The sequence below is a fragment of the Streptococcus sp. IsoGale021 genome, from assembly GCF_031142795.1.
GTDB lineage: Bacteria > Bacillota > Bacilli > Lactobacillales > Streptococcaceae > Streptococcus > Streptococcus hominis.
This window is the reverse complement of the sequence record NZ_JAKZJH010000009.1, coordinates 1-57,671: the sequence shown is the minus strand read 5'-3', so window position 1 is coordinate 57,671 and position 57,671 is coordinate 1. Positions and strand designations below refer to the sequence as shown.

57 protein-coding genes and 1 tRNA gene (1 of these 58 running past the window's edge) are annotated in these 57,671 nt (G+C 40.2%); 5 read left to right on the top strand and 53 right to left on the bottom strand.

Annotated features, from left to right (window positions below; all coding sequences use genetic code 11):
* From RG565_RS07410 to RG565_RS07375, 8 genes are all read right to left on the bottom strand, one after another.
* Window positions 1–837, bottom strand: partial view of an ROK family protein gene (locus RG565_RS07410; protein ID WP_003040949.1) — the 5' portion only. 48 nt of this gene lie to the left of the window's left edge; only the first 837 of its 885 coding nucleotides appear in the window; the start codon lies at window positions 835–837; the stop codon falls past the left edge of the window.
* A gap of 17 nt (window positions 838–854) precedes the next feature.
* A complete protein-coding gene (locus RG565_RS07405) occupies window positions 855–1,772 on the bottom strand; it encodes a dihydrodipicolinate synthase family protein (protein WP_247937272.1) in 918 nt (305 codons plus the stop codon).
* A gap of 25 nt (window positions 1,773–1,797) precedes the next feature.
* Complete coding sequence (locus tag RG565_RS07400; RefSeq protein WP_003041017.1) at window positions 1,798–2,445, bottom strand: YesL family protein; 648 nt, start codon at window positions 2,443–2,445, stop codon at window positions 1,798–1,800.
* A gap of 24 nt (window positions 2,446–2,469) precedes the next feature.
* Window positions 2,470–2,925 carry a YhcH/YjgK/YiaL family protein gene (locus tag RG565_RS07395; protein WP_247937273.1) on the bottom strand — a complete coding sequence of 152 codons (456 nt, stop codon included), beginning with the start codon at window positions 2,923–2,925 and terminating at the stop codon, window positions 2,470–2,472.
* Window positions 2,926–2,938: 13 nt separating this feature from the next.
* Window positions 2,939–3,769 (bottom strand): carbohydrate ABC transporter permease, encoded by an 831-nt coding sequence (locus RG565_RS07390; RefSeq protein WP_247937274.1) that lies wholly within the window; start codon window positions 3,767–3,769, stop codon window positions 2,939–2,941.
* 16 nt (window positions 3,770–3,785) lie between these two features.
* Window positions 3,786–4,673, bottom strand: a complete 888-nt coding sequence (locus RG565_RS07385) for a carbohydrate ABC transporter permease (RefSeq protein WP_021001175.1) — start codon at window positions 4,671–4,673, stop codon at window positions 3,786–3,788.
* 141 nt (window positions 4,674–4,814) lie between these two features.
* Window positions 4,815–6,140 (bottom strand): ABC transporter substrate-binding protein, encoded by a 1,326-nt coding sequence (locus tag RG565_RS07380; RefSeq protein WP_059221389.1) that lies wholly within the window; start codon window positions 6,138–6,140, stop codon window positions 4,815–4,817.
* Between the two features lie 45 nt (window positions 6,141–6,185).
* Entirely contained in the window at window positions 6,186–6,890 is a 705-nt protein-coding gene (locus RG565_RS07375) for an N-acetylmannosamine-6-phosphate 2-epimerase (protein WP_247937275.1), read from the bottom strand.
* A gap of 370 nt (window positions 6,891–7,260) precedes the next feature.
* Between RG565_RS07375 and RG565_RS07370 the strand changes: the two genes are divergently transcribed.
* Window positions 7,261–7,425 (top strand): helix-turn-helix domain-containing protein, encoded by a 165-nt coding sequence (locus RG565_RS07370; protein ID WP_224785092.1) that lies wholly within the window; start codon window positions 7,261–7,263, stop codon window positions 7,423–7,425.
* A 283-nt stretch (window positions 7,426–7,708) separates the two neighbouring features.
* Here the strand turns inward: RG565_RS07370 and RG565_RS07365 are convergent, their stop codons facing one another.
* The 15 genes from RG565_RS07365 to RG565_RS07295 all read right to left on the bottom strand — a co-directional run bounded on the left by RG565_RS07365 (window position 7,709) and on the right by RG565_RS07295 (window position 24,776).
* Window positions 7,709–8,860 carry an iron-containing alcohol dehydrogenase gene (locus RG565_RS07365; RefSeq protein ID WP_070497128.1) on the bottom strand — a complete coding sequence of 384 codons (1,152 nt, stop codon included), beginning with the start codon at window positions 8,858–8,860 and terminating at the stop codon, window positions 7,709–7,711.
* A 426-nt stretch (window positions 8,861–9,286) separates the two neighbouring features.
* Window positions 9,287–11,938, bottom strand: coding sequence for a bifunctional acetaldehyde-CoA/alcohol dehydrogenase (gene adhE / locus RG565_RS07360; protein ID WP_247937276.1), 2,652 nt, complete (start codon window positions 11,936–11,938; stop codon window positions 9,287–9,289).
* Window positions 11,939–12,299: 361 nt separating this feature from the next.
* On the bottom strand, window positions 12,300–14,117 hold the full coding sequence (locus RG565_RS07355; RefSeq protein ID WP_268732213.1) for an acyltransferase family protein: 1,818 nt from the start codon (window positions 14,115–14,117) through the stop codon (window positions 12,300–12,302).
* Entirely contained in the window at window positions 14,107–14,520 is a 414-nt protein-coding gene (locus RG565_RS07350) for an MORN repeat-containing protein (RefSeq protein WP_268732214.1), read from the bottom strand. The genes RG565_RS07355 and RG565_RS07350 overlap by 11 nt, the downstream gene beginning before the upstream one ends.
* An 8-nt stretch (window positions 14,521–14,528) precedes the next feature.
* Window positions 14,529–14,957 (bottom strand): low molecular weight protein-tyrosine-phosphatase, encoded by a 429-nt coding sequence (locus RG565_RS07345; RefSeq protein ID WP_268732215.1) that lies wholly within the window; start codon window positions 14,955–14,957, stop codon window positions 14,529–14,531.
* A gap of 237 nt (window positions 14,958–15,194) precedes the next feature.
* A complete protein-coding gene (locus RG565_RS07340; RefSeq protein ID WP_247937279.1) occupies window positions 15,195–15,761 on the bottom strand; it encodes a nucleotidyltransferase family protein in 567 nt (188 codons plus the stop codon).
* Between the two features lie 5 nt (window positions 15,762–15,766).
* Complete coding sequence (ruvB, locus tag RG565_RS07335) at window positions 15,767–16,765, bottom strand: Holliday junction branch migration DNA helicase RuvB (RefSeq protein WP_247937280.1); 999 nt, start codon at window positions 16,763–16,765, stop codon at window positions 15,767–15,769.
* A gap of 174 nt (window positions 16,766–16,939) precedes the next feature.
* Window positions 16,940–17,977 carry an aldose epimerase family protein gene (locus RG565_RS07330; RefSeq protein WP_247937281.1) on the bottom strand — a complete coding sequence of 346 codons (1,038 nt, stop codon included), beginning with the start codon at window positions 17,975–17,977 and terminating at the stop codon, window positions 16,940–16,942.
* A gap of 42 nt (window positions 17,978–18,019) precedes the next feature.
* On the bottom strand, window positions 18,020–19,021 hold the full coding sequence (gene lacD, locus RG565_RS07325) for a tagatose-bisphosphate aldolase (RefSeq protein WP_247937282.1): 1,002 nt from the start codon (window positions 19,019–19,021) through the stop codon (window positions 18,020–18,022).
* A gap of 10 nt (window positions 19,022–19,031) precedes the next feature.
* Window positions 19,032–20,201 carry an SIS domain-containing protein gene (locus tag RG565_RS07320; protein WP_247937283.1) on the bottom strand — a complete coding sequence of 390 codons (1,170 nt, stop codon included), beginning with the start codon at window positions 20,199–20,201 and terminating at the stop codon, window positions 19,032–19,034.
* A 166-nt stretch (window positions 20,202–20,367) separates the two neighbouring features.
* The gene (locus tag RG565_RS07315) at window positions 20,368–20,772 is read right to left on the bottom strand and encodes a PTS sugar transporter subunit IIA (protein ID WP_003032047.1); all 405 of its coding nucleotides are present in this window, start codon (window positions 20,770–20,772) and stop codon (window positions 20,368–20,370) included.
* A 17-nt stretch (window positions 20,773–20,789) separates the two neighbouring features.
* Window positions 20,790–21,617, bottom strand: a complete 828-nt coding sequence (locus tag RG565_RS07310) for a PTS system mannose/fructose/sorbose family transporter subunit IID (protein WP_003036938.1) — start codon at window positions 21,615–21,617, stop codon at window positions 20,790–20,792.
* Window positions 21,604–22,497: a PTS mannose/fructose/sorbose/N-acetylgalactosamine transporter subunit IIC gene (locus tag RG565_RS07305; RefSeq protein ID WP_003027207.1), complete on the bottom strand. Its 894-nt coding sequence runs from the start codon at window positions 22,495–22,497 to the stop codon at window positions 21,604–21,606. The genes RG565_RS07310 and RG565_RS07305 overlap by 14 nt, the downstream gene beginning before the upstream one ends.
* Before the next feature lie 18 nt (window positions 22,498–22,515).
* Window positions 22,516–22,992, bottom strand: coding sequence for a PTS system mannose/fructose/N-acetylgalactosamine-transporter subunit IIB (locus tag RG565_RS07300; RefSeq protein WP_037618939.1), 477 nt, complete (start codon window positions 22,990–22,992; stop codon window positions 22,516–22,518).
* Window positions 22,989–24,776 carry a beta-galactosidase family protein gene (locus RG565_RS07295; protein WP_247937284.1) on the bottom strand — a complete coding sequence of 596 codons (1,788 nt, stop codon included), beginning with the start codon at window positions 24,774–24,776 and terminating at the stop codon, window positions 22,989–22,991. Before RG565_RS07295 ends, RG565_RS07300 begins: the two co-directional genes overlap by 4 nt.
* A 168-nt stretch (window positions 24,777–24,944) precedes the next feature.
* Between RG565_RS07295 and RG565_RS07290 the strand changes: the two genes are divergently transcribed.
* The gene (locus tag RG565_RS07290; protein WP_021001162.1) at window positions 24,945–25,661 is read left to right on the top strand and encodes a GntR family transcriptional regulator; all 717 of its coding nucleotides are present in this window, start codon (window positions 24,945–24,947) and stop codon (window positions 25,659–25,661) included.
* 301 nt (window positions 25,662–25,962) lie between these two features.
* On the opposite strand, the gene RG565_RS07285 is transcribed toward RG565_RS07290, so the two are convergent.
* Genes RG565_RS07285 through dhaK form a run of 4 tightly spaced genes read right to left on the bottom strand, consistent with a single transcriptional unit; the run spans window position 25,963 to window position 28,641 of the window.
* The gene (locus tag RG565_RS07285) at window positions 25,963–26,676 is read right to left on the bottom strand and encodes an MIP/aquaporin family protein (RefSeq protein ID WP_247937285.1); all 714 of its coding nucleotides are present in this window, start codon (window positions 26,674–26,676) and stop codon (window positions 25,963–25,965) included.
* 12 nt (window positions 26,677–26,688) lie between these two features.
* Window positions 26,689–27,063, bottom strand: coding sequence for a dihydroxyacetone kinase phosphoryl donor subunit DhaM (gene dhaM / locus RG565_RS07280; protein ID WP_151380428.1), 375 nt, complete (start codon window positions 27,061–27,063; stop codon window positions 26,689–26,691).
* Window positions 27,060–27,641, bottom strand: a complete 582-nt coding sequence (dhaL, locus tag RG565_RS07275; protein WP_003027194.1) for a dihydroxyacetone kinase subunit DhaL — start codon at window positions 27,639–27,641, stop codon at window positions 27,060–27,062. Before dhaL ends, dhaM begins: the two co-directional genes overlap by 4 nt.
* Window positions 27,642–27,651: 10 nt before the next feature.
* Window positions 27,652–28,641: a dihydroxyacetone kinase subunit DhaK gene (gene dhaK, locus RG565_RS07270; RefSeq protein WP_268732217.1), complete on the bottom strand. Its 990-nt coding sequence runs from the start codon at window positions 28,639–28,641 to the stop codon at window positions 27,652–27,654.
* 157 nt (window positions 28,642–28,798) lie between these two features.
* Here dhaK and dhaS point away from each other — a divergent pair, with 157 nt between their 5' ends.
* Together dhaS and dhaQ are read left to right on the top strand one after the other, a co-directional pair.
* Complete coding sequence (dhaS, locus tag RG565_RS07265; protein WP_003027958.1) at window positions 28,799–29,335, top strand: dihydroxyacetone kinase transcriptional activator DhaS; 537 nt, start codon at window positions 28,799–28,801, stop codon at window positions 29,333–29,335.
* A 9-nt stretch (window positions 29,336–29,344) separates the two neighbouring features.
* The gene (dhaQ, locus tag RG565_RS07260; protein ID WP_247937288.1) at window positions 29,345–30,331 is read left to right on the top strand and encodes a DhaKLM operon coactivator DhaQ; all 987 of its coding nucleotides are present in this window, start codon (window positions 29,345–29,347) and stop codon (window positions 30,329–30,331) included.
* Window positions 30,332–30,386: 55 nt separating this feature from the next.
* On the opposite strand, the gene purB is transcribed toward dhaQ, so the two are convergent.
* The 10 genes from purB to purD form a co-directional block, all read right to left on the bottom strand.
* The gene (purB, locus tag RG565_RS07255; RefSeq protein WP_247937289.1) at window positions 30,387–31,682 is read right to left on the bottom strand and encodes an adenylosuccinate lyase; all 1,296 of its coding nucleotides are present in this window, start codon (window positions 31,680–31,682) and stop codon (window positions 30,387–30,389) included.
* Window positions 31,683–31,694: 12 nt separating this feature from the next.
* Window positions 31,695–32,534 (bottom strand): hypothetical protein, encoded by an 840-nt coding sequence (locus RG565_RS07250; RefSeq protein WP_247937290.1) that lies wholly within the window; start codon window positions 32,532–32,534, stop codon window positions 31,695–31,697.
* Between the two features lie 33 nt (window positions 32,535–32,567).
* Window positions 32,568–33,260, bottom strand: coding sequence for a hypothetical protein (locus tag RG565_RS07245; RefSeq protein ID WP_247937291.1), 693 nt, complete (start codon window positions 33,258–33,260; stop codon window positions 32,568–32,570).
* Window positions 33,261–33,349: 89 nt separating this feature from the next.
* Window positions 33,350–34,042, bottom strand: a complete 693-nt coding sequence (locus RG565_RS07240) for an aspartate/glutamate racemase family protein (RefSeq protein WP_247937292.1) — start codon at window positions 34,040–34,042, stop codon at window positions 33,350–33,352.
* A gap of 3 nt (window positions 34,043–34,045) precedes the next feature.
* On the bottom strand, window positions 34,046–34,273 hold the full coding sequence (locus RG565_RS07235; RefSeq protein WP_247937293.1) for a phosphoribosylaminoimidazole carboxylase: 228 nt from the start codon (window positions 34,271–34,273) through the stop codon (window positions 34,046–34,048).
* 14 nt (window positions 34,274–34,287) lie between these two features.
* Complete coding sequence (locus tag RG565_RS07230) at window positions 34,288–34,923, bottom strand: YdcF family protein (RefSeq protein WP_247937294.1); 636 nt, start codon at window positions 34,921–34,923, stop codon at window positions 34,288–34,290.
* A 27-nt stretch (window positions 34,924–34,950) separates the two neighbouring features.
* A complete protein-coding gene (gene purK / locus RG565_RS07225) occupies window positions 34,951–36,039 on the bottom strand; it encodes a 5-(carboxyamino)imidazole ribonucleotide synthase (protein ID WP_247937295.1) in 1,089 nt (362 codons plus the stop codon).
* Entirely contained in the window at window positions 36,026–36,514 is a 489-nt protein-coding gene (gene purE, locus RG565_RS07220; RefSeq protein WP_022525246.1) for a 5-(carboxyamino)imidazole ribonucleotide mutase, read from the bottom strand. The genes purK and purE overlap by 14 nt, the downstream gene beginning before the upstream one ends.
* A 237-nt stretch (window positions 36,515–36,751) precedes the next feature.
* The gene (locus RG565_RS07215) at window positions 36,752–37,186 is read right to left on the bottom strand and encodes a DUF523 domain-containing protein (protein WP_003032062.1); all 435 of its coding nucleotides are present in this window, start codon (window positions 37,184–37,186) and stop codon (window positions 36,752–36,754) included.
* The gene (gene purD, locus RG565_RS07210; RefSeq protein ID WP_247937296.1) at window positions 37,176–38,441 is read right to left on the bottom strand and encodes a phosphoribosylamine--glycine ligase; all 1,266 of its coding nucleotides are present in this window, start codon (window positions 38,439–38,441) and stop codon (window positions 37,176–37,178) included. The genes RG565_RS07215 and purD overlap by 11 nt, the downstream gene beginning before the upstream one ends.
* A 195-nt stretch (window positions 38,442–38,636) precedes the next feature.
* Between purD and RG565_RS07205 the strand changes: the two genes are divergently transcribed.
* Window positions 38,637–40,571: a GBS Bsp-like repeat-containing protein gene (locus tag RG565_RS07205; protein ID WP_247937297.1), complete on the top strand. Its 1,935-nt coding sequence runs from the start codon at window positions 38,637–38,639 to the stop codon at window positions 40,569–40,571.
* A 58-nt stretch (window positions 40,572–40,629) separates the two neighbouring features.
* On the opposite strand, the gene purH is transcribed toward RG565_RS07205, so the two are convergent.
* From purH to RG565_RS07125, 16 genes are all read right to left on the bottom strand, one after another.
* Entirely contained in the window at window positions 40,630–42,177 is a 1,548-nt protein-coding gene (gene purH, locus RG565_RS07200; RefSeq protein ID WP_247937298.1) for a bifunctional phosphoribosylaminoimidazolecarboxamide formyltransferase/IMP cyclohydrolase, read from the bottom strand.
* A gap of 14 nt (window positions 42,178–42,191) precedes the next feature.
* Window positions 42,192–42,362 carry a phosphoribosylaminoimidazolecarboxamide formyltransferase gene (locus RG565_RS07195; protein WP_247906690.1) on the bottom strand — a complete coding sequence of 57 codons (171 nt, stop codon included), beginning with the start codon at window positions 42,360–42,362 and terminating at the stop codon, window positions 42,192–42,194.
* Window positions 42,363–42,413: 51 nt separating this feature from the next.
* Window positions 42,414–42,965: a phosphoribosylglycinamide formyltransferase gene (gene purN, locus RG565_RS07190; RefSeq protein WP_247937299.1), complete on the bottom strand. Its 552-nt coding sequence runs from the start codon at window positions 42,963–42,965 to the stop codon at window positions 42,414–42,416.
* Window positions 42,965–43,984: a phosphoribosylformylglycinamidine cyclo-ligase gene (gene purM, locus RG565_RS07185; protein WP_247906137.1), complete on the bottom strand. Its 1,020-nt coding sequence runs from the start codon at window positions 43,982–43,984 to the stop codon at window positions 42,965–42,967. The genes purN and purM overlap by 1 nt, the downstream gene beginning before the upstream one ends.
* A 235-nt stretch (window positions 43,985–44,219) precedes the next feature.
* Window positions 44,220–45,683 (bottom strand): amidophosphoribosyltransferase, encoded by a 1,464-nt coding sequence (purF, locus tag RG565_RS07180; RefSeq protein WP_247937307.1) that lies wholly within the window; start codon window positions 45,681–45,683, stop codon window positions 44,220–44,222.
* A gap of 90 nt (window positions 45,684–45,773) precedes the next feature.
* Entirely contained in the window at window positions 45,774–49,499 is a 3,726-nt protein-coding gene (locus tag RG565_RS07175) for a phosphoribosylformylglycinamidine synthase (RefSeq protein ID WP_308937464.1), read from the bottom strand.
* 51 nt (window positions 49,500–49,550) lie between these two features.
* Window positions 49,551–50,258, bottom strand: coding sequence for a phosphoribosylaminoimidazolesuccinocarboxamide synthase (purC, locus tag RG565_RS07170; protein WP_003032064.1), 708 nt, complete (start codon window positions 50,256–50,258; stop codon window positions 49,551–49,553).
* Window positions 50,259–50,416: 158 nt separating this feature from the next.
* Window positions 50,417–50,662: an acyl carrier protein gene (locus RG565_RS07165; RefSeq protein ID WP_049533229.1), complete on the bottom strand. Its 246-nt coding sequence runs from the start codon at window positions 50,660–50,662 to the stop codon at window positions 50,417–50,419.
* Window positions 50,659–51,657, bottom strand: a complete 999-nt coding sequence (gene plsX / locus RG565_RS07160) for a phosphate acyltransferase PlsX (RefSeq protein WP_247937301.1) — start codon at window positions 51,655–51,657, stop codon at window positions 50,659–50,661. Before plsX ends, RG565_RS07165 begins: the two co-directional genes overlap by 4 nt.
* Window positions 51,654–52,427 carry a DNA repair protein RecO gene (gene recO / locus RG565_RS07155; RefSeq protein ID WP_247937302.1) on the bottom strand — a complete coding sequence of 258 codons (774 nt, stop codon included), beginning with the start codon at window positions 52,425–52,427 and terminating at the stop codon, window positions 51,654–51,656. Before recO ends, plsX begins: the two co-directional genes overlap by 4 nt.
* A complete protein-coding gene (locus tag RG565_RS07150) occupies window positions 52,405–53,592 on the bottom strand; it encodes a pyridoxal phosphate-dependent aminotransferase (RefSeq protein WP_247937303.1) in 1,188 nt (395 codons plus the stop codon). Before RG565_RS07150 ends, recO begins: the two co-directional genes overlap by 23 nt.
* A gap of 154 nt (window positions 53,593–53,746) precedes the next feature.
* Complete coding sequence (locus RG565_RS07145) at window positions 53,747–54,715, bottom strand: ribose-phosphate diphosphokinase (protein WP_003040848.1); 969 nt, start codon at window positions 54,713–54,715, stop codon at window positions 53,747–53,749.
* Between the two features lie 132 nt (window positions 54,716–54,847).
* Window positions 54,848–56,071: a peptidoglycan hydrolase PcsB gene (gene pcsB / locus RG565_RS07140; protein WP_247937304.1), complete on the bottom strand. Its 1,224-nt coding sequence runs from the start codon at window positions 56,069–56,071 to the stop codon at window positions 54,848–54,850.
* A gap of 109 nt (window positions 56,072–56,180) precedes the next feature.
* On the bottom strand, window positions 56,181–56,681 hold the full coding sequence (mreD, locus tag RG565_RS07135; RefSeq protein WP_247937305.1) for a rod shape-determining protein MreD: 501 nt from the start codon (window positions 56,679–56,681) through the stop codon (window positions 56,181–56,183).
* Window position 56,682: 1 nt separating this feature from the next.
* Window positions 56,683–57,489: a rod shape-determining protein MreC gene (gene mreC, locus RG565_RS07130; RefSeq protein WP_247937306.1), complete on the bottom strand. Its 807-nt coding sequence runs from the start codon at window positions 57,487–57,489 to the stop codon at window positions 56,683–56,685.
* Between the two features lie 84 nt (window positions 57,490–57,573).
* A tRNA-Ser gene (locus RG565_RS07125) sits at window positions 57,574–57,661 on the bottom strand.
* Between the last annotated feature and the right edge of the window lie 10 nt (window positions 57,662–57,671).

Genomic DNA, 57,671 nt, shown 5'->3' with positions numbered 1-57,671 from the left:
AGCATTTTGATGATGAGCAAAAGCGAGCTTGGTTTTTTCAGCAATACTTGGTACCAGACAAGCTTTCATAGCAGTCTCAATTCGAGGACGAAGAATGGCCTCTTGACCCATAATGCCGCCACCTAAGATCACCACTTCTGGATTAGCCACATAGCAAATATTCGCAATCCCTTGCCCCAAATAGTTGACCATGCGGTCGATTCCTTGGATACAACGTGCATTTCCTTCGGTCGCTTCTTTGAAAATGCGGCGTCCATTCCACATAGTAGGATCTTCTCCGTGAAGCTCTGCTACATAGTTGACCATGGCAGTCGTTGAAGCCACATCTTGGAAAGCACCGTCTGGCAGATACACATAACCGACTTCACAGGCCGAATTACTAAAACCGTGGAAAACCTGACCGTCCACCAGCAAGCAACCACCGATACCCGTTCCAATCGTCAAACAAATCGCAATGCTCGCTCCCTTGCCGCTGCCTGACATAACTTCCGCCAAGCCAGCACAATTGACATCATTTTCAATCTCACAAGGAACGGCAAATGTTTCTTCTACCACTTTCTTGAACTGAGTACCAGCATAATTTGGAATCTGAGGGCCAGCATAAAAGATTTCTCCTTTATCTGGATCGACCATTCCGGCTGAGGAGATACAAACCCCAGCAACTGGAATTTGTTCTAAATAACGTGCTACAATTCCCTTTACCTTGTGTAAAATTTCTGGACCGCCCTTATGAGCCTCTGTTGGGATTTCATGCGCTTCCAGCAAGGTGTCGGTATCATCAATCAGACCATATTTGATATTTGTTCCACCAATATCAATGGCAATATATTTCCCCATAATCCACCTCTTTTTTATTACAAGAACGTTTCCTTAGCTACACGAATCAAACGCGCCGCGTCTTCTACAATCGGACGATCCGCGTCTGTCACTGATGTTAATGGAGAACGGACAGAACCGATATTCAGATTTTCATTGATTTTCAAGACTTCCTTGATGACAGAATACATATTTCCATGAGCAGCTGTTAATTTCCCGATAATAGCGTTAATGGTAAATTGCAATTCTTTTGCTTTTTCCAATTCTTTGTCGGCAATCAATTGATTGAGCTTCAAGAAAAGCTCTGGCATTGCTCCATACGTTCCGCCGATACCTGCTCTTGCTCCCATCAGGCGACCACCTAAGAACTGTTCATCTGGACCATTAAAGACGAGGTGGTCTTCTCCACCAAGTGCTGCAAAGGTTTGAATGTCTTGGACAGGCATGGAAGAGTTCTTCACACCAATCACGCGTTCATTTTTGAGCATTTCTGTATAGAGACTCGGCGTTAGAGCTACACCTGCCAACTGCGGAATATTGTAAATCACGAAGTCTGTTTGTGACGCAGCTGCGCTAATATCGTTCCAATATTGGGCAACCGAGTATTCTGGCAAGCGGAAGTAAATCGGCGGAATAGCCGCAATAGCATCTACTCCCAAACTTTCTGCATGGCGTGCCAATTCCACACTATCCTTAGTGTTGTTGCAAGCAACGTGGGCAATAATCGTTAGTTTCCCTTTTGCCACCGCCATGACTTCTTCCAAAATCAATTTCCTATCGGCAACATTTTGGTAGATACACTCCCCAGACGAGCCATTGACATACAAGCCCTGAACTCCTTTTTTAAGGAAATATTCTACCAAAGCCCGCACACGCTCCGGACTAATCTCACCTTGGTCATCATAGCAGGCATAAAAGGCCGGAATGACCCCTTCGTATTTTTTTAAATCTCTCATATTTTATTCTCCAATTTGATTGATTTTATCGTTTGTACTTATTAAAAATAGTTTCCATGATGGGCAATTGCAAAAATCCTAAGGCTGCAAAACCGACTAATACAAAAAGAGTAAAGCCTAGTAGCAACACAAATCCTGAACTAGAGAGGAAAAAGATGATTGCAGCTAATAAGGCTATCATCAAAAAAAACCACGGGAAATGCAAACTCACCATGATAAGACCCGTTTGCAACATATCTTTTATCGTCATTTCAAACTTAGCTGCCAAAGGGTAGACACATAAAAACAGCAAACTAGTAAAAATGATGACACCGATACAAGTTGCTTTTAACATTTGAAATGGTAGCGTCTCTTGTCGCCAAAAGAGCATGAGGTCAAATAGACTGATACCTACAATCAGCAACTCTAGCAAACCGAGTTTGAAACCAATTTTCCAGTTTTTTCTAAAAGCCTGCACATAGGTTGCTGTGACTTTTACGCGACGCGAATCTTTGATGACAAACAAAGTCTGATACAAGCTCATCTTTGCAATACCAATCGTAACAATTGGCAAGCAGGACAGCAAAAAGAGCAAGTTCACAGTCACCAAATCTAATATTTTCTCACATATTCTCATAAAGAAATTATCTGTATCAAAAATACTTTGTATTAGCTGAGAACCTCTCTTTTCCATGACTCTACCTCCTCGTTAGTTATTTCAATCGTTGAGCAAAACCTTTACGACACATTTTTTGACCGTATCACCTTTACCAGCAAACCTATTGGGCTGATGCGGCTCATTGGGTAAAAATAGAACAAAATTCTGTTTATCCAAATAAAATGGAAGAGATTGCTCACAAGTCACAAAGCCAATGTCCTTCTTTTTATCATACGGTTTTCTCACTTCCTTTACCCTGTTGCCATATCGAATGATTTCATGCCCTGCTAAAAGCAAATGCAAGTCTAGATAATGGTGATGAAATTCAAATTCATCTGTCGTGTCAGAACACAATTCATTTTCCTGTACAAACAGAAATACTTTTTCTCCGTCAATCTCATACCGTCCTGAATCATAATCGTTTACATCGTGCGTCAGGAGATAATCAATGGCACAATCCAAATGCTCATGGATACCTTTGTAGTGGGCGAGATTTTCTAATTCATCGAAAATCATTTGGTCAGCCTCCTCATCCTTTCACAGCTCCCATGGTAATACCTTGAGTAAAGGATTTTTGGAATATTAAGAAGACAGCTACAATCGGAACAGCTGCCATAGCAGCACCAGCCATAATCAAACCATAATTCGTTGCCATTTCAGCTTGCATTGTTGCTACCCCTAGTGAAATAGTTAGATTCTGCCGCGATGTCAGCATGACCAATTGCATAAAGTAGTCATTCCATGTGTTGATAAAGGTAAAAATGGCAAGGGCAGCAAAACCTGGTTTCACAATCGGAAAAGCTACATTCCAAAAAGTACGAATCTCACCACAACCGTCCATCTTAGCAGATTCCAACAATTCTGTTGGGATATTTTCGCTAAATTGCTTCATGAGAAAGACACCAAAAGGCCAGCCGACAAGTGGCAAAATAACCGCAGCCAATGTATCGTGAATTCCCATAAAATTGACAATACGAACCAGAGGAACCAACACAACTTGCTTAGGCAAAGCCATGGCAGCGATAAAGGTCGCAAAAAGAATACGTTGACCATAAAAACGCTTTTTGGCTAGAACATAACCTGCTAAAGAAGAGGTAATGCAGACCAAAAACATGGTTGCTAGTGAGATAAAGACACTATTCCACATCCATTGCAAGGCTGGGTTTTGCACCATTAACTGCTCAAAATTTTCCAGTGTTGGCATTTTAGGCCACCATTGAGGCGGAATGACAATCGTATCTGGTTGAGACTTAAAGGCTCCGGTCAAAATCCAATAGAAAGGGAAAACAAAGAGAACGGTCAATACCAATAGAATAATCGTTGAAATAACCGTAAAGGCACTTATTTTTTTCTGTTTCATCTTGTCTCTCCTTTCTTTAATATTCGACGTCATTTCCAAGAATCTTGAATTGGGCAAAGCTAATCAAAGCAATCATGACAGCTAAAAATACCCCCATGGTATTGGCATAACCATATTCAGATAACTTGAAAGCTTTTTCATAAAGGTAATACATCAAGGTACTGGTTGAATAATTCGGACCTCCAGATGTCAATAGCTGAATCAAGGCAAAACATTGGAAAGAGTTAATCGTAGTAATAATCGCAATATAAAGCGTTGTCGGAAGTAAGCTCGGCCATTTAATCTTCCAGAAAACTTGCAGTTCTGTCGCTCCGTCAACACGCGCAGCTTCCACCAATGAATTGTCAATATTTCCCATAGCAGCAATATAGAGAATAATGGGTTGTCCGACAGAAGTTGTCAGCAAAATCACAATAATCGCCATTAAAGCCCAATGCTTATCTCCCAGCCAGGAAATGTTTTGATTGATGACATGCCCTGACTTTAGTACAAAGTTTAAAATTCCTGACAGTGGGTCGTAAATCCATTTCCATACAACGGTTACCGCTACACTCCCTGTTACCACCGGCAGGAAGAAGACAAAACGGTAGAAAGAGCGTGCAATCGCATTTTGACTATAGGTCTGTGACGCTACAAACAAAGAAAACAGCACAACAATTGGCACTGAGCCAATCACAATAATCACCGTATTGATGAGAGATTTGATAAAGACTGGATCTTTAAACATTCGTGAGTAATTGTCCAATCCAACGAATGAAAAGGATGTCATAGAATAATTAAAGAAACTCGTTACAAATCCCATCACCATCGGCGCTAATACAAAGACAATAAAGAATAATAGAACTGGTGCTAAAAAGGCATAGGATACCAAGGTTTCTCTCATTCTTATTTTATTTACTTTCACATCAAGCACCTCGTTTAGATTAGAGGGAAACCAACTCTTTTAAAGCTTTTTGAGTTCTTTCCCGCTTTTATCCTTTTATAGAAATTCCCCTTTTCCTATTTATACATAACTGACGACAGAAAAAGGGGAGAATTCAATTACTTATTTTTGAGCTTTTTTAATGGTTTCATTTGCTTTTTCTGTAAAGGTCTTCAAAGCAGATTCAACTTTTTCGTCACCATTTGAAACAGATTGCAACATTGGGAACCAGAGCGTTCTCATTTCAGCAAATCCATCAATAGTGTTGTAGTATGGTGAATAATATTTTGTCCAAGTGCTGATTGTTTCCATTCGTTTGTCATCGTACAATTTACCAAATGATGAACGAACCGGGAAAGCACCTGTACGAACAACATTTTGTGGTCCCCACTTTTTATCATCAGCGATAAATTTGACAAATTTCTTAGCAGCTTCCACTTTCTTTTTATCTTTATTGTTAAAGATACCAAAACCATTTACAAGGTATTCCAGAGCTGGTTTGCCATTGTCTGACGGGAATGGTACTTCAACAACTTCAACGCCACTGGCTTTCAAGAGTTTAGCTTGGATGCCTTTTTGCGCAGGTGCCCAAAGAACAGTATAAGAAGTTTGCCCATTCGCAAAGTTTTGAATATCTGCTCCACCATCGAATTGAGAGCCGTTTGTCATCAAACCATCTTTAATCCAACTAACTGCTTTATTTAGCCCTTTAACAAAGTTTGGACTGTCTGTTGTATATTTTGTCACTTTATCATCTGTAACAGAACCACTATACAAATTAGCAATGAAAGCACGTGTTCCTTGGTCACCACCTTGACCATTACTGAAGAGCGAGCCAGGAGTATACCCTTTAGCCTTTAAGGCTTTCAACACTTTTTCAAAATCAGCTGTTGTCCACCCTTCTTTTACAAGGTTTTCTACACCAGCTTCTTTCAGCATTTTCTTATTAAATGCCATATAAAACGGAGCAGAACTAATTGGATACATGTAAGCTTTATCACCAGCCTTACTTGCTTGAATGATTTGATCGTTGTTGACATCTTTGACGAAGTCATCAGTAAAGAGATCGTTCAATTCTGCCAATTTACCATTTTTACCATATTGAATAATCCGTCCTGGTGCGTCAAACAACACATCTGGTGCTGTTCCTGCTTCAATAGCTGTTGTAATTTTTTCTGGACCAGATTTGAAGTCAATAGTTTCTAATTTCACTTTAATATCTGGATTGGCTTTTTCAAAGGCTTTGATAATTTCTTTTTCATACGTACCAACACCGTCGCTGGCCTTTTTTTGCGTGAAAACTGGAAAAGCCCACCAAGTAATCTCTGTCTTGCCAGAAGAATTTCCTGAATCAGCTGATTTGTTTGAACCACCTGAATTTCCACATGCTGCCAAAGATAAAATTGCAGCTCCTGCAACTAACGAACAAAGTATTTTCTTCATCCTCATATTGTTTCTCCTTTTATTGTCATCCTTTTTAAGATAAAATTGTTCCTACTTTTCACTTACTGCTGCAACAAAACGCTCTGTAATTTCTTTTGGACGCGTAATGGCACCACCTACTACAATTCCTCTAACACCTAGGTCATGAATGGTTTTCGCTTCACTTGGGTAGTGAATTTTTCCTTCCGCGATAACATCCAAACCTGCATCACACAATTTTTTTACCAAATCAAAATCTGGTCCCTCGCATTGCAGACTATAAGAGGTGTAACCTGACAAAGTTGTCCCTACAAAGTCCACACCTGCTTCTGCTGCAGCCACACCCTCTTCAAAGGTGCTCACATCTGCCATGAGCAATTGATGAGGATATTTTTCCTTCACTCGCTTGATGAAATCCGCAATCTTTAAACCATCAAAACGTTCCCGCTTTGTACCATCAAAAGCAATTACTTCAATATCCAGAGCTGCTAGTTCATCAATTTCTCGCATCGTTGCGGTAATAAATGGCTCTTGAGGTGGATAATCCCGCTTGATAATGCCGATGATCGGCAACAAAGTAACCTCTTTAATTTCCTTAATATCCCGAACACTATTAGCTCGAATGCCAACAGCTCCTCCTTGTTCAGCCGCTTTCACCAAAAGGGGAATAATCCCACCTGCTTCAGTATATAGCGGTTCGTGTGGCAAGGCTTGACAGGAAACAATGATGCCATTTTTTATTTTGGCAATCAGCTCGTCTTTTGTCATTTGTGCCATAGACAGCCTTCTCCTTTGCTATTGTAGATCGATTTTTAAAGCGCTTTCAATCTCACGATGTTATTATAACTATTTTTTGAAGCGCTTTCAACAATATATGAGATTTTGGTTCTAATTTCTAATAACAATTACTTTTCTCTTAAATCTTGAAAGTAGTTTCAACCAGAACGATAGCTCTGTTAACATGACGCTATAATCATTGCGGATTGCCTCTGAGGTATACAAAGACTGCATCTCTGCGAATGCTATCTCCCCCCAAGAATTGTCTAGAATGGAGACCCTATAATAGAATTAGCAAGAGGGAATGCTTTTTTCAGGAGTATCATCCAGAGTCGCTTTTGAATAAAAGTTTAAAATTTTCTCATTGCTGGTGTTCTTTTCGGTATTGTCCTGGCGTCCGTCTAAACATCTTCTCCTATCTACACGTATGCCAATTTACGAGGTAGCACAAAGTGTTGGATTTTCAAATAAAACTTACTTTTATGACAAATATCGTACCTATTTTGGACATTCCCCAAAAGACGAACGCAAATAAAAGGCAGAGACAATATTATCCCTGCCTTATTTTATAATAGCAAAAAGCTTTTGACGTAGTAGCTAATATCTAAATACTTCTTTAAGGTTACAGCAAAGCAAACCACTCCTTAGTCATTTTTCAAGCTTAGATGAGTATTTTTGACGAAAACTGCGTTTCTCTTCATTCACCACTTTGACAGCCCGAGAGGCTATTGAACAACTTTGCGAAGTTGAAACTACTAACTAAAAATTTTCAAATATTAGTTCTATCTCGCTTTTTTATTTTTACGACAAATCAGCACTTAAAACAACTCTTTGTAAAGAGCAATCGTTTCTTCTAAGGTTGGCATAAATGGATTTCCTGGTGCACAAGCATCAATGAGTGCATTTTTAGAAAGGTATTCAAAGTCAAATTCCTCTTCTTTAATGTCCAGTTCTGTCAATTTTTTCGGAATGCCCACAGTTGCTGATAATTTTTCAATTTCAGAAATGGCATAATCAGCGCATTCTTTATCACTTTTACCTTCCGTATGCAAACCAAGAGCTTTTGCAACATTTCGGAATGCTTCTGGCACACGTTTTGCATTTTCACGCTCTACAACTGGTAAAAGCATGGCACAACAAACACCGTGAGGAAGATTGTAAACTGCTCCAAGTTGATGAGCCATAGAGTGTACATAACCTAGCCCAGCATTATTAAAGGCCATACCACCTAGGAAAATCGCATTAACCATAGCTTCACGTGCTTCAATGTCATGGCCATTTTCAACAGCACGAGGTAAAAATTCTTTAATTAACTCAATTGCACCAATAGACAATTTTTTCGTCACATTATACGCACCTGGTGTTACCAAAGCTTCAACCGCATGTGTAAGAGCATCCATACCTGTTGCAGCTGTCAAAGCTTTTGGTTTTGAAATCATCAATTCTGGATCATTTACTGACAGGAGTGCAAGGCTATTCTTATCAACCATAACCATTTTCACTTTACGCTCTTCGTCAGTAATAACATAGTTAATCGTGATTTCAGCTGATGTGCCTGCTGTCGTATTGATTGCTACAACCGGCAAGCCTTTTTCTTTTGATTTGTGAACACCTTCGTAATCTTGCGGACGCCCGCCATTCGTTGCAAGAATTGAAATACTACTTGCAGCATCTTGTGGCGAACCACCACCAAGTGAAATAATAAAATCACAATTATTATCTCGCAAAACAGCTAAACCATCTTCAACATTTTTAACAGTTGGATTTGGCTCAACATCACTAAAAACGACATACTCAATGCCTTCCTTATCAAGTGGTGCAGTTACCTTAGGTAAAATGTCACTGCTTGCAATATAATGGTCTGTCACCAAGAGAGCTTTCTTATACCCCAATTCTTTGATATGATCACCTATTTCATTAATCACACCACAACCAATAAGATTAACTGATGGAACATAAAATACTGACATTATATTTCCTCCTTATTTTTATAAATATCATCTATTTTAGAAACCGCTTACACAATTATATTATAACACTCATAATGCTTTTTGCAACATCAACTTTTCATTATTTTAGTATCAAATTTACAGATTCAAAACTTATCAGTCTATTATGATCTTTTAGGGCAAAGAGAAGTATAAGATTTTCTGTATCCACAATGACATCGTCCATATCAAACACTAACAATTGAAACATGACCGTCCTCCTTTTTTCACAACTAGTTTACAGGAAAACACATACAATACCAAGCAAGAGAAAGAACACTCTCTCCAAATAGAAAAATCTCCCTACAAAAGCAGGGAGATGTGACTGATAAACTGATTTAGGTCTAAAAATCTGAATACATTGTCTGTACAATGACGAACGATTCAAATCAGAACAAACTTTACTGTCTATTTACGACGTCCTGGACGTTCTGCATAGCCATAGTAGGCGTCAGCCATGATTTCTTCCATGTCAGTAACTATTGGCAAGCGTGGATTTGCTGGTGAACATTGGTCTTCATAAGCAAGAACGGCAATATCATGTAAGCTATCTTTCCAAGTTTTTTCATCAATACCTTGATCTTTAAAGTTCATCTTGATACCAACCGCTACACCAAGGTCATAAACAGCTTTAGCATACGCTTCAACCGCTTCTTCTGGTGTTGAGCAAGGAAGACCTAGCATACGAGCAATATCTTGGAATTTTTCATCAGCTTTCCAGTAGTTGTACTTAGGCCATGTTGTAGTTTTAGATGGACGAGTTCCATTGTAACGGATAACATAAGGAAGTAAAATAGCATTTGTACGTCCGTGAATGGTGTGGTGAACAGCACCAATCTTATGCGCCATTGAGTGACTCATCCCAAGAAAAGCATTTGCAAAGGCCATACCAGCCATTGTAGAGGCATTGTGCATCTTTTCACGTGCTTCTGGGTCAGCTGTTTTTACAGATTTTTCCAAGTATTTGAAGACTAACTTGATGGTTTGAAGAGCAATACCATCTGTATAGTCATTGGCAAAGTTAGAAGTATAAGCTTCAGTTGCGTGTGTCAAGACATCCATACCTGTGTCAGCAGCAATAAATGCTGGAACAGATTCTACCAAAGCAGGGTCAACAATTGCAATAGTTGGTGTCAATGCGTAGTCAGTGATAGGGTATTTACGATTATTTGCCTTATCAGAGATAACTGCAAACGGTGTTACTTCTGAACCTGTACCAGATGTAGTTGGAATACCGATATATTGTGCTTTCTTACCAAGTGACGGGAATTTGAAGGCGCGTTTACGGATATCCATGAATTTTTGAACGAGGTCACCGAAGTCAACGTCTGGCTGTTCATAGAACATCCACATACCTTTAGCCGCATCCATTGGTGAACCACCACCAAGGGCAATGATAGTGTCTGGTTCAAACGAGCGCATTACTTCAACACCACGACGAACTGTTGTGATATCTGGATCTGGTTCAACATCTGAGAAGACTTGAATCGTGACTTTGTTTTTACGAAGATTCAATTGGTCAATCACACGTTGTACAAAACCGAGTTTTTCAATTGATTTATCGGTAACAATCATGACACGTTCGATACCTTCGCAAGTTTGAAGATATTGAATTGAGTTACGTTCGAAGTAAATTTTTGAAGGAACTTTAAACCATTGCATATTATTTCTACGTTTCCCTACTTTCTTGATGTTAAGAAGGTTGATAGCTGATACGTTATCACCAACTGAGTTGTGTCCGTATGAACCACATCCAAGTGTTAATGATGGAATGAAGGCGTTGTATACATCACCGATACCACCAAAGGTAGATGGAGAGTTCCAGATAATACGCATTGCCTTTATTTCCGTACCGAAACGTTTTGCAAGAGCTTCATCTTTTGTATGGATAGCAGCTGAGTGTCCTAGACCATTAAATTCAACCATTTGACGAGCTTTTTTAAGTCCATCTTCAGTATCTTCAGCTTTCAAAACCGCAATAATAGGTGATAATTTTTCACGAGTCAATGGTTCTTTAATTCCAACTTCTGCACATTCAGCAGCCAAGATATTTGTACCTTCTGGTACTTTGAATCCTGCTTGCTCAGCAATCCATGTAGCTGGTTTACCAACAATATTTGGGTTCAATTTTGCACCAGCGCAGTTCTTGCTGTTGGCTTTTGCACCAAAACAGAATTCTTCCAAAAGCGCTTTTTCTTTCTTGTTGACAAAGTAAGTATGGTAAGATTTGAATTCTGTTACAAATTCATCATAGATTTCTTTATCAATGATCACAGCTTGCTCAGATGCACAGACCATACCATTATCAAATGATTTGGACATCACGATATCATGTGCTGCTTGGCGGATATTTGCTGATTTTTCAACGTAAGCTGGAACGTTACCAGCACCAACTCCAAGAGCAGGTTTGCCGCATGAATAAGCAGCTTTTACCATGGCGTTCCCACCAGTCGCAAGAATTGTTGCAATACCTTCATGGTTCATCAAAGCTGTTGTTGCTTCCATAGATGGCTGTGTAATCCATTGAACACAGTTTTCAGGTGCACCTGCTGCAATCGCTGCATCACGTACGATTTGTGCCGCATGAGCAGAAGATTCTTGAGCAGATGGGTGGAAAGCAAAGATAATTGGATTACGCGTTTTCAATGAAATCAATGATTTAAAAATCGCTGTTGAAGTTGGGTTAGTCGTTGGAGTGATGCCGCAGATTACTCCGACTGGTTCAGCAATTTTCGTTAAACCTGTAATAGGATCATCTTCAATCACACCAACAGTTTTAACACCACGCATATTGTTAACAACGTGTTCGCAGGCAAAGAGGTTCTTTGTTGCTTTGTCTTCAAAGACACCGCGACCTGTTTCTTTAACAGCATGTTCTGCTAAGATACCATGTGCATCAAGAGCAGCAACTGAAGCTTTTGCAACAATGTAGTCTACTTGTTCTTGATTTAATTTTCTCATTTCTTCCAGAGCAACTAGCCCTTTTTGAACGAGTTCGTCAACATGCTTTTCAGCAGCTAACTTTTTTTCTTCGGGAGTTAATGTTTTTTTATCAGCCATGTGTTCCTCCAATGGTTTTTAGGATTTTTATAAATCCTTTGTTAAATTTTTCACAAGATTATTATACCTTATTTTCTTTCTCTTGTAAACACTTTCATGCAAACTTCACAAACTTTTTCTTTTATATTGTGAATTTGTTTCAAAATATGAGTTTTCTACTATATTTTAAAACATTGTTTGTGAAGTTTAAAACTTAAAATTATATATTTCACATACTTTTTCAAGATTTCCAAAAACAAAAGTTATGTAAAAAAGAGCATTTTTGCTGTGTATTCCTACACCCTCGTTCTACCCTACTATCTTTTTACAGCACACAAAAGTCATGAATCGCAAGGCAATCCATGACTTCTAATTATTACTATTATTTCTTCACTGTTCCTTTTTTCACAGCTTCATCAATAGCTTGTTTGACGGTTTGTGCATAGAGTTCACCGCCCTTGGTGATCGTTGTTGTCTCCGAGCCAAAGTGCACATAGTCAGTTCCATACCAAATTTCTGGGTGTTGGATAGCAGTTTGATACCAATCCGCTACAAATACATAATCGTATTTTTTCGCCAATTCCAATTCATACTGACGTGTTTTTACAGCGATACTGGTCCCATCATGCGCTGTGCGTCCGTCATAAGGCGTTACCAAGATTAAGCGATGACCTTTCGGTAATTTTGCAATAAATTGATTGAGCAAACTTTCGTAGTTATCAACCGTATTGGTTCCCAAGGCTAAGACCACTGTTTCCAGAAGCACCTTGTTTGAAATATCAGTTTGATAGACTTGCAAGCCCGATTCTAAGTTTCGACTGACCGCTGCATCCACTTGAATTTCCGGCATAGCCTGCTTGAGCCATTCACTTGCTCGCAAAGCTACCGAATCTCCGATAACGGTCGTACCCTTTGCTACATTGTATTGACTGGCACTCACATTATCAGCTTGGGTACGAGTGATCTGCATTTTACTGTCAGCTTGATTTAACCCATTGACGAGCAAATTTTCTTCAAAAGCACCAATTTTCGGAGCAGTCACAATCATGACCAAAGCGACCAGTGTTAATGGAATCAAACTATAAAATACAGGCGTTGTGATTTGCTTGATGTCCATCTTCAAGCCAAATACTTTTGGCTCTCTACCTGCTAATGTCGGCTCCAACAGATAGAAAGAGAAAGCCGCCAAGGCAAAGGAAAGCACGGTTGTCAATAGAACTGCCCATCCATTGCCCATCAATTGGGAAAAGATGATGTAAAACGGCCAATGGAACAAATACACGCCGTAACTCGTATCTGCAATAAATGTGATAACAGGCGGCTCATCAACATGCGACGTTTTATCATGAAGCACACGTGTTGCTAAAATCATCACGACTGAAAATACCGTTGCCAAAAGGAAACCAAACAGATAAGTCAATAAATTATCAAATCTTAGGAGGAACGTTAATAATAGCAAAGCTATAAAACTACCACCAAGTAGATAAAAGGTCTTTTTCAAATCAAGCGCTTGCTCCATTTTACGAAAAGGTGCTCCCAAATCACTCACACCCGAAAGTGTCGCTAAGATACTTCCTGCAAAAAACGGGAAGATATGCGTGAAACTTGAAAAGTAAATCACAGAAAAGTTTGAAACGAAGAAGCTTCTGACAAACATAGAAAGAAAACTAATCAAGAAGAAAGCGAACGAAACGAGAAAGATAATCCCTCGAAATTGCCCGACTGTTTTACTTTTCTTAGCTAAATACCATGTCGCCAAGCCCCACAAGACATAGTAGTGCATTTCCAACGCCAAGCTCCATGTGTGCACAAAGAGATGTTGGATAAATTGACTCTCGTAATTTCCACCAGACAAAATTTCATAAAAATTTGTCACAAAGCCGAGTGCAGCAGCGATTTGCGTCCCAATACCAGCCACAAAATCCTTCCGAATCAGCAAGGTAAAGGGCATGATAATCAAAATCATAAAGACAAGCGGTGGCACAATCCGATAAAAGCGACGTCTTAAGAATCCTTTAACATCAATTTCCTTGTTTCTGGTAAATTCATCAATTAAAAGAGACGTAATCAAAAAGCCTGAGAAAGTGAAGAAAATATCCACACCAATAAACCCACCGGGAAAAGCTTTCTGGAAGAAATGATAGAGCAGAACTAGGAGTAATCCTGTAATCCTCACTAATGAAAACCATTTAATGCGCATTTTGATAAATCCCCTGTTTAAACTTTCCCTTGTAGACAACATTATTTTCTGTTGTTAATTTGCCTTGCCCTTCAGGCTGTCCATTCACAAAGTTGCCTTCGTACTTCCAGCCAGCTTTAGCTGTAAAAGTTCCTTTCCCATTGAAAGTTCCATTTTTAAAATAGCCTTTATAAACATCACCATTCTTAAAAGTCAATGTTCCTTGACCATTCATTTTCCCACGGACGAGACTGCCATTATATTTGATTGCTCCTTTATCCAAGGTCAATGCCCCTTGACTGGGAATACCTGATGTAAAAGCCACCATCGCTGATAGGACAATAACCGTTACTGCTAGCAATTCCAAGTTATGCCTTGTGAGATAAATTTTGTACTTTTCGTAAAATTCTTTTAATGTGTCCATTCTCTCCACTAATCTTCGCTCTTCACGCGTTCAATCCATTTCTGACAACCTGCCAAAACAAGCCGGTAAGTCTCGTCAAAATCACCTGTGTACCAAGGATCTGGCACACTTCTCTCTTCAAATTGGAATACTTTCTCCAGATATTTTCCCGGTGCAATTTTCCTCAAATCTTGAAAATTGGACTCGTCCATTCCGATAATATAATCAAAGTCTACAAAATCCTGCTGGGAAATTTGCTGGGAAGTTTTGCTTTTGTCATAAGAAATGGCATATTTTTTAAAAATCGCCTGCGTTCCCGAATGGATTGGATTACCATGCTCCCAGTCTGAAGTCGCACGACTTTCAACATAAACGTCATCTGTCAAATCTTTCATCACAAATTCTGCCATTGGACTGCGACAGATATTTCCCAAGCAAACAAATACAATTTTCTTCATAGCATAGACCTCTTTACTATTATAACAAAATCTAAAAAAATAGGAATTTAAACCCCTGAGAATTTTTGAATTCTTTTAAAAGCACAAAAAGCCGCCGATTGGGCGACTCTTATAGGGAGATTATTATGAAAAAGAAAAGTTTTTAGGAGTTCAAGTTAAGCTTCTCTCAACTTGTGATTATAGTATACCGATTCTGACTTAAATTTTTCTTAAAGATTTTACTATTTTTGAGAAATTTTAAAGAAATTCAATTTGAAGATTGTTCCACTTCTTCTGCCAATCTTTTTTCTGTATTCTCATATTATAAAGCTGTCTCCTGTCTGCATCTTCTAGGAAATGCGGAGTCGGCTGAACACGAAAATGGAGAATATCGTCTAAACCATAGGGAGCAAAGAATTCCAGCTGTCTATTATCCAACAAACGTAAACCCACAGCTGTACAGCGCTCTGGATATTTACTCATGGCATCTTGCGAGCTAGTATAAGATTGGGTATTTGGACTGTGGATATGCATATAAACCTGGTTTTTCAGCTCCCAGTTATAGTTTGGATAGTTTTCTTTCAGTTTTGTCTCGATTTTAAGGGTTTCTTCATAAGAAATAGCTGGATCAAAGAAAATTACATCAACGTCTGTCTCTGTATCAAATCCCGATTGATTTGACAAATAATTCCAGATAAAATTTCGTACACTGCCAGCAGCCAACCAACTATCTTTTAGCTGCAAACTGCGAATCATTGTTAAAATCGTCATCAAATCTTTATCTGCAGTAAATTGATTTAAAATATCCTGCTCTGCTATTTTCATAAATCCTACTTTTCAAAATACTCATAACCTAGATGTTCATAAGCCTTGCGGGTCGCCACGCGCCCTGTTCTCGTCCGCATGACAAAGCCTTTTTGGATCAGATAAGGCTCATACATATCTTCAACTGTTTCTCGTTCTTCAGCGATATTAACCGAAAGAGTTCCCAGACCAACCGGACCACCGCCATACACTTCAATCATGGTCTTGAGAATCTTCTGATCCACATAATCTAGACCTTCCTGATCCACATCAAGCATCGTCAGAGCTTGATCAGTAATTTGGTCATCAATCAGTCCGTCACCCATAATCTGAGCAAAATCTCGTACACGCTTGAGAAGCCGATTGGCAATACGAGGCGTACCCCGGCTACGCAATGCTAATTCCTCAGCTGCTTCATGAGTGATATCCATTTCAAAAATTTCTGCCGTTCGCTCCACAATCTCAGTCAAATCTGCTTCTGCATAATATTCCATGTGACCAGTAATCCCGAAACGTGCGCGTAGAGGATTTGACAGCATACCTGCCCGCGTCGTTGCTCCAATCAACGTAAAAGGCGGTAACTCCAAGTGAACGCTACGGCTGGTCTCCCCTGCACCAATCATAATGTCAATATAGAAATCCTCCATCGCGCTGTAAAGCACCTCTTCCACAGCCATGGGTAAGCGATGAATTTCATCAATAAAGAGGACATCTCCCGGATCTAGGTCATTTAAAATCGCTACCAAATCACCTGCTTTTTCGATGACTGGACCAGAAGTTTGCTTGAGATTGACTCCTAGTTCATTGGCAATAACAAAGGCCATAGTGGTCTTCCCTAGTCCCGGAGGTCCGAAAAGCAAGGTGTGATCTAGCGCCTCATCTCGCAACTTAGCTGCCTCGATAAAAATATTTAATTGATTTTTGACCTTATCTTGCCCAATATATTCTTGCAAATACTGGGGACGAAGCGTGCGTTCTACTAACTCTTCGTCTCCCATCAATTCATTATCCAAAATTCTACTCATAACTACTATTATAACAAAAAATCAGGTTAGTAAGTTAGTTTGAACTTAGGTTTTACAAATAGAAATTGAAGGGAGTGTTATTATGAAAAAGACTAGAAAGTCTTTATTTGATAATGCTGGATATTTCAAATAAAAAAACGACAGACAAATAATCTATCGTTTCAATATATCGTGTTATTTAGTTGTTGCATGATAAATGGTCGTGCTGGTAAAAATCTCACTCGCTTTTAAGATAACATCTGCTTTCAAGTCGCTATGAATCGCATCAGGAAGTGCCTGAGTTTCCAAAGCCAAGCCATTGTGTTGAATCATGGGTTGCCCATTTAAAATGACCGTATCATCTACAAAATTTGCTGAATAAGTCACTAGGCATGGCGCACTTGTTTTAAACATCAAAAAGCGACCTGACTTCGGATCGTACAAAGAACCAGCCCTATCCTCTTGCTTGTTTAAAGCAAATGGATGATCCAAACCGGACACAATCTGAATCTGCTCATCTTGATTGGCAAAAATATCTTTAAAAGCCACACCTTTCATTAAGTCTTTGACAAAATCTCGCTCTGAATCTGGCGTTTTAGCAGGCACACCATCCGGTGCGATTGGAAATACCCCTAAGGTATTTAGCTGCAATACACAATTGTCAATCGGTTGACTGAAATCGCCCGATAAATTGAAATAACTGTGATTGGTTGGATTGACCAAGGTATCCTTGTCCGTCTGGACTTGGTAAGAAACTTCTAATTCGCCTATCTCCGTTAAAGCATAGGAAACCCAGACTTTCAGATTTCCCGGAAAACCACCAGTGCCATCTACACGCTCGGTGTAAAAAGTAATGCCTTCATTCGTGACTTCTTCAACTTGAAAAATAGCACTATCCCAGCCAGTAGAGCCACTATGATTGCAATTTTCTGCATTATTGACTTCTAACTGATAGGTTTCACCATTCAGCTCAAACTGTGCTTTTGCAATCCGTCCTGCAACTGGTCCGACGCTTGCACCATATTTAGGGCTGTTGCCTACATAGGCATCAAAATGATCAAACCCCACCACGATATTTGCAAATTCATGATTTTTGTCCGGAGTGACATACTCTAAGACAGTCGCACCATAAGTCATGACTTTCAAACGATAGCCCAAGTCATTTTCAAATGTGTAAGCAACAATATCTTTTCCTTGAAATGTTCCAAAAATAGCTTCTTGATAAGATTTCATACAACTTTCCTTGTTTTTATTACAAATTTATGTTTTCCTCTTTTAAATCTCTAGCTTTTCCGTCCACGAAACGGCTGTTTCACGTAAAACATGATTCAAGTCTTCAATATTTTGACGCCCCGTTTCATCAAGCCAAGCTTTGGCTGCTTCTGCCCCTTGATTAGCAAAGACGGTAACAGCTTCTTTCCAAGTTGCACGACCGCAAAGGACTCCATTGAATTGAGAACCTGCTTCATGCGCCACTTTGAGCGTTTCCTGGAAAAGCTCTGCGCTAACTCCAGCACTCAGGAAAATAAAGGGCAGGTGAGTTGCATCAGACTGCTCTTTGAAAAATGTCTTGGCTTCCGCGAGGCTGTAGACAGGTTCAACCCCACCTTTCGTAAACCTTTCGACAAAATTCATATTGACCGGTACTTCCACTTTCAAGACATCAACATTGTAGCGCGGATTTGAAAAGAGTTTCATGGCTTCATTGACCTTTTGCGGTTTCACTTTCGCATAATCTGCATCTACTACATTATCACGCTTTGCATCATACGTCAAGATTTCAAGGAAATAAGGAATGTTTTCTGCCACACATTCACTTCCCACGCGCTCTACCCAGGCTTGCTTGATGTCGTTGATTTCAGGTTTATCATCTACATCATAGTAAATCAAAACCTTGACTGCGTCAGCACCTAACTCTTTAATGCGTTTGGCTGACCAATTTGGTAGCAAATCTGGCAAGCGACCCTCTGTTGTCGCATCATAACCTGTTTTTTCATAGGCAACAATAAGACCGCATTCTGGCGCACGTAATTTGGTAGCAGGTACACCGAATTCTGGATCCAAAAGGATAGAAGTTGCATACGGAGTCAACTGACTGGAAATCAATTGTTTAAATTCAATGAGCGCTTCATCTCCTGACACAGCATGTGCGCCACTTGCCAGCATTTTTTTCAATGAACCTCTCTGGTCAATCGCCAAAGCTCCAATAATGCCATTTTCATCTGAAAGATTCTTTAAATGTGATAATTTTTCGTGACTAATCCTTAATTTTTCCATGGATTCCTTCCTATTCTTTGTCAAATGGATGAATGATAACGCCTTGCACGACACGGTTGACAGTACCTGTCGGAGACGGTGTGTCTGGACGATTTTTCACTTTGAGAGCTGTCAACAAGGCAAATAATTGACCATAAACAATATAAGGGAATACGCGATAAACATCATCCACAAGATATTGACTAGAAAGAATGACTTGTTCAACATTTTCCAAATTTTCTTTTTGATCTGTCAATAAAATTACCTTGCGGGCAATCTCATCTCCAGCTACTTCTCGTACTAAGTCAAGATCGTATAATTTAGTATAAGTATCTGTCGAGCTAAATACCACAACGACCGTTTCTTCATTCACTAACGATTTTGGACCGTGGCGAAAACCGATGGGACTTTCATACATCGTTGCCACCTGTCCTGCGGTCAATTCCAAAATTTTCAGCTGGGCTTCATGCGCCAAGCCAAAGAAAGGACCTGCTCCCAGATAAATGACACGATTATAATCTAAGGAAACCATTTTTTGAATGGCTGCTGCTGAGTCTAACATCTCTTGGCTCAAGGCTATCAAAGCAGAAATTTTCTCTTCTTTTGTAACTAAGTCTGTTTTGTCAAAAACGAGCAAGGCCGTCAACATCATAGACGTAAAGCTCGATGTCATGGCAAAGCCAGCATCATTTGACGGCGCAGGTTGGAGCAATAGCAAATTGCGTTCATCACCATGTGCTTGCTGGGCTAATTTGCCTTCTGCTGCACATGTAATCGTGATTTGGTAAAGTTCCTCAACTATGTCTTTTGCCAAGTCAACTACCGCAACACTCTCTGGTGAATTGCCACTACGGGCAAAAGAAACCAAAACAGTCGGTACTTCCTTGTGTAAATACGCCAAAGGATTGGCTACAATATCCGTTGTTGCAATAGCGTTGAAATTCCACTTGCGTTCATCATACAGCTTTCTAAAATAAGGTACAAGCGTATCTCCGACATAGGCTGATGTTCCAGCCCCTGTCAAAATAACCTTGATATAGTCATGCTTTTCATCAATGCCATTTAGAAACGCTACAATCTCATCAGCTTGCGCTTTATAATTTTCAAAAGCTGTCTGCCAAACTTGCGGCTGTTGATAGATTTCCCGTGTGGTGATTTCCGCACCTAATTCAAGCAAGTCTTCCTTTGTATAATCTAGCATGGTTCTCCTTTCTGCTTTACAATGCTAACTAAAAGAAAGGGAGTGGGAAAATGATGATTTCAAAGAAATCCATTTTCTTGCCCCAGCCCCCTTAGTTATACAGATTGCTCATTGAAGCAATTCAAGCAAGGACGTGTTTTTCAGCGACTATTAGCTAGACACTCCTTTATTCATCTTCGTCATCGTTCATTTCTGCTAATACATCATTGACTTTCACAATGTATTTGTTCGCTTTTTCGATATATTTTGCTTCAACGCCAGTCAGGGCAGAATTGATAAATTCAATCACCATTGGCATATTCATCCCTGCATAAAGTTCAATTTGGAGTCCTTCCAAAATCAGACGGCTAACGACATTGCAAGGCGTTCCACCAAGCAGGTCGGCAAAGACGATGTAATCATCTAAATCTTTTACAGTTGCTGAAAATTTAGCAGTAAAATCGTCTATTCCTTCTTCTGGAAGCAGGGGAACTGTATGAATGAAGTCCAGTGGCCCCATAATCATTTCGGTGCTTTTCTTCAATTCTTCGCAAAAGCGACCGTGACTGACCAATACAAGTTGTTTTGTCATTTATAGAGAAGCTCCTTTTAAACACCTAAGATTGGTGTATGAGTAAAGTGTGAAAATGCAGAAACGCCAATTGCAATAATAATCACGATAAAGATTGCTTTTGTTGAATTCATACCTTTCTTACCAAGTAGCCAATAAACAAAACCTGTAAACAAGGCTGGCACCAAACGTGGGAAGATTTTATCCAATGTTTCTTGAAGATTGAAGGTGACACCACCGAAACTTTGTGTATAGGTAAACTTAAAGTTAATCATCGTAGCAATCAAGGCAGCCACCATGAAAACACCAAGAACTGTTGCAGCATCTGTGATGGCAGACAATTTGTCCTGCATGGTTGTAACTAATTTCACCCCTTCTTTATGGGCAAACTCCAGTTGTTTCCAACGGAAGACATTGATTGCGATTGTCACAGCTATCCAAAGGAAAATTCCAAGAGGATTGCCTTCAACAGCAAGTCCAGCAGCCAGACCACCCATAATAGCAGGAATAGTAGAACCAAAAATCGCATCGCCAATCGCTGCAAATGGCCCCATTAAACCAGTTTTAATCCCTGTAACGGTATCTTTAGCCGCAACTCCTTCATTTTCTTCAAGTGCTAGGTCAATCCCTGTTACTAAAGTATGGAAAAAGTTAGATGTGTTGAAGAATTGCGTATGTGTCCGCATCATTTCCTTTAATTCTGGCGTACCATCACCGTATATCTTACGCAACTGCGGCAAAATCATATAGAGATAACCTGATGCTTGCATACGCTCGTAGTTCCAACCCCATTGGAAAGTAAAGAGACTACGACGGTTGATTTGTTTAAAATCTTCTTTTGTTAATTTGTAATTAGAGTTCGTCATCGTCAATTTCCCCACTTTCTGATTGTTCTGCAGCAACAGTCACGACTTGTTTATTAGTCGCATTTTTATAGTTGATTGTTGCCAAGGCAAAGCCAATAATCGCAATCCCAATCATTGGTAGGCCTTCAAATTTTGCACCCCCAAGAGCTGTAGCGATTTGTTTGACAGCTCCTGAAGCAGCTGCCAATGTTGAAATATAGTCAAAAACAACTTTCAACATAGCTGTAATGGCAAAACCTAAACCAAGATAATGAAGATTTTTCTTGACCGGAAGGTAACGAAGCAAAATTGCAAAACCGACACCAGGAAGCATTTTACCTGCAAGAATCAATCCATCTGCAATCCATTGTGCATTATTGGCAAGCCAGTCTGAGAAGGCTTTTACAGCGTCTCCACCGAGCCACAAAGCCAGAAATACTGGAAGGGCACGTGAAAGTCCCCACGGAATGGCACCGAGTAAGTAATTGCGTTCAATGCCTTTGTAGTCAAACTTTTCAACCGCTGCATCAATACGATGTGCAAAGTAAGTCGTAGAGAAACGTCCAAGAACGTCTGTATAAACCAGCAAGGCTGCTACCGGAACGGCAATAGCTGAAATAGCGAGTTCTGATTTCATACCTGTTGCCACAGAGAATGCTGTTGCAAGAACCGCACCAGAAGTTGCGTCAATCCGAGAGGCACCACCGAATGTACCAACCCCAAGCACAACGAGTTGGAGACTACCACCAATAAACAAACCAGTCTTCAAATCTCCCATGACCAGACCAGTGATAAAACCTGCAAAAACAGGGGAGCCAGCTGATGAGTTAATCGTCAACTCATCCAAAATTTGATACGCTGAATATAGCGTCAGTAAGAGAATTTGCCACCATTGTATCATAACAATGACCTCCTAAATTTATTTCAATAATTTCATAAAGTCTTCAACTGGATCATTTGGAACCATTTGAGCCGTTAGAGTTACACCTTTTTCATGCAACTTGTTAAATACTACCACGTCTTCATCTACCACGTTAATTGAGCGTGTGATAGAACGCGTTTCAGGTGTTTGCGACATATTGCCTACATTGAGTGTTTCAATTGGCACACCTGCTTCTACTAATTTCAAAAAGCGGTCCGGTTTTTTCGCAACAATGAGCAGACGTTGACTATCATATTTGCCTGCTAAGATATTTTCAGCTGCTCTTGCGACTGGCAAAATACTCAATTTCACACCAGCTGGTGTTGCCAGCTTCAAGCCGCTTTTTTCAATAGCATTTTCTGCTACTTCATCATCCACGACCATAATCCGTGAAATATTGAGCTTAGTAGTCCAAAGATTAGCTACCTGTCCATGAATCAAACGTCCATCGATTCGATTCCCTACGATTGTCATAAATTTACCCCCTTTATCGTTTTAAATGTAGGTTTGTGAACTAAATGAATAAATTCGCTGTATTTCCCTTCGGTTTCAAAAATGATAATTCGATTTTGTCCGAGTTTTAACAAACTATGTGGAATATAAAGCGATAAGGTCGGTCCGACGTCCCAGAAGCGCCCAATATTGACACCGTTGACAAAGACAATTCCTTTGCCAAAGTGGGTCAAATCAATATACGTATCTTTAAGCACTTTCAATTCGACATCAAACGCATAGAAAGCCGGCTGGTTTTCATGCCATTCTTTCGTGAAATCAATTTTTTCTGGATGCTTGAAATTCAGCACGTACTGTTTCCAATGGAGCATAAAGTGCAAATCCTTGCAGACTCCAGTCCGAATGCCCTTGTGTTGCGTCTCTGCCAACAGTTTGTGCCCATAATTGACGCGCCCCATATTTTCCATCAAAATATCAATCTGATGCGTGGATTGCTTCTGCCTAGGAACAAAGATATCTTCACCAATTTCTGTCTGGTATTGAGTTGTGATACGGTTTCCATCGACAAAAAGTTGCATCCGGTCACGCGCATCAATGATACGAATCCGTTCCTCGTCCGCATCCCATTCCGCTTCTGTACGATAGAGCAGATAGCCAACATTTTGCCCCAGTTCCTCCATGTTCATAGGGTAAAGACTTTCGATTGGCTGCGCTACATCTTCTAAGGTTTCAAATAAACTAACTTTCTCACTGAGCGGAATATCCTTTAACTCAAACGATTCTTTTACCAAAGGCTCCATTTGTGGATACTCTGGATAATATTTTTTTAACATTTGCTGAATAGCAAAGTATTTAGGCGTTGGATTTCCTTGTTCATCAAGGAGAGCTTCATAATCATAAGATGTCACCTGCGGCAGGTCAATGCTGCCTCGCGCTGAACAGCCATTCATGAAACCAAAATTGGTTCCCCCGTGAAACATATAAAGGTTGATACTGCCTTGTTGCAAGACTTCGTGAACCGCTTCAGCCAACTCTTCTGGATCTCGCGTGACAACCGGCTCCTTCCAACGATTGAACCAACCGTCCCAAAATTCCATACACATGAGTGGCCACTTCTTGCCATGCTCATCAAAGAAAGCTTGCAGATTTGCAAAATTATAAGCAGCTTTAGAGCCGAAATTTCCCGTTACAAATACATCATCCTCAATAAGCGTTCCTGCCCGTAAGGTGCCTCGCCAAGGCCCGTCCGATGTAAAGAGCGGACAAGTCACACCTCGCTCTAGCATCATATCTCGAACAGCTCTCAAATATTCCTTATCTTCGCCATACGAGCCATATTCATTTTCGACCTGCATCATGAGAATGTTGCCGCCATTTTCCAAAAGATGCGGGACTAAGCGCGGAAGCAATTTATCATAATAGCTAGCAACTGCGGCAAAATAAGCAGGGTCAGAAGAACGAATTCTCATATCTTCTTCTAAAAGCCAAGCCGGCAAACCACCGAATTCCCATTCTGCACAAATGTAAGGCGACGGACGAAGCAAGGTATACAAGCCCAAATCTTGAGCGATTTGAAGAAATTTTTCTATATCAAGGCTACCTTCAAAATCAAATTGCCCTTTTTCCGGCTCATGCATATTCCAAGGAATATAGGTTTCTACCGTATTAAAGCCCAGAGCTTTCAAATTATAAAGCGAATGATACCAATCATCTGGCTGAATCCGAAAATAATGAATGGCACCAGACAATATTTTAAAAGGCTGTTGATTCAGATAAAATTCTTCTTTAATCTCAAATCTTGCCAAACCATTTCCTTCTTTCACACAATATTTTTGCAATCGTTTACATTGATTAATATAATATATTTTGTATGAAATGTCAATAGTTTTTGAAAAATTTAATAAATTTAACCATTTTAAGAAAAATTATGGTAAAATTTTTTATGAGAGGGAAGCGAAAGAGAGGTGAATAACATGGCAATCCCTAAATACCAATACATTAAAGATGAACTCAAAAGCAAGATTATCTCAGGTCAATTTGAGAATGGAGATAAATTTTATACAGAAGCTGAGCTAATCACAATGTACGATGTGAGTTCTATTACTGTTGTCAGAGCTTTAAATGAGCTAGCAAAAGACGGATATATCATTCGCCAGCAAGGAAAAGGAACATTTGTGTCGCGCGCGCGTAAGCACAAACTCGTTGAATTTTCTGACGTTGAGATATTTCCCACCCAAAATGATCAAGTGACCGTTTTATCGATCGAGCGCGGAAACGACTTGAAATTTCTTGATAAGTTAGATTTGAAGGGACACCAATTTTACTATAAAATCGAGAGACTTCGTAAAGCAAAAGATACTCCTTACATCTATCATCAATCCTATATCCCAGAGCAATATATCAATGCAAATTATCCAGATCTTGAATATTACAGCTCTATCTACAATCGCTTCAAACAAGACTATCATATTCACATGAATGATGAGCACTTTGAAGAAACTAATGAAATTATCTTCCCGACACCAGAAGCTGTTGCAACATTACTGGACATTGACACAAACTTCCCGACCGTCTTCCAAGTAAAAACAACACAGTTAGAAAGTACAGGACAAATTTTAGAGTATAGCGAAGCCTACAAACGTGGCGATTTCTTTAAAATCAAGTTCGTGTCACGCAGTGGAAATCACTAATTATTTTTACGCAAAGAACATCTGAATGCCAGTTGTTCTTTTTTATATCTTGAGATTATTATAACCTATCTAGACCAATTTTGAAACAAAAAAGTACTATTTCGAAAAAAATATATACTAAACACGAGACAAACTACTGTTCATCTCGCGTTTGTTTTATTTTAGGGAACTATATCGCAGTTTACACCAATCACAATATGTAGTATTTTGAAACAAGATTTTTGTAAATTTGACAATCATACTTTGTGGTTGTGTACAAGTATATAATTCCTTTATTTTAAATATCTTGCCTTTGATATTCTTACATCATGCTTAAAACAAGATTATAAAACAAAGCCCCTACGACACCGCCGACAATTGGACCTAGGACTGGAATCCAAGCATAGGACCAGTCAGAATCCCCTTTATTTGCGATTGGTAAAAGAGCATGCATGATACGCGGGCCCAAATCCCGTGCAGGATTGATTGCATAGCCTGTCGTTGGTCCAAGTGAGAAACCGACTGCAAAAATAACCGTTCCTACGATGATTGGACCCAAACCAGCAGCAACTTTATTTGGACCAATTGCCATAATCGTGATGACAAGAATGGCCGTTCCCAGTGCTTCCCCCAAAAAGTTAGAAGCTGTATGGCGAATGGCTGGTCCCGTTGAAAAGCTGGCTAAAATCAAGCCTGAATCTTTCGTTTCAGCCCAATAAGGGTAATAGTGAAGCCATAGAACAAAAGCCGCAGCCATGGCACCCAGCATTTGTGCAAGAATGAACGGAAAAACTTGTCCCCAACTAATCGCTCCAATAGAAGCCATTGCGAATGTGACCGCTGGATTCAAGTGAGCTGGACTGAAAAATCCAGATACATAAACCGCCACTGTACAAGCAATCCCCCAACCTAAAACGATAGCAACCCAGCCAGTTCCTTCCTCTTTTGTCTTGCTCAAAACATTCCCAGCAACAACCCCATCACCAAGCAATACTAGGATAAAGGTCCCTAAAAATTCACCGAGATACTGAATCATAATCTGCCTCCTTTATTTCTTAATTTCCAATTCTTTCAATTGTTCTTGGATAGTTGCCAAATCTGCACCAGCTTGCAAGAGAGCAGCTGCTGTATAAGCCCCTTCAACAATGGGAACATTGTTGATGATGATGTCTTTATCTGAAAAATCTGCCACCAGCTCCAGATTCATGCGAGCTGATCCAAGATCAAAGAAAGCTAAAATCTTCTCCGCTTTGTTAGCTTCCACAACCGTTTGGACTTGTTCAAAACTCGTACCAATGCCGCCATCTTCTGTACCGCCTACATAGGTCAGCACAACGTCTTTAGCAACTTCTGAAATTAAATCCACAAGGCCTTGAGCAATCCATTTTGAATGAGAAACGATGACAATCCCAACTTCTGTCATGCTTTTTCCTCCACTTCTAGCAAGGCTTCAAAAAGCAAGCCTGACGAATACGAACCGGGGTCAATATGTCCGATAGAACGCTCTCCGACATAAGAAGCCCGACCCTTCGTTGCTTTCATATCTTTCGTCGCTTCAACCAAAGTATGAATGGTTTCTTTGGTCAATTCTCCTTTTTGAAGAGCCATCACCACACCAGACCAGACATCCACCATGGTTTTTTCACCCGGAACAGCCTTTCCTCGCTTTTGAATCATATCAAGCCCTGCTTGAACAGCATCCGCCAAGCTAGTACCCTCTTTTTCAGCCTTCATTATTCCCATAAAGGCTGAGCCATAAAGGGGGCCAGAAGCCCCGCCAACCTTGCTAAGCAATTGCATGGAGACAACTTGAAAGACTTCTGCTGAATTGGCAAAATCCTTTCCTTCCAGATTTTCAACGACAGCTGCCATGCCACGCGCCATATTGCCACCGTGGTCTCCGTCACCAATGGGCGTGTCTAACTCTGACAAGTAGTCTTTGTTGGCTTGAATTTTTTCATTAAAGAGAAGCATCCATTTCTTTGCTAATGCTGCATCCATATCGTACCTCCTACCAAGCAATCGTTGCAACTGGACTGTTCAAAGCTTCCAGCCAGTCTTCACGTTCCAATTTGACAAAGGTCAGAGAAATGCCTGCCATGTCAATAGATGTCATGTAGTTTCCTAATTTCTTGTAAACAACTTCCAAACCTGCTGCTGCGAGAATTTCAGCCACATCGTTGGCAAAGACGTATTGTTCCATGAGCGGTGTTGCACCCATGCCATTGATAAGGATTCCGATTTTATCTCCTGCTTTGAGTTCAAAAGAGCCTTTCAATTTTGCCACTAATTCTTGTGCCAAGTCTTTAGACGGCTGCATTTTTTCTTTGCGATAGCCGGGCTCTCCATGAATGCCGATTCCAAATTCAATTTCATCATCAGCAAGCACAAAGCCAGGTTTCCCAACTTCAGGAACGGTTGCTCCACTGAGAGCCAGCCCAACCGTATGAATCTGAGGAACCAATTCATCAGCCAAGGCCTTGATTTCACTCAGTGATTTTCCAGACCGCGCAGCATTTCCCAAAATCTTATGAACCAAAATGGTACCAGCAACTCCACGGCGACCTTGCGTATAAAGGCTATCTTCAACAGCAATATCGTCATCTACAACAACACTTGCCACCTCGATGCCTTCCATTTCTGCCATATCCTGCGCCATTTCAAAGTTCATGATGTCACCGGAGTAATTCTTGATCACCATGAACACACCTGCGCCCTCGTCTGCTTCTTTGATTGCCTGCAAGACTTGGTCAGGAGTTGGGGAAGTAAAGACCGCTCCGCAAATCGCAGCTGACAACATACCATCGCCCACAAAGCCAGCATGAGCAGGCTCATGACCGCTCCCGCCACCTGAGATAATCGCTACCTTGCCAGATTTTTTGCTATTTCGAGCAATGATGTCAAAGCCTTCTACACGATACACCAAATCACTATGGATATAAGCCAAACCGTCTAGCATTTCGTCCACAACAGCCGTTGGTTGATTGATAATTTTTTTCATGAGTTTCTCCTTTGCTTTATTTTTCTTATTTTTATTGTAAAATTCTTTGCTCCATTTTGGAACGGACAAAAGCAAAAATATGTCCCACTTTTTTAGTTTTCCTATTGCATCATTCATGATAAACTAAGAATAGAACTAAAAAGACTGAGGAGGGAAGATGGCAACATCCTTAATCACGAAAAAAAGGATTGCCAAATCCTTTAAAAAATTACTGACCGAACAAGCTTTTGAAAAAATCTCTGTTCGGCAAATTATGGAAGACGCCGGTATTCGCAGGCAAACTTTTTACAATCATTTTCTGGATAAGTACGAATTATTAGAATGGATTTTTCAGACGGAGTTACGAGAGCAAGTCACAGATAATCTGGAATATATCTCTGGCTATCAGCTGCTGCAAGAATTGCTGCACTATTTTAGCGTCAATAAGAGTTTTTATGCACAATTATTTGACATCGTTGACCAAAATGACTTTTCTTCTTATTTTCAAACCTACTGTCAACAGCTTGTAGCCAAACTCGTCAGAGAATATCATTCCCGTCCTTTCCATTCTGAAATGGAGTATCATTTTTTCATTCATTATCACAGTCAAGCGCTCGCAAATGCTATCAAACATCTGCTGGATTTATCTGAGCAAGATTACCAGCAACAGGCGCAGCTCTTAACACAACTAATCAAAACAGCTATAGAAAATTAAGGCAAGTATATGGTTCACATTATCAATTCAATTCATTCAAGCATTCAGCAAAACATCAATGCAATCACCCGCATGTATCCTCACCTTTCACAGCTGAAACAACTTCCCGTTATTTATCATAATCAGCACGATTCTTCTGTCGTGCCCATTATTTCGGGTGGCGGCAGCGGTCATGAGCCGGCTCATGCTGGCTATGTGGGTGATGGTATGTTAGCCGCTGCCATTAGTGGCCCCATTTTTGTGCCACCCTGTGCAGAGCATATTTTAGAAACCATTCGTTTTCTGCATCAAGGCAAGGGCGTTTTTGTCATTATTAAAAACTTCGATGCCGATATTAAAGAATTTTCCCAAGCCATTTATCAAGCACGCAAAGAAGGAATTCCAGTCAAATACGTCATTTCCCATGATGATATTTCAGTCGAAAAAAGCAACTTCCAAATCCGTCACCGCGGGGTTGCAGGAACAATTCTCTTACATAAAATTCTCGGGCAGGCTGCCAAAGAAGGAGCAAACTTGGATGAGTTGGAAAAGCTCGCTCTTTCTCTGTCCACCTCCATTGCGACACTAGGAGTCGCAACAAAATCTGCCACCTTACCAAGCAAGCAGTTGCCTATCTTTGATTTGCCCCAAGGTCAAATTTCCTACGGAATAGGAATCCATGGTGAGCCCGGTTATCGGATGGTTCCGTTTGAATCTTCCGAGTTGCTCGCTGTTGAGCTCGTCAACAAAATCAAAATGAAATTCAAGTGGCAAGAAGGACAAGAATTTATTCTCCTCATCAATAACTTAGGCGGCACTTCAAAATTGGAAGAACTCGTTTTCACAGATGACATTCTTCAACTGTTGGATATAGAAGGCTTGAAACTGCCCTTTGTCAAAACAGGTCACCTCATCACAAGCCTAGATATGGCAGGACTTTCTGTTACCCTCTGTCGTGTTTCCGACAGTTTCTGGCTGAGGGCCTTAGAAACCCCAACCAATGCTTTTGCTTGGTGAGAGAGCAAAAATCCAGTGAAATCAAGCCTGATTTTACTGGATTTTTTAGTTTGTTTTAATCCAAACCTATACGGTGGAAAATATCATCCACACGCTTAGTGTAGTAAACTGGGTCAAAAATATCGTCAATTTCCTCTGGTGTTAAACGAGAGATCACAGCTTCATCAGCTTCTAGTAGCGGACGAAAATCTGTTTGATTGTCCCAAGAATAAGCCGTCTTAGGCTGTACTAAATCATAAGCTTCTTCACGTGTCATGCCTTTTTCAATCAGACTCAGCATAACGCGCTGACTATAAATAAGACCAAAAGTTGAGTTCATATTGCGGCGCATATTTTCAGGGAAAACAGTCAGATTCTTAACGATATTGCCGAAGCGATTAAGCATGTAGTCAATCAAAATAGTCGTGTCAGGTGTGATAATGCGCTCTGCTGAAGAATGCGAAATATCACGTTCATGCCAAAGCGACACGTTTTCATAAGCCGTCACCATGTGACCGCGAATGACACGCGCCAGACCGGTCATGTTTTCAGAACCGATTGGGTTGCGTTTGTGAGGCATAGCAGAGCTACCTTTTTGTCCCTTGGCAAAGAATTCTTCTACTTCACGCTGCTCGGATTTTTGCAGACCGCGGATTTCAGTCGCCATGCGCTCGATTGATGTGGCAATGCTAGCAAGTACTGCAAAATACTCGGCGTGCAGGTCACGCGGTAAGACTTGGGTCGAAATTTCCTGAGCACGAATGCCTAATTTGTCACAAACATATTTTTCCACAAATGGCGGAATGTTGGCAAAGTTCCCAACAGCACCTGAAATTTTCCCAGCTTCCACACCAGCGGCAGCATGTTCAAAACGCTCAATATTACGCTTCATTTCACTGTACCAAGTTGCCAGCTTGAGACCAAAAGTTGTAGGCTCCGCATGCACCCCATGAGTACGACCCATCATGATGGTGAACTTGTGCTCCTTAGCCTTATCAGCGATGATATTGGTGAAGTTTTCAAGATCACGACGGATGATGTCGTCGGCCTGCTTGTAGAGGTAACCGTAGGCAGTATCCACCACGTCGGTAGAGGTCAAACCATAGTGGACCCACTTACGCTCTTCACCAAGAGTCTCAGAAACCGCACGTGTGAAAGCCACCACATCGTGGCGAGTCTCTTGCTCAATCTCCAAGATGCGGTCGATGTCAAAGTCCGCTTTTTCGCGAATCAAAGCCACATCTTCCTTAGGGATTTCCCCCAACTCAGCCCATGCCTCATCAGCCAAGATTTCCACCTCAAGCCAAGCACGGTATTTATTTTCTTCACTCCAAATGTTCGCCATCTCAGGGCGAGAGTAACGGTTGATCATGGTTAATTCTCCTTAATTTTTTGGTGTATATAGGTCTTTATAGAATTTGTCATTAAAAGATTTAAATTTATTGTCTTGACTATCTAGTTTTCCCCTAAAATAAATATACTCAGGTTTTTTATCTATTAAATCAGCAATATTTCTTGTATTAGAACGTTTTTGTATCTGCTCTAAACTTGAATATATATTCGGATAGTCAGAGTCTATAAATTGTATCTGTAGTATTTTTTTATTAAAACTTGCAATAGAAACTTGAGCTAAACCGTAAAATATCCTTTGTTTATCCTTCACAAGAGGTTTTTTAATATCAACAAAATATTCATCCAGAGAAATTAATTCATCTTCTATTCTGATATTTTTAAAACTATTATTAATTTGCGGATCTTCATAAAGTTCTACAAATGTAGCCACAGCAGAAAGTTGTCTATCTTGAACTTGATTTCTATGAATATTTGCTTGAGAGGAACTTATTGAATGCTCGGCAGTATCAAGTGAGGCAACACTCCCCCCCTTTACCCTTGCTTTACTCAATGACTTCTTAACAGATATTATTCCACTATCTGAAATTGTCTCTTTAGCCTTATGAACTTCTTTATTCACTTGTTCCTTATTTTCTTGTGCGGATATGCAAGTACAACCTTCAACATGTAGTTCATCGTTGTGAGATGGTTTAAAATAAAACCTTTTTCCATCACTCTTTTTCCAGTTTGTACAAGTTAAAGGAATTAAGCATTCTTCATCAATACACCTAAAATTATTTTTAGAATTAAGCCTACCTTCAAGAGAAAGCCTATGTGCTCTAATTGCACTAATATTATCTTTCAATTCTATACTATATGCTTGTTCAACCACGAACTACCACATCCCATTCTTTCAATTTTTTTACTAATAATACTTTCTATCTATCTTCAACCTATTCTTTATCTGCTCAATAAAAGGCTTAAGGCGTCTATACGCTAATTTGCTAAGCTTTAACTCATATTTAATTTCTTTCCTTTGTTCAGCAATCAAGTGAATTCCATTTCTATAACTATAAATCTCAATTATTTCTGCGGGCAAATCTTTTACACTATCCTCACTATAAATTTTACCAATTAAATTCAAATTCTCAGCTGTTCGACATTTATCATCAAATCGAATTGAAGTCTTTTGTTTTTTCTTTCTCGTATAATATACCGTGTGTATTTCTTTACTATCATGAGATAGCTCAGCTTGTAATTTCTCCCTCTTGTCTTGTGGAATACATATATTAATAGGTACGTTGTCTTGATGAGTTAGATCCACATACTCAGGAGTATCTGAATAATAGGTATTTAAAACATACTCTAGCACTGCTTCATAGATTGATGCATAAGAAAGAATTTGACTCCTAATTTGAAATCTTAAATGTATATCAGTTGCTTCTAGTCCCTCATATAATTTATAAGCGTATCTAACAGATTGAAATTCTTCTATAATCCGTTTTTTTAAATCAGAATCTTTTATAAAATCAAATTCTTCTTCATACCAATCTTCTTTAGGTAGATGACTTTCACAATATTTTTTAATTTCTTCTTGAATACTTTTTGGTAATGGCATGATAGCTCCTTAAAACTCCTCCACACTATCCGGCGCATCACTAAACACAGTTACATGCCCTAGCTTGCGGTTGCGCTTGTCTTCTATGGTCACTTATTTACCGCCCACTCCGCCGCTTTCTCTGCATGAATCACCGTTGTGTCGTAGAGAGGCAAGTCAGTGTCGGTTTGCTTGACGAGGAGACCAATCTCGGTGCAACCCAAGATAACAGCCTCAGCACCTGCTTTTTTCAAATCATCTATAACGGCAAGATAAGTCTGCTTTGAGCTTTCTTTGATATCCCCTAGACAGAGTTCGTCATAAATAATTCGATTGACCTCTGTAATGCCTACTTGGTCTGGAATCAGCACTTCTAATCCAGACTCTATTAATTTCTCCTTGTAAAAATCTTGGGTCATGGTGTACTTGGTCCCTAGGAGGCCGACTTTTTGAATACCGTCAGCCAACAAGGCCTGCGCGGTTGCTTGTGCAATATGCAAGATTGGAATCGTAATCTGCTCTTGTATCTGCGGAGCAACCTTGTGCATGGTGTTGGTGCAAATAACGATGAAATCTGCACCAGCTTGCTCCAAGCGCTGAGCAATATCTGTCAAAAGTTGACCGCTTTTCTCCCAGTCCCCAACTGCTTGATAATGCTCAATCTCTGCAAAATCAACACTATAAAGCAGAATCTTAGCTGAATGCAAGCCACCCAACTCTTTTTTGATGGTTTCGTTGATGATTTGGTAGTAAGATGTGGTACTTTCCCAACTCATACCACCAATCAGACCGATAGTTTTCATAGACTAATTAAATTCCTCCTTACTTATTGTCACCGACGGATAATGCGGCAGGGTGTTAAGGTCAGTATCCAGCGGCAAATCGTAGATTGCCAAATAATTGTCTGGGTACTGAGCTGTCAGTTCTTGATATTTGGCCTTTACTTTTTCATGGTCGGCACTGGCAAAGAACACTTCCACAACAGCCCCAGTCTTTTCTTTTTCAACAAATGCGTTGACGATGAGTTGAATCATAGAAACCTCCTATATCACAATTCAACATCTAACTTTAAAATATCTCCCTTTTCTCCATAATGGAGAAGCCGCAGATATTCTCCCCAAACTCTGGACTTGCCAATGTCTGTATTCATCCAGCTATCCCGACCAATCTCAACATCCTTGTAAAAAGCATTGAAGGTATATGGGATGTAGCGAAGATGCTTTGGCAAGTGCTGAGCCAAGGTCCGCCATTGCCTACCAGTCGCGTGACTTTTGCAAATGAACATAACGGTCTCAACAGTATTAAAATCAAAAATTTCTTTGGCAAACAGTACGTTTTCTAAAGTATTGCTAGAGGAGTTTTCAGATTTAATTGCTTCTTCAGGAATGCCCGCAGCCATCAGATGCTGGATAATAACCTCTGCCTCTGTATGTCCATTCCAATCTGGATGAGGCGTTCCTGTCAAACTTCGACCGCCGCTCACAATAATTCGTCTTACATAGCTTTTTTGATAAGCCTCAATAGCTTTTTCCCAGTGGCCTGGGTGAGTCCCGCTGAAAACAAATAAAACATCACACGGCTGAGGTCCGATTATTTCTCCAAAAACACTCTTAGTCAAAAAAGAGATTTCTTTAGCAGAGAATTCTTTCGGAACTTCTGGACTTTTTGGGATAATTGGTCTCATCAATAACATTTCCTCCACAGAGTTTTCTTAAAAATCAATCCCTTTCCCAAACTCAACCACACTATCCGCATCATCACTAAACAAAGTCACGTGTCCCATCTTGCGGTTGTGCTTCGCTTCTATTTTACCATACATGTGGAGGTGGACGCTTGGATTTTCTGTGACATATTTTTCAGCAGCCTCGACATGCTGGCCGAGTACATTGAGCATGACAGCTGGGGCATAGAGTTTGATGGCTGGGAGAGGTTGGCCGAGGACGCCTAGGATATGGGTGTCAAACTGCGAAAAGTCACAAGCTTCAATCGAATAATGCCCTGAGTTATGTGGACGAGGCGCAATTTCATTAACGATGATGTCATCAGCTGTCGCAAACATTTCCACGCAAAGAGTTCCAGATAAATTAAGCTGTTCAGCTATTCGCACTGCCATGGTTTTTGCTTTTGCTGCTAGACCATCAGAAATGCGAGCAGGCACAATGGTTTTTGAAAGAATGTTGTTACGGTGGATATTTTCCTGAACTGGGAAAACCGTCACATCCTTACCATTACCAGACACAATGACCGATATTTCCATGGTGAAGGGGACAAAATCCTCTAGCACACAAAGAGTCTGGTCTGCCAAATCATGTGCAGTCGCTAAGCTCTCCTCATCTCTAATGACGACTTGGCCGTGACCGTCGTAGCCACCCGTTGCTGTTTTCAGCACGCGCTTAGTCGAAAAGTCATAGTCTGCAAGATCTGCTGATGAGCGGATAATTCGATAAGGAGCCAAATCTACGCCAGTGCTTGAGAGAAATTCTTTCTCGTGTACTCGGTTTTGCGAAATACGTAGCAGCCTCGTTCCTTGCGGCAGATCTGCCAAATCAGCCACCGCATCTAAGCTGTCTGCGTCCACATTTTCAAATTCATAAGTCAGGACATCACAGCGCTCAGCTAATTGATGAAGAGCCGCCACGTCATCATAAGGAGCAACAATAACCTCACTGACACGAGCAGCTGGACAATTAGCAGCTGGGTCTAGCGTAATGACTTTGTGACCTCGATAAATTGCAGCAATCGCCATCATTTGTCCTAATTGACCGCCACCGATAATTCCAATCGTTTTAGTTGAGTTCATTGCTAGACTCCTCAGCAATCTTTCCTTGTTTTTCTACAAAATCAGCTAGTGCTTGGGCAATTTTGGCATCTTCAACAGACAGCAAGCGCAAAGCAAAGAGCGCTGCATTGGTCGCACCCGCTTCGCCGATAGCCATTGTTGCCACAGGCACGCCGCCAGGCATTTGCACGATAGAGTAAAGTGAGTCCACTCCGCTCAAAGCACGAGATTTGACAGGCACACCGATAACCGGCAACGTTGTTTTAGCTGCTACCATACCCGGCAGATGAGCTGCACCGCCAGCCCCTGCAATGATAACCTTAATCCCACGGCCACGCGCTTCCTCAGCATATCGAAACATAAGGTCTGGCGTTCGGTGAGCTGAGACCACCTTTTTTTCATAAACAACACCGAAGTCCTCAAGAACTTGGGCTGCCTTTTTCATGGTTTCCCAGTCGGATTTAGAGCCCATAATGATAGAAATAATTGGTTGCATAATTTCTCCTTTTTCAAGCCTGCCTTAGGCTGTAGAGGCGTCGTGAACCTTCTTGCGTGTGATGCTACGCTTTTCTTCTCATCTTTTCTTAAAAGCCGAGGAAAAGCTAACATCCCATCTAAAAAATCTTCTTGACTAGGTTTGTAGACCTTTGAGCTACAAACTTTCCTAAAATACCACAGTGATAACAGACATAGTTTCATAACGACCTTTGGTCGCTTGAGCTAGCGCTATACTTTATTTAATTATATCTTCAGCATCAACAACTCTGTAGCCTCGTTTCTTTAATGCTTGCGCAAAAAGACCACTGCCCTCTATTTTTCGACCAGAAAAATGACCATCGTAAATCTGGTTGACACCACAAGAGGGACTTCGGGACTGAAGAATAGCCAAGTCAATGTTTTTTTCAGCTAAACTCGACAATGTGTGATCAATTCCTACTTGAAATTCTTTATCATAAAAATTCCCATTAACATCACATGGCCGCCCTTTTAAAATCTCTACTGGCTCTCTTGGAACTGGTAAGCCGCCCGCAACTTCCGGGCACACTGCTAAGACATCTTTATCCGCAACAAAGTCAATAACAGCTTGATTATAATTATTGCCTCCATTGTACTTGCAATTTTCTCCAAGCAAACAGGCACTAACTAGTATACATTTTTTATTTTTCAAGAGCCTTGCTCCCAATATCAGTTCTGTAGAAAAGTCCAGTCGTGTCTTGTTTGTCGAGTTGGGCGTAAATTTTTTCCTGCGCAGCCTGAACACTGTCGGCTGTGGTGACCAGCATGTAGACTCGGCCGCCATTGGACAGCAGTGCTTTGCCATTTTCATCAAACTTGGCGCCCGCATAGTAGGTGATGATATCACCGTCGGTCTTTTCTGGCAAGATTACACCTTTTTCGTAGGCAAGTGGATAACCTTCAGAAGCCACGACAACGCCCAAGGTCACACCGCTGTCCGTCCAGGTCATATCTGGCTCCTTGCCCTCCAAAATGTCCGTGATGTTCTGCGCCAAGTCAGAAGTCAGGCGTGGCAGAATAACCTGCGTCTCAGGATCACCAAAGCGAGCATTAAACTCAATGACCTTAGGGCCTTCCTCGGTCAGGATCAGGCCTGCATAGAGGACACCGACATAAGGTCGCCCTTCTTTAATCATCCCCTCCAGCACTGGCTTGACAATGGTGTCAACCGCAGTTTCAACCACGCTTGCTGACAGATGTGGCACGGGCGCATAAGCACCCATACCGCCTGTATTAGGACCCTTGTCACCGTCATAAGTACGTTTGTGGTCCTGAGCCGTTGGCATGATGTAAAACTTGTCACCATTAACAAAGGCAAAAAGAGAAAATTCCTCTCCAGTCAAAAATTCCTCAATCACCACACGCGCACCAGAATCGCCGAATTTATTGTCTAAAAGCATTTCATGCGCTGCTTCGACCGCTTCTTCCACCGTTTCAGCGACTACCACACCTTTCCCCAAGGCCAAACCGTCCGCTTTCACCACGATTGGAGCGCCCTCTTTTTCGATATAGGTTTTAGCTTTTTCAAAGTCTGAAAAAGTTTCGTAGCGTGCTGTCGGCACACCGTATTTTTTCATGATTGACTTAGCAAAATCCTTGGACCACTCCAGCTCCGCAGCCAGCCGAGTCGGACCAAAAGCCTTAAGTCCAGCCTGATTAAAATCATCAACGATACCTGCCGCTAGCGCATCATCAGGACCAATGAAAGTCCAAGCAACATCATTTGCTTTAGCAAAGTCAATCAGCGCTGCATGTTCAGAAATCCCAATCGAAACCAACTTAAGACCGTCCAAGGTCATCCCGTCATTTCCAGGAGCCACAAAGACCTGCTCCACCTGCGGTGACTCCAACAACTTCTTAGCAATCGCATGCTCACGACCACCCGAACCAACAACTAAAAGTTTCATGATTTCCCTCTTTGCGAATTATTTATATCAATTATACCATAAATGTTCGTTTATACCTTTATTTATCGTGGAATATTTTGATGACAATGAAATTTCGCTATCATTTTCTAATTTTTCAATTCAGTTTTCAATTTTTTCATCTTTTCCCGAATAATCTAAATGGAACTATCCAAATTATTTATTCAAAGGAGATTTATGAAGAAATACAGTCAATTATTTTTACTATCTAGCACTATTTTGGGCGTTTTTTCTGCTCAACTAACTGCTCAAGCCTCGGAAGCAGATAATGCTCAAAAAAGCTCAAATCCAGCAACTCTTGCTAGCAACATTACCGTCAATGTTTCTGGAAATACAGCTTCTATTAACTACACACGCTCACAGACACAAGTTCCTTACACCATTTACCATGCTGTTTGGTCTGATGAAAATGGGCAAGATGACATTAAGTGGTATTCCGCGCCCCAGACACCAACTACAGCTATTGATTTGCGTCAGCACACTGGTTATGGAACCTTTCATGTTCACACTTATATCAATATCAATGGAAAAATGGTCGGTTTAAACGGAACGACTTTCAAAGTAGAAAAACCAGCTAGCGGCACGGTTTCTACAACCGTTTTAGGAAAGACTGCTCAAATATCCTTTACTCGAAACAAAGATCAAACAAATGCCAATATTTTACACGCTGTTTGGTCTGACGAAAAAGGACAAGATGATATCAAGTGGTATACAGCAGGGCAAGACACAACAGAAATTGACTTATCCAATCATAAAGGATACGGTGTTTACCATGTTCATACTTATGAAAGTAAAAACGGAAAGATGATTGGATTAAATGGCACCACTTTTAACCTTGAAAAACCAAACCCTACTATCCAAACTAGTTTTCCAGAACCTGGCATCATGGATATTCGGATAAAAAATGTCCCTGAAACAATCTATAAACTTACTGTTCCAACTTGGTCTGATAAAAACGGACAAGATGATCTTCAATGGTATGCAGCTACTAAAAATCCTGATGGAAGCTACAATGTTAGAGTTGAGCTAAAAAAACACAACTATGACACAGGAACTTATCACATTCATCTTTACGGAGAAAGCTATGTCAAACCAGAGTTTACTGGCTTAGCTGGAATCACTGCCCAAGTTGATGCTGATAAATTGCCTTCTGAAGAAGAGCAAAAACCATTCTTCTCTGTTGAAAATATCAATCAAGAACAAGGGACTTATACCGTCAAAGTTAGGGAAACTTCAAAGTCCAAACCGATTCAATCTGTCCGAGTACCTATTTGGAGCACGAGCAATCAAAGCAATATCAAGTGGTATACAGCCACTAATCACGGTGACGGAACATTTACGGCAGCATTTGATATTCGCAATCATCAAGTTTTGTCTGGAACATACACCAATCATATTTATGTGAAATATAAAGACGGTAGCGAGCATAGTTACGCAACGGATTCGGTTACTATGTCCGCAGAAAAAATTAAAACCAAAGTATCTGTCGATAAACGCTCAACTTATCTTTATGAGGTGACAGTGACAGATGCCTACGGTGACGGAACAATTACCCTACCGACTTGGTCTGAAGTCAATGGACAAGACGACATTCAGTGGTACACTGCTACTAAAGCTGGAAATGGAATTTACAAATTCACAATTGATACGCAAAAACACAATGGCAGCGGGCTTTTCCATACACATGTCTACCGCAATCTCAACGGTCAAATGATTGGACTAACTGGTACGAGCTATCAAGTAGAGAAACCTGCTGTTTCTTTCCAACCAAATTATGCCGCAGCAACGACTTATCCAAAAGGGCAATGCACTTGGGGCGCCAAAGCTCTTGCGCCTTGGGCTGGCAATTACTGGGGCAATGGTGGTGATTGGGCTGCTAGCGCCAGACGAGCTGGTTTTAAAACCGGTACAACTCCACAAGTAGGGGCTATTATTTGTTGGACAGACGGTGGTTACGGTCATGTTGGAGTTGTTACTCACGTAGCCTCAAACACACGCATTCAGATTCAAGAGGCCAACTACGCTGGGAAACAGTATATTGGCAACTTCCGTGGCTGGTTCAATCCTCATGCAGCTGGACAAGGAGCAGTTAGTTACATTTATCCAAAATAAGTTCCTCTGAACAACTTTAAAAACCTTGGAAAACAAATCCAAGGTTTTTATACTATTTTCAATGTCTAAAATGCCGTACGCCTGTAAACACCATGGCAATGCCATATTTATCAGCCATGTCGATAGACTCTTGGTCACGGACGGAGCCACCTGGCTGGATGATTGCTTTCACACCTGCAGCAGCAATTTCTTCAACATTGTCCGCAAATGGGAAGAAAGCATCACTAGCAAGGACCGCACCATCAAGACGGTCTTTCGCTTGGTCAAGAGCGATACGAACAGAAGCCACACGATTGGTTTGACCAGGACCGACACCCAGTGTCATGTGGTCATTTGTCACGATGATACCATTCGATTTCACATATTTGATCGCTTTCCAAGCAAATTCAAGCGCTGTTTTTTCTTGGTCGTTTGGTTGTCGTTTGGTTACAACCTTCCAATCCGCTGGATTTTCTTCAATAACATCTTGGTTTTGAACCAAAAGCCCACCGACAACACCCGTGTATTCTTTTTCAATTTGGCTAGCTTCTTGAGCTTCAAATGGCAATTGAAGAATCCGCAAGTTTTTCTTCTTCGTTGTCAAGATTTCAAGGGCTTTTTCTGAATAACTTGGTGCAATGATGATTTCAAGGAAAATAGCGTGCATTTTCTTAGCAGTTACTGCGTCAACTTGGCGATTCAACACAACAATTCCACCAAAGATTGAAACTGGGTCAGCTTCATAAGCGTAATCCCAAGCTGTTTCAATTTCGTCAGCTTGTCCGATACCACATGGATTCATGTGTTTAAGAGCAACAACAGTCGGGCGGTCTTTGAAATCACGGATAATACGGATTGCAGCGTCAGCATCGCGGATGTTGTTAAATGACAATTCTTTACCGTTTAATTGTTTAGCAGAAGCAATTGAGTAATCTGTTGGCAAAGCTTTTTGGTAGAAATCCGCGTCTTGTTGAGGGTTTTCACCATACCGCATGGGTTGTTTCAAATCATAAGTGAGGGTGAGTTTTTCAGGTTTTGTTTCTCCGACTTGTTTTGTGAAATATTCCGCAATTAAAGCGTCGTAAGCTGCTGTGTGACGGAAAACTTTGGCTGCCAAGCGCTGACGCGTTTCAAAGTTTGTTTCACCATTAGCTGTCAATTCATCTAAAACAACATCGTAGTCAGCTGGGTCAACAACAACTGTAACACTAGCATGGTTTTTAGCAGCAGAGCGAAGCATGGATGGACCACCGATATCAATGTTTTCAACCGCATCAGCATAAGTCACATCTGGTTTCAGAATAGTTTCTTTGAATGGGTAAAGGTTAACCACAACAAGGTCAATCAATTCAATGTGATTATCTTTTGCAGCTTGAAGGTGGCTGTCAAGGTCGCGACGAGCCAAAAGGCCGCCGTGAATATTTGGATGAAGTGTTTTCACACGACCGTCCATCATTTCTGGGAAGCCCGTTACATCATCAATGGCGATAGTCTCCACACCTGCTTTATCAAGCGCAACTTTTGTTCCACCAGTCGAGATAATATCCCAACCAAGTTTTTTCAATTCTTGAGCAAATTCAACAATGCCCGCTTTGTCTGAAACACTGATTAGTGCACGTTTTGTCATTTCAGTCCTACTTTCTACTTCTTTTTGTAAAATATAAACCACTCAATAGCAATACTGGCAATAAGCCCGATAGAATAAGCCAAGCAAAGGCGTAACGGATTTTCAAGATTACCAAATAGTACATTTACTATAAAGGCAACGACAATAAAAGTTAATACAAACGCCAAAATCTTTTTTATCATCATAATCTCCTAATAAGCTAGCATTGCTAATAGCTACGCTATCAAATACACTGACTACTTTTTCTCAACTCCTAAGCTCTCTAAAACTTCTGGATAGAGTTTATACTCTGCTTCATGAATGCGAGCTTCAAAACTGTCAATAGTATCATCAGCCAGACGAGGCACACGAACTTGTTTAATCACTTTTCCGGTGTCAACGCCATTGTCAACCCAGTGAATGGTCACACCGGATTGACTGACACCAGCATTCCAGGCATCTTCAATCCCATGAGCACCTGGAAATTCTGGCAGATAAGCTGGGTGAATATTGATGATACGGCCTTCGTAAGCTGCTAGCAGAGTCGGACCAACAATCTTCATATAACCAGCTAGACAAACCAAATCAATATCATTTTTTTCAAGCAAAGCAACAATAGCCTCCTCGTAGGCTGCTTTATTGTCAAACTCTTTGAGTTCAAAAGCATGAGCTGTCACACCGAGTTTTTCTGCACGTTCTAAGACATATGCATCCCTGTGGTCTGAAAAGACAAACTCAACTGGAAATTGCTCTGCAATGACTTGAAAATTTGACCCATTACCACTCGCAAAAACTGCGATTTTTTTCATTATTTAATCACCACACTTGCATCAGCTTTTTTAACGATACGACCAAGTTCGTAAACTGGTTCGTCAAGCAATTCTTTCACACGCTCAACCTTATCAGGGCTAACTGCCAACATCAAACCAATACCCATGTTAAAGATTTCAAACATTTCTTCGTGTTTGATGTTACCGTGTTTTTCAAGAGCTTTGAAAATTGGAAGAACAGGAACTTTATCTTCTTCGATTTCAGCAGCTAAATCATCCGCAAACATACGTGGAACATTTTCGATGAAACCACCACCAGTGATGTGAGCAATACCGTTAACCAATTCTTCCTTGATAAGCGGAAGCACTGCTTTAACGTAGATACGTGTTGGTTCAAGAAGCACTTCTTTTAATTTTTTGCCTTCAAGTTCAGGAAGCACTTCTTCACCTGTGTAATCAGCAAAGACACGACGGACAAGTGAATAACCATTTGAGTGAATCCCACTGGAAGCAAGTCCAAGAAGAACATCACCATCAGAAACTTTTGACCCGTCAATGATTTGGTTTTTTTCAGCCACACCTACTGCAAAACCAGCCAAATCATAATCATCTTCACCATACATACCAGGCATTTCAGCAGTTTCACCACCGATAAGAGCTGCGCCAGATTGAACACAACCTTCCGCAACACCTGCAACGACTTGTTCAAGTTTTGCAGGTTCATTCTTACCCGTTGCAATGTAATCTAGGAAGTAAAGTGGTTCAGCACCAGCTGCAATGATGTCATTGACACACATGGCTACACAGTCTTGGCCAATTGTATCGTGTTTGTCGTACTTGATAGCCAGCATGAGCTTGGTTCCGACACCATCAGTTCCTGAAATCAAAACAGGTTCTTTCACGCCAGTTTTTGTAAGGTCGAACATCCCACCAAAGCCACCAAGAGCTCCCATAACACCTGCACGTTCAGTACGCGCAACGTGTTTTTTGATACGTGCAACAACTTCATAACCCGCTTCAACATCAACACCAGATTGAGCATAAGCATTTTTTGTCATAATAATTTTCCTTCTCTTTTTTTGTCAAAAAACCGTATTGGAGATTGCGACGTTTTTTCAGTCAAACCATTCTTTTGACTGAAAAAGCTAGTCAGGTCTTTAGCTTTGGTCCCATAGGACAAAGCGTCCACTGACAAATGCTTTAGCCTTTAGTCAGTGGTAAGACGTGGAGCATAAGCATTTTTTGTCATAATATTTTTCTCCTTTTAGGAAATAGCAGAGCTATTAAACAGTTCTATTTATTTTCATTAACTTCATGAATATAGAAGCTTGTTTTTTCTTCTAAGCTCTTGAGGTAAGGTTCTTCGTAATCGTAAAGTGGTGTTGGATACTTACCGTCAAAGTAAGCTACACACAAACCACCATTTGGCGCATCTGTATCAATACCGATTGATTCAATCAAACCGTCAATTGACAAGTAAGTCAAGCTATCAGCACCGATAATCTCACAAACTTCATCTTTGGTATGATTAGCTGAAATCAATTCACGACGATTTTGAATATCGATACCGTAGAAACATGGGTATTTCAATTCTGGACTACCGATTGCCACATGAACTTCTGTCGCACCAGCTTCACGAAGCAAACGAACGATACGACGCGATGTAGTTCCACGCACGATAGAATCATCAACCATGACCACGCGCTTACCTTTAACAACACCAGATACGGCTGAGAGCTTCATGCGAACACCTTGCTCACGCAACTCTTGTGTCGGTTGAATGAAAGTACGTTGTGTGTACTGATTTTTCACCAAGCCCATTTCATTTGGGAGACCTGATTCTTCAGCAAATCCCATCGCTGCTGAAAGTGATGAATTCGGTACACCAACGACAATATCAGCTTCATGTTGAAATTCCTGTGCCAAACGTTTCCCCATATTTTTACGAGCCGTGTGAACATTGACACCATAAATATCACTGTCAGGTCGTGCAAAATAGATGTATTCCATTGAACAGATAGCAAGCTGAGTATCCATCGTGTAGGTATCGTACCGAATGCCATTGTCATCAATAATAACCATTTCACCAGGTTTCACATCTCGAATCCACTTGGCACCAACCACTTCAAAGGCACACGTTTCACTTGATACTACCCAAGCACCATTTGCCATTTGCCCAATTGACAAGGGACGAAAACCATTTGGGTCAAGCGCAGCAATCAATTTATCTTCTGTCATCAAAAGATAAGCAAAGCCACCTTTGACAGTGTTCAACGCTTCTTTGACTTTACCGATAAATTCAGGATTATGGCTACGGCGAATCAAATGCATTAGAATTTCAGTATCAGATGAGGCATTAAAAATCGCCCCTTGGTCTTCCAATTCTTTTTTCAATGATACTGCATTTGTCAAATTACCATTGTGGCAAAGCCCAAATTGCTCGTCTGTAAAGTTGTAAAGAAATGGTTGAATATTATTAATAGACGCAGAGCCAGCAGTCGCATAGCGAACGTGACCAATAGCAGCAGTTCCTGTTAATTTTTCCAAATCAGCAGGATTTTTAAATACTTCTGAAAGAAGACCAGTATTACGGTGCTGAAGAAGTTTGCCCTTATCGTTTGTGACAATACCAGCACCTTCTTGACCGCGGTGTTGAAGACTGTGAAGTCCAAAATAAGTCACTTGAGCTGCTTGAGGATGCCCCCAAATCCCAAAAACACCACATTCTTCATTTAGAGATTTAACTTCGTATGTCACTGACATTTCCTCTTATTTTTCTGTCATTTTTATGCTCAATCATTATCAAAAGAATCCGAAATCATAGTTTCTTTTGATATTTGACGAGTATTATTCCCCTGTAAAGTAACGCACAGCACTTGCAAAGAGATGTTGGTCTTTATTTCCTGGAATATTTTGGAAAAGACCGTCTTCATAACGTTCTGAATGTCCCATTTTACCAATGATTTGACCGTTCTTGCTGGTAATCCCTTCAATCGCATTAATAGAGCCGTTTGGATTGTATTTAGAATCCATGCTTGGTTTGCCATCAAAATCCACGTATTGGCTGAAGATTTGTCCGTTGTCACGGAGTTCTGCAAATTCTTCATCTGTTACGACAAATTTCCCTTCACCATGTGATACTGGGATTGCATGAATATCACCAACTTTGACACCGGCAAGCCAAGGTGAGTTCGTATTGGAAATACGTATTTCAACCATTTTCGCCACATGTTGGTTGGCATCATTATAGAAGAGTGTCGGACTTGTTTCGGTCGCTTCTTCAAAGTTACCGTATGGAAGTAGGCCTGATTTCACAAGCGCTTGGAATCCATTACAGATACCGATAATCAGCCCGCCTTTTTCAATAAAGCTATCAATCGCTGCGCGGACTTTTTGGTTTAACAAGATGTTAACGATGAATTTAGCAGAACCGTCTGGTTCATCAGCGGCTGAGAAACCTCCTGCAAAGAAAATAATATTTGCTTTACAGATGTTGTCAACCATTGTGTCAACAGATGCTTCAATTGCTGCTTCATCAAGTGTCACAAATGGTACCAGATTCACTTTTGCTCCAGCTTGTTCAAAAGCTTTTGCTGAATCGTATTCTGAGTTTGTACCAGGGAAGACTGGAATGTAAACAAGTGGCTCTGCTACTTTCTTACTTGCTTTAATAACAGCATCAGAAGCAACAGCTGGAACGACTTCAAGTTTAGTACTTTGTTCAAATTCAGTTGGGTAAACGTCTTCAAGTGTTCCTTCAAAGGCTGACAGAAGTTTATCTCCTGCAAGGTTGACACCATTGACAGTAAGTGTAAAGTCAGATCTTGTTTCACCGATTTTGTTAACTTCAGCAATTTCTTCAGCAGATGTAAAAATAAAACCGCCAAGTTGTGCTGTCAAGCTAGTCGCAAGCTCTGCCAATTCTACTTTAGCTCCGATATGGTTACCAAAAGCTGCAAGTACCAAGCTTTCAATCACCCCACCATATTTAACAGCTGAAGCTGATGTGATAGGATGTGCTTTTTGAATCGCTTCAAATTTAGCAAAATTAGCTTTAATCAAATCAAAATCAATCTCTTGTGAAATAGCTTGCCCTGGAATGTAGTAAATGTATTCACCAGCTGCTTTAAATTCTGGCGAAAGAACATTACGACTATCAGCCGTTGTCACACCAAAAGCAACCAATGTTGGTGGTACTGTCAATTCTTCAAAAGTCCCTGACATGGAGTCTTTACCACCGATTGATGGTAAACCAAGTTGCAATTGCGCTTCGATTGAACCAAGAAGAGCTGAAACTGGTTGTCCAAAGCGTTCAGCTTGTTTGTCCATACGTTGGAAATACTCTTGATAAGAGAAACGTGTTTTAGACCAATTCGCACCTGTTGCCACCAAACGCGATGTTGCTTCGATAACAGCATAGGCAGCACCATGATATGGTGACCATTCAGCAATATAAGGGTTGAACCCTTGTGCCATAACTGACGCTGTTGTTGTTACACCGTTTTGAACAGGAAGTTTTTGAACTGAACTTTCTGTTGGTGTGATTTGATAACGACCACCAATCGGATGATTAACCGTTGAACGACCAACAGAGCTATCAAAGATGGTTTGTAAACCTTTTTGACTAGCATGGTTAAGGTCAGAAAGAACATTTACAGTATCAGATTCAAGTGTCGCAGCTGAAGTTGTACGTTGTTCTGGCATATCAACTTGACTGTCAACAACATTCGCATCAACTACCACGCGCACACCGTTTGTATCAAGGAAACGACGTTCAATATCAACGATTGTTTGACCATTCCAAGTCATAACAAGATTTGGTTTTTCAGTAACTGTGGCAACCACTACCGCGTCAATATTTTCTTTATGACATTCTGCCACGAAAGCCTCAACATCTTTGGGACGAACCACAACAGCCATACGTTCTTGTGATTCAGAAATGGCAATTTCAGTTCCGTTAAGCCCTTGGTATTTCAAAGGCACTTTGTTAAGGTCGATTTCAAGACCGTCAGCTAATTCACCAATTGCCACACAGACACCACCAGCACCAAAGTCGTTTGATTTTTTAATAAGACGCGTCACATTACCATTGCGGAAAAGACGTTGAATCTTCCGTTCTTCAATAGCATTCCCTTTTTGAACTTCTGCGCCAGCTGTTTCAACAGATTCAACGGTTTGGACCTTAGATGAACCAGTTGCACCACCAACACCGTCACGACCTGTTTTACCGCCAAGAAGGATTACCACATCGCCTGCTTCTGGTTTTTCACGGACAACATTCCCTTTAGGAGCTGCACCGACAACGGCACCAAGTTCCATACGTTTAGCGACGAATCCTGGGTGGAAGTATTCTTTAACGTAAGTTGTGGCAAGACCGATTTGATTCCCATATGAAGAATAACCATGTGCCGCTGTCTTAGAAATCACTTGCTGCGGCAATTTGCCGGCACGCGTCTCAGCAATCGGTGTTGTAATATCACCAGCACCTGAAATACGCATTGCTTGATAAACATAAGAACGTCCTGACAATGGGTCGCGGATTGCACCACCGATACACGTTGCGGCACCACCAAATGGTTCAATTTCTGTTGGGTGATTGTGTGTTTCATTCTTGAACATCAAAAGCCATGGTTCTTTAACACCGTTCACATCAACTTCGATTTCAACCGAACAAGCATTGATCTCGTCTGATACTTCCATGTCATCCAAACGGCCATTGGCACGCTCGTAACGACCAAAAATAGTTGCCATATCCATAAGCGTTTGCGGCTTTTCAGAACGTCCAAGTTCAGCACGCATAGCAATATATTTATCATAAGTTGCTTGCAATTGTTTTTGGAATTTAGACGATGAGAAATCAATATGCTTCAGCTCAGTTTCAAAAGTTGTGTGGCGGCAATGGTCTGACCAGTAAGTATCCAACACTTTCAATTCTGTTTCCGTTGGCACGCGCCCGATGGATTTGAAATAATCTTGGATGAAGACAAGGTCATCCACTTCCATTGCCAAACCTTGCTCAGTTTTATAATCAGCAAATTCAGCCGCTGTATAAGTCTTGAAGAAATCAAGATTTGGAATCGTTTTGTCCGACTCTGAAAATGCTTGCGGTGCAATTCCTGTCGTAATATCTTTAAAACGAGAATCTACTGGATTAAGAAGATAATTCTTAACCGCATCAAGTTCAGCAGTATCAATATCTTTGTTAACAAGATAAAGTTGAGCCGTATTAACCGTTACATCATTACTGCTGCCAAGAAGGAGTAATGCTTCTTGTGATGAAGCCGCACGCTGATCAAATTGACCTGGAAGTGATTCGATGGCAAAGAAAGCATAGTTAGCAAGTTCAGCAACCACATCACTTTCAGCCAAAATAATATCAGTTACCTGTTCAGAGAAGATGTGCTTTTCAGCACGCTCAAAAAGCGAATCTGCCAAGCCAAACACATCATACACTTGAATAATACGCAAATCGGTTAAACTCGTTAATTGAAGATTGTGTTTGAGTTCTTTAACAAGCGCCTGAGCCTTAATGTTAAAATTTGATTTTTTCTCAACGAAAATTCGTTTATTCATTTTTTACCCTTTTTAGAATTCTTCTTTCTACTTAATTAGAAATCACAGTTTTTAGTTAAGCCCTTTGAGTTTTTCAAGGACAACTTCGTAAACATCTGTCAAACTACCTAAATCACGACGAAAAACATCTTTATCCATGTGGTGACCTTCAGCATCCCAAAGACGGCAGTTATCTGGTGAAAATTCATCCGCAAGAATAATGTTGCCATCTTTGTCTTTACCAAATTCCAATTTGAAATCAATCAAATTCAGACCAATTTGGCTGAACCAATCTTTCAAAAGGTCATTAATACGACGTGTTTCTGCTTTGATATAAGCAATATCTTCATCACTTGCAATACCAAGGAATTTTACGTGTTCATCATTGATAAATGGGTCATCCAAATCATCATTTTTGTAGTAAAATTCAACGATTGGAGTATCTAATTTAATTCCTTCTTCAACACCAAAGCGTTTTGAGAATGAGCCTGCAGTGACATTACGCAAAACAACTTCAAGCGGAATGATATCCACTTTTTTGTTCAATTGTTCGGTTTCTGACAATTGTTTAACAAAGTGAGTTGCCACACCTGCTTCATTCAATTTCGTAAAAATGAAAGATGAGATTTGATTATTAAGAACGCCTTTACCTTTAATCGTCTCTTTACGAGCACCATTAAGCATGGTCGCTTGGTCTTTGTAATGTGCAATAATAAGATTTTCATCATCTGTCAAAAATAAATCTTTAGCTTTTCCCGAATATAACAAATCACCTGTCATTTTAATATTCGCCTTTCACATTTTTCTGACTTAAGTCTATCATATTCAAAAAGGATTTTCAAGAAAATACCGTACAATATTCGCAAACACCAAAAAACAGCTGGGGTTTCAGCTGTTTTATCATATTTTACTTTATTTAGTCAATAAAATGTTCGTTTTTATGCTCTGTTCAAGTTTTTCTGCACGCAAGCGACAACATCACTCACATTCTTCAACTCATCTATATCTTCGTCTGAAATTTCAATGCCAAATTCATCCTCCACAGTTAGAATAAATTCCATCAAATCAACAGAATCTGCTTGCAGGTCATCTTTCAAACTGAGGGTTTGAGAAACTTGAAATTCCTCACCACGACTTTCCTGAATAATTTCTACAATTTTTTCATAAATTTTTTGTTCTGTCATTTTGCCTCTCCCGAAAATTCGTTTACTGCTTCTCCGACAACATCTGTTTCCAACATCGTACGAATTTGGCGAATCGTGCTATAAACTGCTTTTGCATCGCTCGCTCCATGCGTTTTAACAACAGGTGCTTTTACTCCAAATAAAACAGCACCGCCTACATCAGAATAATTTAAACTACTCTTCAAAGACTTTAGACTATCTTTCAGCAACACTGCACCTAGTTTTGCTTTCCAGCCACCGTCCAAAATGGATTTTTTAAGCTGGCTCATAATTCCCATGGCTGTTCCCTCCATGGCTTTCAACACAGCATTACCTGTAAAGCCATCCGCTACCACAACGTCTGCCACATGATCCATTAAATCACGCGCTTCCACATTTCCAATAAAATTTAGCGAGGCGTCCGCTGCTAACAAATCATACACTTCTTTCCGCAAGGAATCCCCCTTACTTGCTTCTGTCCCATTGTTTAAAAGCCCTACACGTGGTTGGTTGATTCCACGGACATTTTCAGCATAAAATGACCCTAAAATAGCATACTGATGCAAATGATGAGCTGTATTTTCTGCATTGGCTCCCAAATCCAACATATCAAAGCCTTTGCCATCTGTCGTTGGTAATGTGGACATCAATCCCGGACGATCAATATTCTTGATACGACCAACAATGAAAAATCCCGCAGCCAAGAGCGCTCCTGTATTTCCGGCAGAAAGTATCGCATCTGCTTCTCCATCCCTTACTGCTTTTGCCGCTAGCACCATGCTGGCATTTTTCTTCTTGCGAATTGCTTTAGTTGGCTCATCATCTGAATTGATTTTTTCATCTGTATGAACAATACGAACCCGCTCAGTTGCCTTTAAATATTGCTTGATTTTTGCTTCATCTCCATAAAGAATGACTTCAATATCCGAAAAATCGTTCAGTGCTTGATTGACTCCCTCTACGATAGATTGTGGAGCATAATCGCCACCCATGGCATCAATTGCTATTTTTTTCATTTCGACTCCTTGTTCTTTAAAATTTTTCCCCAGTCTCCCAGAGAATCAATAAATTTTTTGGGCTTTAGATGAATCCCAACATATTCTTCATAAATTTGATCAATCACTTTTCGTAATTGTCGTTTTAACTCAGGCTTCAAAGAAATGTTCTCCAATTCACTAAATTGAACCGCTTGAAATTGGTCTAATAAATAAGGAATGTTGGGATCCAAATGACTCCGTCGCTCATCTTTGCCATAATGCTCCGGACATAAAACACCGTTATAAGTAAAGGAAAAATCAAACGGTAGCCCTACTCGGTGGCAAAAGCAGCATTCATGGAAATTCAAAGAAATTCCAAAACGTGACAAAATTTGAATTTCAAAAATATTGGTCAGTACCTCATAATCCAGCCCCTGTTCCATCAGCTCCAACGTTTTTTGCAAAAAAGCAAAGAGAGCCGAATCTATTTCATTATCCTGAATACTAGTGTCCGCTAGAGCTACCACATAAGTCGCATAAGCCATTGTAAACAAATCATGATTGATATGCTGGAAAGTCGTAACCTCTTGATAATCATCGATATAACTCAAACCGTCATCATTTATTTTCATCAAAAAATCGGCCACTACCAATGGTTGGACAACCGGATTCAACTTAGAATTTCTAGCATGTTTCACGAAAAACATTCGCTTACCAGCTTGCTCTGTGAAAATTTTGACCAGTTTATCATTTTCTCGGAAATTACGATTATAGAGAACCAAACCTTTACTTGTGATGGATTTCAGCATACTCCTCCATATATTCCTTAAGCCGCTTCATTGCTTCCTTTATCGTATCCATGCCGGCCGCATAAGAAAGACGTACATAACCTTCCCCATACTGACCAAAAGCAGCACCAGGAATGAAAGCAACTGCTTTTTTTTGTGCAAAATCCTTCAAAAAAGCAAAAGAATCTTGATTGTAGCCAGCTGGAATCTTGGCAAAAATGTAAAACGCACCATCTGGTTTGATAATCTTAAAGCCCAGCTCCGTCATCTTTTCGATAATGTAATCACGACGCTCAATATATTCCCTTTTCATCGGCTCTGCATCATCTTTACCCGCTGTCAATGCCTCCACTCCTGCAAATTGAGCCATCGTGTTTGCAGCTGTCACCAAGTATTGGTGGCTTTTAATCAATTGAGCCGTAAAAGCAGCTGGGGCAAAGGTGAAACCTAGACGCCAGCCTGTCATCGCATGCGATTTAGACAAACCATTAATCACAATCGTTTGCTCTGGTAGAAATTCTGCAATAGATACATGTGGCTGATCGGTATAAGTCAACTCAGAATACACTTCATCACAAACAACAAAGACATCATACTTTTTCAATACATCGGCTAACGCAGTCATTTGTTCTCGTGAATAAGTCACTCCTGTCGGATTAGCTGGATAATTTAAAATCACTGCTTTAAGCTGATTTCCTTGCTCTAAAATCGCTTTTTCTAACATATCAGGTGTTAAAACAAAGTCATTTTCTGTCGTATCAATTTCGACAATCTCTGCTCCCACAAGATTGACAATCGGCTCATAACCCGGATAAGCAGGTGCAGGCAACAGTACCTTATCTCCTTCTTCTAAGATAGCTGTCAATGTCGCAGATAGAGCTTCTGTCGCTCCAATTGTCACTAAAATTTCTGTTTCAGGGTCATAAGAAAGATTGTATTTTTCTTTCACAAATTGACTAGCTGCCTGACGCAATTCTAACAACCCACTCATGCCCGTATAATGACTCTCGTTTGCATCAATTGCCGCTTTCGCAGCTTCTTTTACATGATCTGGAGTTGTAAAATCGGGCTCTCCCAATGTCAAACGAAGAACTCCAGGAATGCTCGAAATAGATTGATCAAATTGCCGAATCAAAGAAACTTCAATTTTACCTAAATTTTTGTTAAAACGTTTCGTCAAATCCATATTTTACCTCCAAAATCTGATAGAACTATTATACTATAAAACCTAAGTCATAGCAAAAATATCATAATATTGAGAAAATTCATCACTTATCATCTGATTGAAGCAAAAGAATCACTCCAGCTATCAGAGTGATTCCTATCTAGATGTTCTTACATTAAAGAGCCGTTAAAGTTTCAAATAATGGCGAAAGAGGACGTTTTTCATGGATACGTACAATCGCCTCTGCCAAAAGATGAGCAATTGAAATTTGTTCAATTTTATCAATTAAACGTTCTTCCGGCAAATAAATTGTATCTAACACGACCAATTTTTTAATCGCTGATTTCTGAATATTATCCATAGCAGGACCCGAAAGTACTGGATGAGTACAGCTTGCATAAACTTCTACCGCACCTGCCTCAGCAAGTGCATCAGCAGCATGGCAAATTGTCCCAGCTGTATCAATCATATCGTCAATTAAAATACAAGTTTTGCCTTCCACTTTACCGATGATATTCATTACCTCACTCGTATTCATCTTATCTACACTACGTCGCTTATCAATAATAGCAATCGGTGTTTTCAAAAATTCAGCTAATTTACGAGCGCGCGTCACACCACCGTGGTCAGGGCTAACAACTACATAATCGCTACCTGTCATCCCACGACGTTCAAAATAATCCGCAATGAGAGGAGCCCCCATAAGATGATCTACTGGAATATCAAAAAATCCTTGAATTTGAGCCGCATGCAAATCAATTGTCAGCAAACGATCAACACCAGCTACTTGCAACATATTTGCAACTAATTTTGAAGTAATTGGCTCACGCGCGCGTGCCTTTCGGTCTTGACGAGCATAGCCATAATAAGGCATTACAACATTGATTGATTCAGCACTTGCACGCTTTAAAGCATCCACCATAATTAAAATTTCCATCAAATTATCATTGACGGGCGAGCTCGTGGACTGCAAGATAAAAACATGTTTTCCACGGATAGATTCTTCGATGTTTACTTGAATCTCCCCATCAGAAAATTGACGCACAGTTGACTTCCCAAGCTCCATACCAATCTCTTGAGCAACGCGTTCAGCCAGTTCCTGGTTAGACGACAGAGCAAAGAGCTTTAAATCAGAAAACGACATGATTTCCTCCAGTATATATTCGTTTCTTTGTAAATCAGTTACAAATTTCTCCATCTAACATTGTAACCCTTTTTAGTGAGTTTTTCAATCAAAAATAAAAAACGCAAGATGCGCTTTTTATCTTTCTATTCATTAATTTGGATAGATGTAAGTAAATGAACCTTGTCCTGCAGCAGCTGGATTGAACCAACCACGATAATTTCCAATAGCTTGATTACCTGCATAGTTTGCTTCAGATACTTGAATACTTGTAGCTGATTGAACAGCTGTTACAACAGCAACGTGTCCATAACCACCATCGTTCCATGAAATGATTGCACCTACTTGAGGTGTTGAACCTGTACGGAAACCAGCTGCAGCCGCACTTGCTGCCCATTGAGCTCCATTACCCCAATAATCACCAGCCCACGGAGCTAATGTTTTTGCTCCCCATGTACATTGACCAACTGGATAAGTTGAAGCAGATGAACTATATGTAGGACGACTCACAGTTCTAGTAGTAGCTGCTGCTTGTTGCGTCACATTTGTTTGAGTTGGAGTAGCTGCTGCACCACTATTGTTGTTTACAGCTTGTACTTGGGCTGCAAAACTTGTATTAGCAGAAGAAGCTACAGCTTGTTCTTGCGCTGCTTTTTGTGCTTTATAAGCTGCTTCTTGTGCTGCTGCCTCTTCAGCTGCCTTTTGTGCTGCTGCTTTTTGTGCCAACAATGAGTTCTTTTCACCTTCAGCAGTTGCTTTTTCTGCAGCAAGATTCAACTGCGCTGCTTTTAGTTCAGCTTGCTTAGTAGACAATGTTTTTGCATCATTTGCAAGTGTTTGTTGATTTGCGATAACAGTATTTATCGCTTCATTATTGGCTACTTGTTTTTCAGAAATAGCTTTTTTATCTTGTTTTTGTTGTTCCAACATTTTGTTGTTTGCTGAAACGATTTCGCTCATAGCAGAAACACGTGAAATAGCTTCTGTAATTGATTTTGAATTTACAATTGTATTGATATAGCTTGTAGCCGTACCGCTCGTTTGAGCACTGCGTGCTTGATTAGCCAATGATTCATTACGCGCTACAATATTCTTAGACAACGTTTCGATTTCAGCCGATAATTTTGTTGATTCAGCTTGAAGTTTTTCGTTTTCAGCTTTCAATTTTTCTTGTTGAGATTGAATAGATGAAACTTGAGCTTGAATTTGATCTACTTGAGCTTGAGCTGATTTTTGTTGATCATTCAAACTATTAATTTTACTATCTTGTGCAGCAATCTTGTCATCAGTAGAATCTGCATGTACATTTACAAGAGACGCTCCCTGTGCAAGAACCATTGTACTTAATAAGATTGATGTAAGTAATTTTTTCTTCATAAATGATTATACTCCTATTCAATAAGACAATTATAAGTATAACAAAAAAAGGCGCTGAGTATGTTACGCCTTTATTACATTTCTATTTCCAATTCATCATAAAATCTTATCATAAATATATCTTCTCCAAAATTGGTTGAAGCAACAAAAAGAATAGTAAATTTGAGACCATTGTCGGAGCAATTGTATAAACGATAAAATCTGCAAAAGACATTTGAATTAGATGGATAACATTTGCCAAAGCGAACGTAGCCACCTCAAAGAAAAATACTAAAATGGCAACTGTTAAAAAACGACTAACTCGATTAGACATCAAAACAGAATTATATTTACTAATAACAATCCCCGCTAAAGGCAACAATAGTGTCGAAATGCCGATAATATGAAAATAATATGCATCATACAACAAACCAATTAACAGCAACATGATAAAATTAGTATTTTCTGAAAGATTTATCGAAATATACAAAATAAAGATAAGCAAAAGATGACTTAGTAAGTGGATATTATTTGGAAATAAATTAGTCAAAAGATTTGAAAGATGACCATCTACTAACATCACAACAAATAAAACCAAAAAGGGTAAAATGTAGCTTTTAAAAAATTTCATATCAATTTCCTACTAATGTCACCACACGAATATCTGACAAATCCGCACTTGGTTTTACGAAGACTTCTTTTGTTAAATAGTCCGATTTTTCAGTAACAGAAAGGACTGTTCCAACCGGAATATTAGGAATGTTGTACGTTCCTAAACCACTGGTCACAACTTTCTCACCTTTTTTAATGGTATCCGAACTATTTAACTGACTGATAATAAAAGCAGATTTTTCTTTACTGTAGCCAACAATCACACCATAAATTGTGCTTGTCTCCGTTTGAATTTTTACTGAAATATTATCAACATTTTTATTATTGGTTAAAAGATTTACTCGGCTAGAATGAGAAGCGACATCTTTCACACTACCAATCAATCCACCATTTGCCACCGCTAGCATTGTATTTTGAATCCCATTTTGACGACCAGCATTGACAGTTAATTCAGATAACCAAGAAACCGGCATACGCGTAATAACATCAGATGAAACCGTTTTTTTTGACTCATAAAGATTTTTCATTTCTAATAGCTGTCTTAATTGAGCATTTTCATCTTTTAATGAAGCTGAATCAGCAGATTGTTCTTCTGCTTTAAATAAAGCTTTTTTTAATTGCTTGTTTTCTTTATATGTCCCTGATAAATCAGTCAAATCCGATTTAACATCCGCCAAAAAATTAAATGGTTTTGAAACAATATTATCCAAAATAGAAACAACATTAGAAGTTGCATTCACTACACCTAAAGAACGAGTAGTAACTAAAAGTACAGAAGTTACGATTATCAAAATAGCAGTCATAATAAGAAATTTGGATTTTTTCATACGATTCACTCTACTCCCACAATAGACACGCCAGATTCAACAGGTAACAGAAAAGGAGATAGCTACCGCTACACTCCTCAAATACGGAGAATGGGGGATTCGAACCCCCGCGCCAGTCACCCGACCTAACGATTTAGCAAACCGTCCTCTTCAGCCTCTTGAGTAATTCTCCAAAAATTATT

Coding starts and splice junctions, on each gene's coding strand:
- RG565_RS07405 (WP_247937272.1), bottom strand. CDS start 1,772: ATGAGAGATTTAAAAAAATACGAAGGGGTCATTCCGGCCTTTTATGCC.
- RG565_RS07400 (WP_003041017.1), bottom strand. CDS start 2,445: ATGGAAAAGAGAGGTTCTCAGCTAATACAAAGTATTTTTGATACAGAT.
- RG565_RS07395 (WP_247937273.1), bottom strand. CDS start 2,925: ATGATTTTCGATGAATTAGAAAATCTCGCCCACTACAAAGGTATCCAT.
- RG565_RS07390 (WP_247937274.1), bottom strand. CDS start 3,769: ATGAAACAGAAAAAAATAAGTGCCTTTACGGTTATTTCAACGATTATT.
- RG565_RS07380 (WP_059221389.1), bottom strand. CDS start 6,140: ATGAGGATGAAGAAAATACTTTGTTCGTTAGTTGCAGGAGCTGCAATT.
- RG565_RS07375 (WP_247937275.1), bottom strand. CDS start 6,890: ATGGCACAAATGACAAAAGACGAGCTGATTGCCAAAATAAAAAATGGC.
- RG565_RS07365 (WP_070497128.1), bottom strand. CDS start 8,860: ATGTCAGTATTTTATGTTCCATCAGTTAATCTTATTGGTTGTGGTGTG.
- adhE (WP_247937276.1), bottom strand. CDS start 11,938: ATGGCTGATAAAAAAACATTAACTCCCGAAGAAAAAAAGTTAGCTGCT.
- RG565_RS07355 (WP_268732213.1), bottom strand. CDS start 14,117: ATGCGCATTAAATGGTTTTCATTAGTGAGGATTACAGGATTACTCCTA.
- RG565_RS07350 (WP_268732214.1), bottom strand. CDS start 14,520: ATGGACACATTAAAAGAATTTTACGAAAAGTACAAAATTTATCTCACA.
- RG565_RS07345 (WP_268732215.1), bottom strand. CDS start 14,957: ATGAAGAAAATTGTATTTGTTTGCTTGGGAAATATCTGTCGCAGTCCA.
- RG565_RS07340 (WP_247937279.1), bottom strand. CDS start 15,761: ATGAAAATAGCAGAGCAGGATATTTTAAATCAATTTACTGCAGATAAA.
- ruvB (WP_247937280.1), bottom strand. CDS start 16,765: ATGAGTAGAATTTTGGATAATGAATTGATGGGAGACGAAGAGTTAGTA.
- RG565_RS07330 (WP_247937281.1), bottom strand. CDS start 17,977: ATGAAATCTTATCAAGAAGCTATTTTTGGAACATTTCAAGGAAAAGAT.
- lacD (WP_247937282.1), bottom strand. CDS start 19,021: ATGGAAAAATTAAGGATTAGTCACGAAAAATTATCACATTTAAAGAAT.
- RG565_RS07320 (WP_247937283.1), bottom strand. CDS start 20,201: ATGCTAGATTATACAAAGGAAGACTTGCTTGAATTAGGTGCGGAAATC.
- RG565_RS07315 (WP_003032047.1), bottom strand. CDS start 20,772: ATGACAAAACAACTTGTATTGGTCAGTCACGGTCGCTTTTGCGAAGAA.
- RG565_RS07310 (WP_003036938.1), bottom strand. CDS start 21,617: ATGACGAACTCTAATTACAAATTAACAAAAGAAGATTTTAAACAAATC.
- RG565_RS07305 (WP_003027207.1), bottom strand. CDS start 22,497: ATGATACAATGGTGGCAAATTCTCTTACTGACGCTATATTCAGCGTAT.
- RG565_RS07300 (WP_037618939.1), bottom strand. CDS start 22,992: ATGACAATCGTAGGGAATCGAATCGATGGACGTTTGATTCATGGACAG.
- RG565_RS07290 (WP_021001162.1), top strand. CDS start 24,945: ATGGCAATCCCTAAATACCAATACATTAAAGATGAACTCAAAAGCAAG.
- RG565_RS07285 (WP_247937285.1), bottom strand. CDS start 26,676: ATGATTCAGTATCTCGGTGAATTTTTAGGGACCTTTATCCTAGTATTG.
- dhaM (WP_151380428.1), bottom strand. CDS start 27,063: ATGACAGAAGTTGGGATTGTCATCGTTTCTCATTCAAAATGGATTGCT.
- dhaL (WP_003027194.1), bottom strand. CDS start 27,641: ATGGATGCAGCATTAGCAAAGAAATGGATGCTTCTCTTTAATGAAAAA.
- dhaK (WP_268732217.1), bottom strand. CDS start 28,641: ATGAAAAAAATTATCAATCAACCAACGGCTGTTGTGGACGAAATGCTA.
- dhaS (WP_003027958.1), top strand. CDS start 28,799: ATGGCAACATCCTTAATCACGAAAAAAAGGATTGCCAAATCCTTTAAA.
- dhaQ (WP_247937288.1), top strand. CDS start 29,345: ATGGTTCACATTATCAATTCAATTCATTCAAGCATTCAGCAAAACATC.
- purB (WP_247937289.1), bottom strand. CDS start 31,682: ATGATCAACCGTTACTCTCGCCCTGAGATGGCGAACATTTGGAGTGAA.
- RG565_RS07245 (WP_247937291.1), bottom strand. CDS start 33,260: ATGCCATTACCAAAAAGTATTCAAGAAGAAATTAAAAAATATTGTGAA.
- RG565_RS07240 (WP_247937292.1), bottom strand. CDS start 34,042: ATGAAAACTATCGGTCTGATTGGTGGTATGAGTTGGGAAAGTACCACA.
- RG565_RS07235 (WP_247937293.1), bottom strand. CDS start 34,273: ATGATTCAACTCATCGTCAACGCATTTGTTGAAAAAGAAAAGACTGGG.
- RG565_RS07230 (WP_247937294.1), bottom strand. CDS start 34,923: ATGAGACCAATTATCCCAAAAAGTCCAGAAGTTCCGAAAGAATTCTCT.
- purK (WP_247937295.1), bottom strand. CDS start 36,039: ATGAACTCAACTAAAACGATTGGAATTATCGGTGGCGGTCAATTAGGA.
- purE (WP_022525246.1), bottom strand. CDS start 36,514: ATGCAACCAATTATTTCTATCATTATGGGCTCTAAATCCGACTGGGAA.
- purD (WP_247937296.1), bottom strand. CDS start 38,441: ATGAAACTTTTAGTTGTTGGTTCGGGTGGTCGTGAGCATGCGATTGCT.
- RG565_RS07205 (WP_247937297.1), top strand. CDS start 38,637: ATGAAGAAATACAGTCAATTATTTTTACTATCTAGCACTATTTTGGGC.
- purH (WP_247937298.1), bottom strand. CDS start 42,177: ATGACAAAACGTGCACTAATCAGTGTTTCAGACAAAGCGGGCATTGTT.
- RG565_RS07195 (WP_247906690.1), bottom strand. CDS start 42,362: ATGATGATAAAAAAGATTTTGGCGTTTGTATTAACTTTTATTGTCGTT.
- purN (WP_247937299.1), bottom strand. CDS start 42,965: ATGAAAAAAATCGCAGTTTTTGCGAGTGGTAATGGGTCAAATTTTCAA.
- purM (WP_247906137.1), bottom strand. CDS start 43,984: ATGACAAAAAATGCTTATGCTCAATCTGGTGTTGATGTTGAAGCGGGT.
- RG565_RS07175 (WP_308937464.1), bottom strand. CDS start 49,499: ATGAATAAACGAATTTTCGTTGAGAAAAAATCAAATTTTAACATTAAG.
- purC (WP_003032064.1), bottom strand. CDS start 50,258: ATGACAGGTGATTTGTTATATTCGGGAAAAGCTAAAGATTTATTTTTG.
- RG565_RS07165 (WP_049533229.1), bottom strand. CDS start 50,662: ATGACAGAACAAAAAATTTATGAAAAAATTGTAGAAATTATTCAGGAA.
- plsX (WP_247937301.1), bottom strand. CDS start 51,657: ATGAAAAAAATAGCAATTGATGCCATGGGTGGCGATTATGCTCCACAA.
- recO (WP_247937302.1), bottom strand. CDS start 52,427: ATGCTGAAATCCATCACAAGTAAAGGTTTGGTTCTCTATAATCGTAAT.
- RG565_RS07150 (WP_247937303.1), bottom strand. CDS start 53,592: ATGGATTTGACGAAACGTTTTAACAAAAATTTAGGTAAAATTGAAGTT.
- RG565_RS07145 (WP_003040848.1), bottom strand. CDS start 54,715: ATGTCGTTTTCTGATTTAAAGCTCTTTGCTCTGTCGTCTAACCAGGAA.
- pcsB (WP_247937304.1), bottom strand. CDS start 56,071: ATGAAGAAAAAATTACTTACATCAATCTTATTAAGTACAATGGTTCTT.
- mreD (WP_247937305.1), bottom strand. CDS start 56,681: ATGAAATTTTTTAAAAGCTACATTTTACCCTTTTTGGTTTTATTTGTT.
- mreC (WP_247937306.1), bottom strand. CDS start 57,489: ATGAAAAAATCCAAATTTCTTATTATGACTGCTATTTTGATAATCGTA.